The sequence below is a fragment of the Bordetella flabilis genome, from assembly GCF_001676725.1.
Lineage (GTDB): Bacteria > Pseudomonadota > Gammaproteobacteria > Burkholderiales > Burkholderiaceae_B > Bordetella_C > Bordetella_C flabilis.
This window is the reverse complement of the sequence record NZ_CP016172.1, coordinates 4,442,960-4,498,323: the sequence shown is the minus strand read 5'-3', so window position 1 is coordinate 4,498,323 and position 55,364 is coordinate 4,442,960. Positions and strand designations below refer to the sequence as shown.

At 66.7% G+C, this 55,364-nt stretch carries 55 protein-coding genes and 1 tRNA gene (2 of these 56 running past the window's edge); 34 read left to right on the top strand and 22 right to left on the bottom strand.

All coding sequences use genetic code 11. The annotated features are described in order from the left end of the window. On the bottom strand, window positions 1–56 hold the beginning of the coding sequence (locus BAU07_RS20000; protein ID WP_066661446.1) for a GntR family transcriptional regulator. Its footprint begins 661 nt before the window's first position; 56 of the gene's 717 nt are visible here — the first part of the coding sequence; its start codon is at window positions 54–56; the stop codon falls past the left edge of the window. A 329-nt stretch (window positions 57–385) separates the two neighbouring features. Here BAU07_RS20000 and BAU07_RS19995 point away from each other — a divergent pair, with 329 nt between their 5' ends. The 3 genes from BAU07_RS19995 (at window position 386) to BAU07_RS19985 (ending at window position 2,707) form a co-directional block, all read left to right on the top strand. Then, window positions 386–1,348, top strand: a complete 963-nt coding sequence (locus BAU07_RS19995; protein WP_198168826.1) for a Bug family tripartite tricarboxylate transporter substrate binding protein — start codon at window positions 386–388, stop codon at window positions 1,346–1,348. Window positions 1,349–1,362: 14 nt separating this feature from the next. Beyond that, complete coding sequence (locus tag BAU07_RS19990) at window positions 1,363–2,529, top strand: enolase C-terminal domain-like protein (protein WP_066661440.1); 1,167 nt, start codon at window positions 1,363–1,365, stop codon at window positions 2,527–2,529. 101 nt (window positions 2,530–2,630) lie between these two features. Beyond that, window positions 2,631–2,707, top strand: a tRNA-Pro gene (locus tag BAU07_RS19985). Between the two features lie 87 nt (window positions 2,708–2,794). Here BAU07_RS19985 and BAU07_RS19980 read toward each other — a convergent pair. The 3 genes from BAU07_RS19980 to BAU07_RS19970 form a co-directional block, all read right to left on the bottom strand. Then, window positions 2,795–3,799 carry a Bug family tripartite tricarboxylate transporter substrate binding protein gene (locus BAU07_RS19980; RefSeq protein ID WP_066661439.1) on the bottom strand — a complete coding sequence of 335 codons (1,005 nt, stop codon included), beginning with the start codon at window positions 3,797–3,799 and terminating at the stop codon, window positions 2,795–2,797. Between the two features lie 136 nt (window positions 3,800–3,935). Next, complete coding sequence (locus tag BAU07_RS19975; RefSeq protein ID WP_066661437.1) at window positions 3,936–4,337, bottom strand: tautomerase family protein; 402 nt, start codon at window positions 4,335–4,337, stop codon at window positions 3,936–3,938. 40 nt (window positions 4,338–4,377) lie between these two features. Beyond that, window positions 4,378–5,304: an alpha/beta hydrolase gene (locus BAU07_RS19970; RefSeq protein ID WP_066661435.1), complete on the bottom strand. Its 927-nt coding sequence runs from the start codon at window positions 5,302–5,304 to the stop codon at window positions 4,378–4,380. Window positions 5,305–5,385: 81 nt separating this feature from the next. Here BAU07_RS19970 and BAU07_RS19965 point away from each other — a divergent pair, with 81 nt between their 5' ends. The 5 genes from BAU07_RS19965 (at window position 5,386) to BAU07_RS19950 (ending at window position 9,072) form a co-directional block, all read left to right on the top strand. After that, window positions 5,386–6,177 (top strand): alpha/beta fold hydrolase, encoded by a 792-nt coding sequence (locus tag BAU07_RS19965; protein WP_066661432.1) that lies wholly within the window; start codon window positions 5,386–5,388, stop codon window positions 6,175–6,177. Window positions 6,178–6,242: 65 nt separating this feature from the next. Continuing rightward, window positions 6,243–6,740 (top strand): MarR family winged helix-turn-helix transcriptional regulator, encoded by a 498-nt coding sequence (locus BAU07_RS19960; RefSeq protein ID WP_066661430.1) that lies wholly within the window; start codon window positions 6,243–6,245, stop codon window positions 6,738–6,740. Window positions 6,741–6,842: 102 nt separating this feature from the next. Next, window positions 6,843–7,271 (top strand): nuclear transport factor 2 family protein, encoded by a 429-nt coding sequence (locus tag BAU07_RS19955; RefSeq protein WP_066661428.1) that lies wholly within the window; start codon window positions 6,843–6,845, stop codon window positions 7,269–7,271. Between the two features lie 394 nt (window positions 7,272–7,665). Further along, a complete protein-coding gene (locus tag BAU07_RS27245) occupies window positions 7,666–7,890 on the top strand; it encodes a hypothetical protein (RefSeq protein WP_232338172.1) in 225 nt (74 codons plus the stop codon). A gap of 294 nt (window positions 7,891–8,184) precedes the next feature. Then, window positions 8,185–9,072 (top strand): fructose bisphosphate aldolase, encoded by an 888-nt coding sequence (locus BAU07_RS19950; protein WP_066661426.1) that lies wholly within the window; start codon window positions 8,185–8,187, stop codon window positions 9,070–9,072. 155 nt (window positions 9,073–9,227) lie between these two features. Here BAU07_RS19950 and BAU07_RS19945 read toward each other — a convergent pair whose 3' ends face one another. Both BAU07_RS19945 and BAU07_RS19940 read right to left on the bottom strand, forming a co-directional pair. Beyond that, window positions 9,228–10,463, bottom strand: coding sequence for a GGDEF domain-containing protein (locus BAU07_RS19945; protein ID WP_066661424.1), 1,236 nt, complete (start codon window positions 10,461–10,463; stop codon window positions 9,228–9,230). A 230-nt stretch (window positions 10,464–10,693) separates the two neighbouring features. Beyond that, window positions 10,694–11,191, bottom strand: a complete 498-nt coding sequence (locus tag BAU07_RS19940; RefSeq protein ID WP_066661422.1) for a TspO/MBR family protein — start codon at window positions 11,189–11,191, stop codon at window positions 10,694–10,696. Between the two features lie 421 nt (window positions 11,192–11,612). On the opposite strand from BAU07_RS19940, the gene BAU07_RS19935 reads away from it, so the two are divergent. Both BAU07_RS19935 and BAU07_RS19930 read left to right on the top strand, forming a co-directional pair. Further along, a complete protein-coding gene (locus BAU07_RS19935; RefSeq protein ID WP_066661420.1) occupies window positions 11,613–12,026 on the top strand; it encodes a DUF3597 domain-containing protein in 414 nt (137 codons plus the stop codon). 542 nt (window positions 12,027–12,568) lie between these two features. Next, the gene (locus BAU07_RS19930; RefSeq protein ID WP_066665582.1) at window positions 12,569–13,657 is read left to right on the top strand and encodes an Ldh family oxidoreductase; all 1,089 of its coding nucleotides are present in this window, start codon (window positions 12,569–12,571) and stop codon (window positions 13,655–13,657) included. A 140-nt stretch (window positions 13,658–13,797) separates the two neighbouring features. On the opposite strand, the gene BAU07_RS19925 is transcribed toward BAU07_RS19930, so the two are convergent. The 7 genes from BAU07_RS19925 to pcaD all read right to left on the bottom strand — a co-directional run bounded on the left by BAU07_RS19925 (window position 13,798) and on the right by pcaD (window position 22,396). Then, window positions 13,798–15,066 carry a nitrate- and nitrite sensing domain-containing protein gene (locus tag BAU07_RS19925; RefSeq protein WP_066661419.1) on the bottom strand — a complete coding sequence of 423 codons (1,269 nt, stop codon included), beginning with the start codon at window positions 15,064–15,066 and terminating at the stop codon, window positions 13,798–13,800. A gap of 101 nt (window positions 15,067–15,167) precedes the next feature. Further along, window positions 15,168–16,913, bottom strand: a complete 1,746-nt coding sequence (locus tag BAU07_RS19920; protein WP_066661417.1) for a bifunctional protein-serine/threonine kinase/phosphatase — start codon at window positions 16,911–16,913, stop codon at window positions 15,168–15,170. A gap of 28 nt (window positions 16,914–16,941) precedes the next feature. Then, entirely contained in the window at window positions 16,942–17,754 is an 813-nt protein-coding gene (locus BAU07_RS19915) for a formate/nitrite transporter family protein (RefSeq protein WP_066661415.1), read from the bottom strand. Window positions 17,755–17,841: 87 nt separating this feature from the next. Then, window positions 17,842–18,201, bottom strand: a complete 360-nt coding sequence (nirD, locus tag BAU07_RS19910; RefSeq protein WP_066661413.1) for a nitrite reductase small subunit NirD — start codon at window positions 18,199–18,201, stop codon at window positions 17,842–17,844. Beyond that, complete coding sequence (nirB, locus tag BAU07_RS19905) at window positions 18,198–20,759, bottom strand: nitrite reductase large subunit NirB (RefSeq protein WP_066665581.1); 2,562 nt, start codon at window positions 20,757–20,759, stop codon at window positions 18,198–18,200. The genes nirD and nirB overlap by 4 nt, the downstream gene beginning before the upstream one ends. A 343-nt stretch (window positions 20,760–21,102) precedes the next feature. Next, window positions 21,103–21,606 (bottom strand): GNAT family N-acetyltransferase, encoded by a 504-nt coding sequence (locus BAU07_RS19900; protein ID WP_066661411.1) that lies wholly within the window; start codon window positions 21,604–21,606, stop codon window positions 21,103–21,105. Between the two features lie 10 nt (window positions 21,607–21,616). Next, a complete protein-coding gene (gene pcaD / locus BAU07_RS19895) occupies window positions 21,617–22,396 on the bottom strand; it encodes a 3-oxoadipate enol-lactonase (RefSeq protein WP_066661408.1) in 780 nt (259 codons plus the stop codon). A 293-nt stretch (window positions 22,397–22,689) separates the two neighbouring features. On the opposite strand from pcaD, the gene BAU07_RS19890 reads away from it, so the two are divergent. Next, entirely contained in the window at window positions 22,690–23,592 is a 903-nt protein-coding gene (locus tag BAU07_RS19890; RefSeq protein WP_066661406.1) for a hypothetical protein, read from the top strand. A 121-nt stretch (window positions 23,593–23,713) separates the two neighbouring features. On the opposite strand, the gene BAU07_RS19885 is transcribed toward BAU07_RS19890, so the two are convergent. Next, window positions 23,714–24,499, bottom strand: a complete 786-nt coding sequence (locus BAU07_RS19885; protein ID WP_066661404.1) for an IclR family transcriptional regulator — start codon at window positions 24,497–24,499, stop codon at window positions 23,714–23,716. A gap of 168 nt (window positions 24,500–24,667) precedes the next feature. Here BAU07_RS19885 and BAU07_RS19880 point away from each other — a divergent pair, with 168 nt between their 5' ends. The 11 genes from BAU07_RS19880 to BAU07_RS19830 all read left to right on the top strand — a co-directional run bounded on the left by BAU07_RS19880 (window position 24,668) and on the right by BAU07_RS19830 (window position 35,838). Beyond that, on the top strand, window positions 24,668–26,062 hold the full coding sequence (locus BAU07_RS19880; protein WP_066661403.1) for an MmgE/PrpD family protein: 1,395 nt from the start codon (window positions 24,668–24,670) through the stop codon (window positions 26,060–26,062). 108 nt (window positions 26,063–26,170) lie between these two features. Next, complete coding sequence (locus BAU07_RS19875; protein WP_066661402.1) at window positions 26,171–27,133, top strand: Bug family tripartite tricarboxylate transporter substrate binding protein; 963 nt, start codon at window positions 26,171–26,173, stop codon at window positions 27,131–27,133. Between the two features lie 20 nt (window positions 27,134–27,153). Next, window positions 27,154–28,071: an alpha/beta fold hydrolase gene (locus BAU07_RS19870; RefSeq protein ID WP_066661401.1), complete on the top strand. Its 918-nt coding sequence runs from the start codon at window positions 27,154–27,156 to the stop codon at window positions 28,069–28,071. Then, window positions 28,068–28,799 (top strand): maleate cis-trans isomerase family protein, encoded by a 732-nt coding sequence (locus BAU07_RS19865; RefSeq protein WP_066661400.1) that lies wholly within the window; start codon window positions 28,068–28,070, stop codon window positions 28,797–28,799. The genes BAU07_RS19870 and BAU07_RS19865 overlap by 4 nt, the downstream gene beginning before the upstream one ends. 16 nt (window positions 28,800–28,815) lie before the next feature. After that, window positions 28,816–29,781, top strand: coding sequence for an ornithine cyclodeaminase family protein (locus tag BAU07_RS19860; protein ID WP_066661397.1), 966 nt, complete (start codon window positions 28,816–28,818; stop codon window positions 29,779–29,781). Window positions 29,782–29,831: 50 nt separating this feature from the next. Then, entirely contained in the window at window positions 29,832–30,950 is a 1,119-nt protein-coding gene (locus BAU07_RS19855) for an NAD(P)/FAD-dependent oxidoreductase (protein WP_066661395.1), read from the top strand. A 203-nt stretch (window positions 30,951–31,153) separates the two neighbouring features. Then, window positions 31,154–32,206 (top strand): Ldh family oxidoreductase, encoded by a 1,053-nt coding sequence (locus BAU07_RS19850; protein WP_066661389.1) that lies wholly within the window; start codon window positions 31,154–31,156, stop codon window positions 32,204–32,206. Between the two features lie 35 nt (window positions 32,207–32,241). Beyond that, window positions 32,242–33,213 carry a Bug family tripartite tricarboxylate transporter substrate binding protein gene (locus BAU07_RS19845; RefSeq protein ID WP_066661387.1) on the top strand — a complete coding sequence of 324 codons (972 nt, stop codon included), beginning with the start codon at window positions 32,242–32,244 and terminating at the stop codon, window positions 33,211–33,213. A 33-nt stretch (window positions 33,214–33,246) separates the two neighbouring features. Next, complete coding sequence (locus BAU07_RS19840; RefSeq protein WP_066661385.1) at window positions 33,247–34,017, top strand: MBL fold metallo-hydrolase; 771 nt, start codon at window positions 33,247–33,249, stop codon at window positions 34,015–34,017. 19 nt (window positions 34,018–34,036) lie between these two features. Beyond that, window positions 34,037–34,780 carry an ABC transporter substrate-binding protein gene (locus BAU07_RS19835; RefSeq protein ID WP_066661383.1) on the top strand — a complete coding sequence of 248 codons (744 nt, stop codon included), beginning with the start codon at window positions 34,037–34,039 and terminating at the stop codon, window positions 34,778–34,780. Window positions 34,781–34,899: 119 nt separating this feature from the next. Next, the gene (locus tag BAU07_RS19830; protein WP_066661379.1) at window positions 34,900–35,838 is read left to right on the top strand and encodes a bile acid:sodium symporter family protein; all 939 of its coding nucleotides are present in this window, start codon (window positions 34,900–34,902) and stop codon (window positions 35,836–35,838) included. A gap of 80 nt (window positions 35,839–35,918) precedes the next feature. Here the strand turns inward: BAU07_RS19830 and BAU07_RS19825 are convergent, their stop codons facing one another. Then, on the bottom strand, window positions 35,919–36,809 hold the full coding sequence (locus tag BAU07_RS19825) for a LysR family transcriptional regulator (protein WP_066661378.1): 891 nt from the start codon (window positions 36,807–36,809) through the stop codon (window positions 35,919–35,921). A gap of 159 nt (window positions 36,810–36,968) precedes the next feature. Between BAU07_RS19825 and BAU07_RS19820 the strand changes: the two genes are divergently transcribed. From BAU07_RS19820 to BAU07_RS19810, 3 genes are all read left to right on the top strand, one after another. Further along, complete coding sequence (locus BAU07_RS19820) at window positions 36,969–38,528, top strand: class I adenylate-forming enzyme family protein (RefSeq protein WP_066661376.1); 1,560 nt, start codon at window positions 36,969–36,971, stop codon at window positions 38,526–38,528. Window positions 38,529–38,798: 270 nt separating this feature from the next. Beyond that, window positions 38,799–39,791, top strand: coding sequence for a Bug family tripartite tricarboxylate transporter substrate binding protein (locus BAU07_RS19815; protein ID WP_066661374.1), 993 nt, complete (start codon window positions 38,799–38,801; stop codon window positions 39,789–39,791). Window positions 39,792–39,909: 118 nt separating this feature from the next. Continuing rightward, window positions 39,910–40,836, top strand: coding sequence for a 2-hydroxyacid dehydrogenase (locus BAU07_RS19810; protein WP_066661371.1), 927 nt, complete (start codon window positions 39,910–39,912; stop codon window positions 40,834–40,836). A gap of 41 nt (window positions 40,837–40,877) precedes the next feature. On the opposite strand, the gene BAU07_RS19805 is transcribed toward BAU07_RS19810, so the two are convergent. Genes BAU07_RS19805 through BAU07_RS27715 form a run of 6 tightly spaced genes read right to left on the bottom strand, consistent with a single transcriptional unit; the run spans window position 40,878 to window position 45,195 of the window. Next, entirely contained in the window at window positions 40,878–42,110 is a 1,233-nt protein-coding gene (locus tag BAU07_RS19805) for an NAD(P)/FAD-dependent oxidoreductase (RefSeq protein ID WP_066665580.1), read from the bottom strand. A gap of 47 nt (window positions 42,111–42,157) precedes the next feature. Then, entirely contained in the window at window positions 42,158–42,613 is a 456-nt protein-coding gene (locus BAU07_RS19800) for a GNAT family N-acetyltransferase (protein WP_066661369.1), read from the bottom strand. A 54-nt stretch (window positions 42,614–42,667) separates the two neighbouring features. Then, window positions 42,668–43,546, bottom strand: a complete 879-nt coding sequence (locus tag BAU07_RS19795; RefSeq protein ID WP_232338171.1) for an anti-sigma factor family protein — start codon at window positions 43,544–43,546, stop codon at window positions 42,668–42,670. Continuing rightward, window positions 43,543–44,055: an RNA polymerase sigma factor gene (locus BAU07_RS19790; protein ID WP_066665578.1), complete on the bottom strand. Its 513-nt coding sequence runs from the start codon at window positions 44,053–44,055 to the stop codon at window positions 43,543–43,545. Before BAU07_RS19790 ends, BAU07_RS19795 begins: the two co-directional genes overlap by 4 nt. Before the next feature lie 19 nt (window positions 44,056–44,074). Continuing rightward, window positions 44,075–44,452, bottom strand: coding sequence for a COG4315 family predicted lipoprotein (locus BAU07_RS19785; RefSeq protein ID WP_066661367.1), 378 nt, complete (start codon window positions 44,450–44,452; stop codon window positions 44,075–44,077). Between the two features lie 50 nt (window positions 44,453–44,502). After that, window positions 44,503–45,195, bottom strand: coding sequence for a GntR family transcriptional regulator (locus BAU07_RS27715; RefSeq protein WP_066661365.1), 693 nt, complete (start codon window positions 45,193–45,195; stop codon window positions 44,503–44,505). 142 nt (window positions 45,196–45,337) lie between these two features. Here BAU07_RS27715 and BAU07_RS19775 point away from each other — a divergent pair, with 142 nt between their 5' ends. The 8 genes from BAU07_RS19775 to BAU07_RS19740 all read left to right on the top strand — a co-directional run bounded on the left by BAU07_RS19775 (window position 45,338) and on the right by BAU07_RS19740 (window position 53,292). Further along, window positions 45,338–46,552, top strand: a complete 1,215-nt coding sequence (locus tag BAU07_RS19775) for an ABC transporter substrate-binding protein (RefSeq protein WP_066661362.1) — start codon at window positions 45,338–45,340, stop codon at window positions 46,550–46,552. Window positions 46,553–46,561: 9 nt separating this feature from the next. Continuing rightward, on the top strand, window positions 46,562–47,434 hold the full coding sequence (locus BAU07_RS19770) for a branched-chain amino acid ABC transporter permease (RefSeq protein ID WP_066661359.1): 873 nt from the start codon (window positions 46,562–46,564) through the stop codon (window positions 47,432–47,434). Further along, window positions 47,434–48,324 carry a branched-chain amino acid ABC transporter permease gene (locus BAU07_RS19765; RefSeq protein ID WP_066661357.1) on the top strand — a complete coding sequence of 297 codons (891 nt, stop codon included), beginning with the start codon at window positions 47,434–47,436 and terminating at the stop codon, window positions 48,322–48,324. Before BAU07_RS19770 ends, BAU07_RS19765 begins: the two co-directional genes overlap by 1 nt. Then, window positions 48,321–49,109 carry an ABC transporter ATP-binding protein gene (locus tag BAU07_RS19760; protein ID WP_066661352.1) on the top strand — a complete coding sequence of 263 codons (789 nt, stop codon included), beginning with the start codon at window positions 48,321–48,323 and terminating at the stop codon, window positions 49,107–49,109. Before BAU07_RS19765 ends, BAU07_RS19760 begins: the two co-directional genes overlap by 4 nt. Then, window positions 49,106–49,816: an ABC transporter ATP-binding protein gene (locus BAU07_RS19755; RefSeq protein WP_066661350.1), complete on the top strand. Its 711-nt coding sequence runs from the start codon at window positions 49,106–49,108 to the stop codon at window positions 49,814–49,816. The genes BAU07_RS19760 and BAU07_RS19755 overlap by 4 nt, the downstream gene beginning before the upstream one ends. A 12-nt stretch (window positions 49,817–49,828) precedes the next feature. Beyond that, complete coding sequence (locus BAU07_RS19750; protein ID WP_066661348.1) at window positions 49,829–51,088, top strand: NAD(P)/FAD-dependent oxidoreductase; 1,260 nt, start codon at window positions 49,829–49,831, stop codon at window positions 51,086–51,088. Then, window positions 51,082–52,314, top strand: coding sequence for a metal-dependent hydrolase family protein (locus BAU07_RS19745; RefSeq protein WP_066661345.1), 1,233 nt, complete (start codon window positions 51,082–51,084; stop codon window positions 52,312–52,314). The genes BAU07_RS19750 and BAU07_RS19745 overlap by 7 nt, the downstream gene beginning before the upstream one ends. 81 nt (window positions 52,315–52,395) lie before the next feature. Further along, window positions 52,396–53,292, top strand: coding sequence for a dihydrodipicolinate synthase family protein (locus tag BAU07_RS19740; RefSeq protein WP_066661342.1), 897 nt, complete (start codon window positions 52,396–52,398; stop codon window positions 53,290–53,292). Window positions 53,293–53,341: 49 nt separating this feature from the next. Here BAU07_RS19740 and BAU07_RS19735 read toward each other — a convergent pair whose 3' ends face one another. Next, the gene (locus tag BAU07_RS19735; protein ID WP_066661339.1) at window positions 53,342–53,980 is read right to left on the bottom strand and encodes a hypothetical protein; all 639 of its coding nucleotides are present in this window, start codon (window positions 53,978–53,980) and stop codon (window positions 53,342–53,344) included. A 299-nt stretch (window positions 53,981–54,279) separates the two neighbouring features. Here BAU07_RS19735 and BAU07_RS19730 point away from each other — a divergent pair, with 299 nt between their 5' ends. Further along, window positions 54,280–55,364 carry the 5' portion of an MDR family MFS transporter gene (locus tag BAU07_RS19730; protein ID WP_335617522.1) on the top strand. The gene runs 478 nt beyond the window's last position, so only the first 1,085 of its 1,563 coding nucleotides appear in the window; the start codon lies at window positions 54,280–54,282; its stop codon lies off the right edge, out of view.

Sequence of the window (55,364 nt, the reverse complement as noted above, 5' to 3'; positions counted from 1 at the left end):
CCCGCGGCGATCTCTTTCACGATCGTTTGCGCGAGTTCCGCGTAACGCGCTGCCATCCTGTTTTCCCGTGACGTCGTTGCCTGCCCGGCTTGCGACCCGAGGGTATGCGGGCCATGCGGAGCGTCGGTCGATCCGGTCGGGATTGTACTTGACAGCAGTGCACGCAAATCCGTATTCTTGGTACGTACCATTGAATGGTACGTACTATTCAAGTGGCGAAGCCAGTTCGTGGATGCGGAATGGGTACAGAGCCCGCCTGCGGTATGACGTCCGGTGTTCCCGTGCGGTATCCCGTGCTGTAGGGAGGCCTGTCCGGCGCGCTGATCGAGGGTAGACACACGACGATAACGGCGCCGGCCATGTTGCCCGCGCCATGGAGGAAGACATGATCAAGAAAGGCCTTTGCGTGGCCGCGCTCTGCCTGCTCGCCGGGACAGGCGCGCGGGCAGCGGACTATCCGTCCAAGCCCATCCGCCTCATCGTTCCATTTCCTGCCGGCCAGTCCGGCGACCTGATCGGCCGGGTCTTCGCCGAGCAGATCACCCGCCGCCTGGGACAGTCCGTGGTGGTGGAGAACCGCCCCGGCGCCGGGGGCACCCTGGGCACGGACGTGGCGGTTCGTTCGGCGCCGGACGGCTATACGCTGGTCCTGATCAGCAATGGCCCTTATGCCATCGCGCCGGCGATCTATCCCAAGCTTACCTATCATCCCCAGACCGACCTGGTTGGCGTCGCGCTGCTCGGAACCTCGCCGCAGGTCTTCGCCGCGAATCCCCAGGCAGGTTTCAGCGACATCAAGAGCTTCGTCGCCAAGGCGCGCGGGGGCCAACTGACCTTCGGGTCATCGGGCAACGGCTCGACCCAGCACCTGACGATGGAGTACTTCGAGAAGACGGCCGGCATCACGCTGATGCACGTCCCGTTCCGCGGCAGCGCCGACGCGCAGACCCAGGTTCTTGGCGGCCAGATTCCCATGCTGGTCGATTCAGTGCCGGCCTCGCTCGCGCAGATCAAGGCCGGCCGCATGAAGGCCATTGCCGTCACCTCGTTGCAGCGTTCCGAATTCCTGCCTGACGTACCCACCGTGGCAGAACAGGGCTATCCCGGGTTCGAAGCCATCGGCTGGTTCGGCCTGGCGGCTCCGGCCGGTACGCCGCAACCGGCCCTCGACATCTTGAACGGCGCGGTCCAGGCCGCGCTGACCGATCCCGCCGTGACGAGCAAGCTTGCCACCATGGCCGTTACCCCTGCCGGCAAGGAAACGCCGGCGCACTTCGGCAATTTCCTGCGCAGCGAGATCGCCAAATGGGGCAAGATCGTCAAAGAATCCGGCGCAACTATCGACTAGGCTGAACCCGCATCATGCGTATCACCGCCATCAAGGAAATCTCCGTCCCGCTCGCCGGCAATATCGCCAATGCCCTGGTGAATTTCTCGCAGCACACTGTTTCGCTTGTCGCCGTCGAGACCGACGTGGTGCGGAGCGGGCGCCGGGTCACAGGCTACGCCTTTGACTCGATCGGGCGCTTTGCGCAGGGTGGCATCCTGCGGGATCGTGTCATTCCGCGCGTACTGGAAACCAATCCCGCTGCGCTGCTATCAGAGGCGGGCGATACCTTCGCCCCAGCGAAGGTGGCTGCGGCTGCCATGCGTAACGAGAAACCGGGCGGCCATGGCGATCGCGCCTGCGCGGTGGCGGCGGTGGAACTGGCCATCTGGGATCTCAATGCCAAGCTGGCCGACGAGCCGGCGTATGCCACCATTGCACGGCATTTCGGTCGAACGGCAGTGCGTACGGACGTCGATGTCTATGCCGCCGGCGGGTACTACTACCCACCCGCCAGCGCGCACACGCTGTCCGCGGAACTGAGCGGCTATCGCGAGCTCGGGTTCGATGCGTACAAGATCAAGATCGGCGGCGCATCGCTGTCCGACGATCTGGCGCGCATCGAAGAGGCGCTGAAGATCGCGGGTGCCGGATCGCGGCTGTCGGTCGACGCCAACGGCCGGTTCGACCTGGATACGGCGCTGCGCTATGCACAGGCCATCGCCCCTTACGGCCTGCGCTGGTACGAGGAAGCCGGCGATCCGCTGGACTTCCGCCTGAATCGGGAGTTGGCCCAGGCCTATGGCGGGGCATTGGCGACCGGGGAGAACCTGTTCTCCCTGCGCGAGGTCGTCAACCTGCTCGACTATGGCGGACCGCGCATCGGCAAGGACATCTTCCAGATGGACGCGGGCCTGTGCTATGGCCTGACGGAATATGCCGCCATTGTGGATCTGCTCGAAGCGCGCGGGTACAGCCGCAAGCAGGCTTATCCGCACGGCGGCCATCTCATCAACCTGCATATCGCCGTCGGCCTGGAATTGGGCGGCTGCGAGGCCTATCCGGGCGTGTTCCAGCCCTTCGGCGGTTATCCGGCCGGTTGCGGACTGGCGCAGGGGCGGGTACGCCCCACTTCGGCGCCCGGCTTCGGCCTGGAGGAAAAGCTGGAACTGCAGCCCTGGATCGCCAGGCTGGCGGGTTGAACGGGGATCCCGTGCGTGGCCGGGCCGCGAAAGGTACGCAGGGCCGTAAGCCATCCCGGCCTCATGTACAATTCAGGCCCGTCCGAATAGCGGACGGTCGTCGGGGCGTAGCGCAGCCTGGTAGCGCATCTGCTTTGGGAGCAGAGGGTCGCGAGTTCGAATCCCGCCGCCCCGACCAAGAAAATCAAGGGCTTACAGAAATCGATCTGTAAGCCCTTTGTCTTTGGTGCTATGCAGCCTTATTCCAGGCCCGCAAGAGCGCGCATCATTGCCGGGACAGGTTCGCTTTCGCCGTCAGGCGCTGCGCCCGTGCGAGTTCGTCGCGATAGAAAGCATCGGCCTGGGCGAGATCCATGGGCGTCATCGGCCTATTGCCGGTGTCCACCGACCACTTCTGATAGGCGGCGCTGTTGACCACGCCTGCCACGGACTCTTGCAGTTTGCGCGCCACCGGCTCCGGGGTATTCCGGTGGACAAAAATCCCCGGCCACACCTGGTAATTGAAATCCTTGAGTACAGTGCTTTCACCAGTGCCGGGAACGTCCGGAAGACTGGGATTCCGAGAGACCGTCCCCATGGATACCGCCTTCAATCTACCCGCGCGAATCATATCCAGCACGGTGGATACGATGGGAAGAAACGCGTAGTCGACTTGTCCCCCGACGAGATCCTGGACGATGGGGGTGACGCCGCGATACTGTACGTCGAGCGTCTTGATGCCCGCCTGTAGCTGGAAATCCACTGAAGCAAGATGGGGTGTCGAGCCCACGCCCCAGTTGCCAAACGAGTACTCGGGCCCGCCTGGTGCCTTGATCATGGCGATGAGCTTGTCGATATTCTCGGGCGCATCCTTGCGGCCGGTCACCAGGACAAGGTCGGAGAAAATCAACGGATGCAATAGGCGCAGTTCGTTCGGGTCATACTTCGCCGACTTCAACACGGCAGGATTCATGACGGCGTCGTTGCCGGTCAGCGCGAGAAGCCGGTGGCCGTCCTGGGGTTGCTGCAGGTAGTACGCCGTGGCGATCGAGCCGCTCGCGCCGCCACGGTTCTCCACCACGACTGTCTGGCCCAGCAACTGCTGCAGGGGTGCGGAAAGCTGGCGCGCGGCGACGTCCGCGCCGCCTCCGGCGGGGTAGCCCACGGTCAGGAGGACCGATTGCGATGGAAATGAATCGGCCAGGGCCGCATGGGTCGCGGTACCCAGCGTGATGGCCAGAGAAGCTTGAACGATCCACCCCAGGGCGGATCTGAGAAAACTGCGGTCCATGATTGTCTCCGAATCTCTACGTGGTGCAGGTGCGGTTAAGGCGTCACCTGTCTACTTCTTTTGCATGTCGATCAAACACCCGGCCGGCGTCCGGGCTCGGGTGCTGCTGCCGTTGGCGTACCGGAGCCATCCTCTTTCACCATTTAGGCGCGATATCCATAAGCTGCGCAATGCCGCGGCCGAAGGAGAAGTTCTCGTTCGGTACGGGGATGAAGGCGATGAATACATCGTCCGGGGATACCCCTGCATCCTGTTCGAGCAATCGCGTAATCGCGGCCATCAACAGTTTCTTGTCCTCCGCGGGCCGATGCGCCCCGATGAGGACGGTCACGATCATCGCCTCGGCGCTGCGCTCCATTCCCATGAAGGTCGGGTCGATGAAAAGCTCATCGTCGCCATGTTCGGAGATCATGACGAACCGGTCGCCGGGCGGGATGTTAAGAGCTTGCACCAGGGACTGGTTCAGCGCATTGCCGATTGCAATCTTGCGTTCCCGGGTGAACTTCCCTTTAGGGATGTGTGCATTGAAAACAGGCATTCGATATTTCTCCTGCAAGGGTAAACAAAACCGCCCGCCGCTATCCGCGCGCCGGGGCGAGCGTCGGCGGCTGGGGGACCAGGTGCTCTTCGAACCATTCGATGGCGGCCTGCCGCGCACGGGGAAATGCCGCGTCATAAGGGTCGAAATGACCGCCAGGTACCAGAACAAGGCGCTTTGGCGGTAGCGCGTCTTCGTATGCCTGCAGCTCGAGATCCGTCATCGTCAGACGGTCGTCGGTTGCGACGATCATGAGCAGTGGGGTAGGGGAAACGCGCGCGGCCCAGATACCCGGCTCATACATACGTGCGGCGAAAGTCGAACGCAGCGTGACGGTGTTTTCCCATGCGCCGCCGGTGTCCTGTTGATAGAACGCGATCGAGTCCGGCGACCGATAGGCCGCCGGGACCAAGGGGTCGTCGCTGACGACGGCCTGGTAGCGAGGCGCGCCGCCTCGATGTTGTTCGCGCAAGTCGGCGGAGAGCGTCGCCAGGAAACCTGGCGCGACATCCGGGGAGACACGCCGGCGCCCCTGCTCGAAGCCGCTGATCGTGGGCACCTGTGACACGACGCAGCGGATCCGTCGGTCTGTCGCACCCAACACCAGTGCGTGGCCGCCGCTATAGCTGGTGCCCCATATGCCAATCCGCTGCGCGTCCACTTCCCGGCGGTTTTCGAGGAAAGAGACGGCACGGCTCCAGTCCTTGATCTGCATCCAAGGGTCAATATCGTGGCGCGGCTCACCATCGCTGGCTCCGAAACCGCGATGGTCGTGGATCATCACGACAAAGCCGGCTTCCGCGAAAGCAAGCGCGAAGCGCTCCAGCCCATGTTCCTTTACCGCCGCGTAGCCATGACACATCGAGATTGCCGGCCGCGGCCCGCCCACGTGATCCGGCACGAAAAGCCATCCGCGCAAGGTCGCGCCGGATTCGCCGGGGAACTCAATGTCGTGCCTAGTCGCCATGAATTTCTTCTTGATCCTAAATGAGCATATGCTCATAATAGGCGTACGGACGCCGGATGACAAGCGATTCGGACACAGGGGATGGACATGCATGCCGAGCAGGACAGCGGTGCTTTGCCCAACGATGACGACGCTCGCCTCGTCGCCGACGCGGTACCTACGGTAGTTTTGATCCACGGGTTTCTGGACAATGGCGCAACGTGGAGGCCGCTCATCGAGCAACTGGCCGCATATGGTGTGAAGTGTGTAGCGCCCGATCTTCGTGGGGCAGGCGCGCGGTCGGGGTCCGGCGGGCCCTATACCCTGTCGCAAGCTGTCGAGGATGTGCTGGACGTGCTTGGACAGGCCGATGGGCGGTTGGCGCTCGTCGGCCATAGCATGGGCGCCCAGATCGCCGAGCTGGCGGCCGCGCGCATGCCTGGAAGCGTGGATCGGCTCGTACTGATTACGCCCACGCCTCTAGAGGGAAATGTGCTCCCCGACAGCGTGCGGGATATGCTGCGCGAGTGCGGGGGTAACGCCGCCGCACAGCGGGAGATCCGGATGCAGTTCTCCGTCAAGAGGCCATCGGCGTTGTTGGAGCCCGATCCGGCTGGTTTGATGGGTGTGGAGGCGGTGCGTGGATACTACGACGCGTTTACCGCAGGCGATGGCGCAGGCGTGCGTCCTTGCGCGTATACCGGTCCGGTCCTTTTGATCGGTGCCGCGCAGGATCCCGTCATTCCAGCTGCCTTGGTACAGGCCATCCACGAGAAGCGGTTTCCAGACGCCCGGTTGACGTTTGTAGGCGAGAGCGGTCATTGGCCGCACGTAGAGCAACCCGCAGATCTGGGGCGCGTTCTGGTGGGCTTCCTCCGTCCCGGGGATATCTGATTTTGGCGTTTATGAGCAGGTGAGCGTATATTCTGGACACCCTTGGACGATACGGAGTGCGTGGGATGTCCGGAAGTGACGAAAGCTTGGTCAGCATCGATGGGCTGTGTAATTTCACCGCGCTGCGGCGGGCATCGCGCTATGTCACCGCGGTGTACGACCAAGCCCTTGCGCCAGCGAATCTGCGTATTACGCAGTTCTCGATCCTCTATCAGCTCGCCAAGCATGGCCCCATGACGATCGGCGACCTCGCAGACCGTATGGCGATGGACCGTACCACCTTGTCAACAAACGTGAAGCTGCTGCAACGGGATGGACTGGTAGGACTGGTGGCTGGAGAAGACCGCCGCGCGAAACTGGCGACGATTACCAAGCTGGGCCTGTCCCGTTACAAACAGGCGTTCCCGCTGTGGAACGAAGTCCAGTCCCGTTTTGAATGTGGATTCGGGAAGCAACGGGCCGAGCGCTTGCGCCGTGAGCTACGGCTGGTGCTGAGGAGCGGGTTCGACCCATGGGCGGAGAACACAGCTGGCATGCAACATTGCGCAGATCCAGGAAAGTAGCCATATGCGGGGGTTCCCCGCTTTTTTTGGTCCAAATATGAGTACTTGCTCATAATGCCGTGAGTCCACGCACTTACATCGAAGCTTCAGAGGAGATAACTGATGACCGATTCCGAGATCCTTGACGCCTGCCGGAAGGCCTTTACCGGCTTCGAGCGTAACGACAGGGCGGACCTTGTCGACGCGCTGGCGGACGACGTCGTATTCGAGTTCTCCGACTCGCTGCCGTATGGGGGCACGTATCGGGGCAAGAAGGAGTTCCTGGCTTTCTGGGCGCATGTCTACAAGGAATACGAATACTTCGACTACGACGCGCACGCGGTGCTGCGAGCGGAGGACTACATATTCGTGCCCGTAGTCGCGCGTGCCAGGACCAAGGCGGGATTTTCGATGCAGAACGAGCATTGCTTTCTGTTCCGCGTAAAGGACGGCCGTATCGTTTATGGTCGGATCTATGCGGACACCGCCCGGGGGCGGGACGTGCTGGAAGGGCGAGAGCCCCGCAGGTTCCCAAAACTGATTCTTGAATGAGTCATGGCTCGCGTCCCTGCAACCGTCTCGACCACCACAACTACTATTCCGTCATTGGCACGAATGGCGGCCGCAGGGGCGCCGGGTACGCCTCGAACGCAGTTGGTGCATGCCTGGCCGAACCGCCATGACGCGTTTGCGTCGGATGCTCGCGAGATCGCAAGCCCCATGATCGAATGGCGGAGCCGGCATTTCCTTCCTTGTCACTGAGCGCTGCTCCGGCGCGCTGTTCCGCCGTGGCGCCATTGCGGATGACGCAGCAATGGAGATGGAATGCACCTATCAAGCGAGATCGCGTAGCCCTTGCCTTGCTGAGCACTGGCTGGCCATTGGGGGCGATGGCCTCGGACTTTTCGCGTGACCTGGCGCCCCGGGGCCTCGTCGATCGGCCCATGTGAAATCCGCCGGGGTCCACGCCGCATGGTTTCCATGCAACCGCGAGCATGGCCGCGCGAATCAACCGATGGTCATTCCCGGCCAGGCATTCGTCGGCACCACCAGCGGTGCAATGGTGCTGTACCAGTACGCGGGGCAACTGTACATCGGTAGCGACAACGCCATTGATGAATACCGCGAGGTCGACATCATCCCGGAACGTCCTCCCGGCATGCCGGAATGAGCCCTTGCAGCCCCGCTATCGCGCTCGCATCGCATTCGCGCCCGCTTGAACCAGCTACGCTCGTGTCCTGATCGCCGCCCCCGGGGCCGCCCGTCCCGTTTCCGCACGCGTGCCCGCTTCTCCTATGTAAGGCGTTTTATCATCTGTATCCGTCTTTTGTACGAGTACGGGCGGACGATCCACCATGGGGCCGCGGCTCACGGTAAGCTCTCGCCTGGGCGCCAGAAGGGGTTGGCCTGGCTGGCGCGCAGGATTATCACCATTTCCGTTTTCATGCTGATCAGGAGGCAATAGATGAACCAGGAACAACTGACCAAGATGGCGCAAGGCCAGGGTTTTATCGCCGCGCTGGACCAGAGCGGCGGCAGTACCCCGAAGGCCTTGAAGCAGTACGGCATCGAGGAGTCGGCCTACAGCGGCGAAGCGCAGATGTTCGATCTGGTGCACGCGATGCGTACGCGCATCGTGACCAGCCCGGCCTTCGATGGCCGGCGCGTCCTGGGGGCGATTCTGTTCGAAATGACCATGGACCGGCAGTTCGACGGTATGGACGCCGCGACCTATCTATGGACGCGCAAGCAGGTGGTCCCTTTCCTGAAAGTGGACAAGGGCCTCGCCGCCGAGGCGGACGGCGTGCAGCTGATGAAACCCATTACGGGCCTGGACGAGTTGCTGAAGCGCGCGGTTGCCAAGGGCATTTTCGGCACCAAGATGCGTTCCGTGGTCAACGGCGCGAACGCCAAGGGCATCGACGCGGTGCTGGACCAGCAGTTCGAGGTGGGCCGGCAAATCTTCAACGCGGGTCTGGTTCCCATCCTCGAGCCGGAGGTGTCGATCAAGGCGCCGGATAAACAGCAGGCCGAAGAATTGTTGAAGCAGGGTTTCCTGAAGCGCCTGGATGCGCTGCCGGCGGACGTGCGGGTAATGCTGAAACTGACGCTGCCGACGGTCGATGGATACTTCAAGGAGCTGGTTGCGCACCCGCGCGTCGTGCGGGTGGTGGCCTTGTCGGGCGGCTACAGTCGCGACGATGCGAATGCGCGCCTGGCCCGCAACCCCGGTGTGATCGCCAGCTTCAGCCGTGCGCTCACGGAAGGATTGACGGCGCAACAGTCGGACGAGGAATTCAACGGCATGCTGGATCGCAGCATAGAAGGCATCTACCGGGCCTCCATCGCCTGACGCCCGAGCGCCCGGTGATGGTTGCATGCTCATTGCCGCGCCGCCGGTTTCCATGACGCCGCATGCAGCCATCGATGCCGTGACCTGGCCTTCCATCTGGCCAGGTCACGGCTTGACTGTTTGCTCGCGGTGTCCGCCGATGGGTGCCGAACCGTTCATCCCGACGGCGCGACACTGCTGAGTGCGCGGGCGCCGTCAATCCGGGCCACGACGCGATTCCTGCCGTTTCGCTTGGCGTCGTAGAGCAGGGCGTCCGTGCGACGGTAGAGGGCCTCCCAGCTGTCGGCGCCCTGTGTATCCGATACGCCGAAGCTGGCGGTGACAAACGCTCTTGCCCCGCCCAGCATGAATTCGCAGCCGGCGATCTCTTCCTTCAGCCTCGCCGCGAAGGCGCATGCCTCCTGCACTGCCGCCCCCGGCAGGAAGATGCCGAATTCCTCGCCTCCCAGGCGTCCGACGATATCGTTGGCGCGAGTCGTGCAGCGCAGTACGTTGGCGATGCCTCGCAGCACTTTGTCGCCGGCGGCGTGCCCATGGCGGTCGTTGATGGCCTTGAAGTGATCCACATCGCACAGCACCAACGCCCCGGGCGACCGTTGCGGCGCGCCACCGGCTGCGGTGCCGCGCCGCCCCGTCGCGGCTGCCATCGTCCGCAAGTGCGCCGTGACGCGTTCCTGGAAGGCGCGACGATTCAGCAACTCGGTCAGCCCGTCGGCATCGCGTTCCCGGCGCAGGTCCTCGATGATGTCCGCGACACAGGCCGCCAGCATGGTCAGCGCCAGGCCCGTGCCCAGCACCGCCAGTGAAAGCTGCAGGGTTTGCCAGAACACCGAATCGGCGAATGCGCGGGCGGTGGCCGGCGCGGTAAAGCCGATGGTCAGCAGCGTGCGCGGGAAGAACTGCAATGCGAATACGAGAAGGATCCAGAACAGGACCCGATCGACCAGCCGCCCGCGCCGCCATTGCCGCGCCCGCACTGCCGTGGCGAACAACACCAGGCCATAGCCGAAGTTCTGGATGTAGACGCGCGCCAGTACGTTGCGGTCCACATAGAAGTAGTAAGCGATAAGCATCACGAAGACCGCCAGCAGCGAAGCGAGCACCCAGCCGGGAACCGGCCGCTGTGCCCGCCGCAGCAGGCCCTGCGCGGTGAGCAGCACCGCCGCGCTGTAGAGAGTGCCGGAAACCACGGCGTTCGCGCCGGCGCCGGGTGGCAGGTACAGGATCTGGGACGCCGCACCGAAGGTGAAGAGCCAGCAGCCGGCGGCGAGGTCCAGCAGATAGCCCCGCTTGCGATCCATGAACCAGGTGGCCGCGAAGGCGATGCCGAAGATCAGGAGTATGCCGGGGCCGATCAGGGACAGCGTTACGCGGACGACGGCACCGTCCACCTTGTGCTCCCTTGCGGCGCGCCAGGCGAGGCAGCGGTGCAGCCGCGGCTGTGCCGGCTGACCCGATGCGCGCGTACGCGATCGTCCATCGTGTTCATAAGCGTGTCCTGCATCCCCTCATTCGCCAAGTATAGGGGAGGGCGAAGGCGGGCCGCCGGGACCGCCATTGGCGGGGCGGCTTATGTCCCGCGCGCGCAACCCCGGAAGTGCGCGCGGCGCACTGTGAACCGTTACCCGAGCAGGTTCGGATTGTCCTGCCAGACCCGATAGCACAGAACCGTCGCGAAGCTTACCCAGGCCAGGTACGGAATGAGCAGCGCGCCTGCCAATGGCCGCACGCGCCAGAAGGCAACGAGCGTGGCCAGTATCAGCACCCACAATACGCACACTTCGGCGAAAGCCCAGCCGCCAAGGTGCCAGGCGAAGAACAGCCAGCTCCATAGCGCATTGACCGCCAGCTGCACCAGGAAAAGGATCAGAAGGCCAAATCGCCTGCGCCAGCCGCCCTCACGCCATACCAGCCACGCCGCCACGCTCATCACGGCATACAACGTAGACCAGACCGGGCCAAAGACGCCCGCGGATGGCGCCCACGCGGGTCTGACAAGCTGGCCGTAGAAGTCCCCTGCGTTGGCGGACGCGATAGCGCCCGCCGCGGCCGCGGCGAAGCCCGCCACAAGCCAGCCGATCAGGCCAAGGATGGGATGGTGCGGCATGTCGGAAGTCATGGTCGGTTCCGTATCAAGGGATGCATGGAATGGGCGGAATCCCGGGCGCTCGGCTACCTCGAAAACAACCGGGGACGCAAGTACCCTGCCTGGCGTCATCCGGCCGTCGGAATCGTGCTGTGCTCCGGTGTGGCGGCAGGGCTTCGCCGCGAGCACCACGGGCCGAAGCACCGCTGTTCATGCCCGCGCAGGAACTGCGGCGCCTGCTGTCTCGGCTGCGCGATGCCCTGAAGGATGGCGGTACGTGGCGGTCATCAACTTGAAGGATGAAGCGCCCGCCATGTGCATGCCTGCGCCGCTGATGGCCGGTAGCAGCGCGTTTGGCTGCGGTATGCTGGGAACTCGTCCTGCGTCCGGTGGCATCGCGCCCCGGGAGCCATCTCGCAAAACGGCGTTCGCGCCGTCTTCTTGGAGTCAAGCCATGAGCATCTTCAGTGCCATCCTGAGCAAGATTCTTCCCTCCCGCCACAAGGCCGAAACCACCGCTGCAGACCCGTCGGCCGCGATCCCGCAAGCGCCTGCCGCGGCACAGCCGGCGGCAGGCGCTCCCGCCGCAACTGCTCCCTCCGGAGCTGCGCCGGTCGATGTCGAAGCCGTGCTTAGCGCGATGCAGGCCCAGCATCCCGAAAAGCTGAACTGGAAAACTTCAATCGTGGACCTGCTCAAACTACTGGGGCTTGACAGCAGCCTGGCATCGCGCAAGGAGCTTGCCGCGGAGTTGGGCTACAGCGGCAGCACCGACGACTCCGCCGCCATGAACATCTGGCTCCACAAACAGGTCATGCGCAAGCTGGCCGAGAACGGCGGCAAGCTGCCCGCCGATATGTTGGATTGACGGGATTGCCCGGCCCGGCGCCGGGCAATTCCAGCGCGCGGTACCGGCCGGAGCTATGGACCGCGAGGTATGCCGGCTGGCGGCGTGGGCGGGCACCGTGGCATCTGGCGGTAAAGGCGGCTAGCGCCGTGCCGCCAGCTGATTGATGGATGCCCAGTCCCATCCGCCTCGCCGCCACGCCGACCCACTGCATCGGCGCAAGGTGCTCGCCGAAGGCCGCGGCGGCGGCCCACAGCCCGCTGATCGGCCGCGGCAGCGTGAAGAGCGAGATCCTCCCCGCACCGTGCCGCTGCAGGACCCACGGCCACATCTTGTGGGGCAGCAACGTCGCAAACAAACCGGGTAACAGCGCGGCGACGCATTCAAGCAAGCCAAATGTGCCAGAGGGTTCGGGGTGGCATCGCTGCCATTCCGGGCGATAGCGGGCGCATAGAACGGTTCCATCGCGCACCGCGCACGTCATCGCTGAAGCGGTGCCGATGGTCTACTATCCGGCCGAGGGCTGGATCGCATCTCACAATGAGGGCCCGAAGGAAACCGACATGAGCGATATAGCGTCGTCAACGACTGCCTCGACGCAGGCCCCAATCGATCCGGATCGTTTGAAGGCGTTCGCCCAGGCGGTCTACGAGAGCGCCGGGGTGCCGGCGCAGGATGCCTCCCTGGCGGCGGATACCCTGGTGCAAGCGGATCTGTGGGGCCACCAGTCCCACGGCATGCTGCGCCTGGGCTGGTACTACGCACGCCTGCGATCCGGCGCGATGAAAGCGCGAACGGAATGCCGCATCGCCGTCGACGCCGGTGCCGTGGCCGTGCTGGACGGCAACGACGGCGTGGGGCAAGTCATCGCCCGCCGTGCGGTGGACGAGGCCGTCCGGCGTGCGCGCCAGCATGGTGTCGGCATGGTGTCGGTACGCAATTCCAACCACTTCGGCACCTGCATGTACTACACGCGCATCGGCGCCGCGCAGGACTGCATCATGATGCTCATGAGCAACGCCGGGCCGAATATGGCGCCCTGGGGCGGGCTGCAGAAGAAGATCGGCACCAATCCATGGTCGATCGCCGCGCCCGCGGGCCGCCATGCGCCCATGGTCATGGACATGGCCAATTCCGGCGTGGCGCGCGGCAAGATCTACCTCGCCAATAACCGCCACGAGTCGATTCCGGCGCATTGGGCCGTCGACAGGCAGGGCCATCCCACCACCGATCCGCGCGCGGCGCTGGAAGGCTTCATCCTGCCCATGGCGGGACACAAAGGCTATGTGATGGGCGTCATGGTGGATGTGCTGTCCGGCGTGCTGTCGGGCAGCGAGTTTCTGGACGGTGTCCATGGCCCCTACGACCCGGTGAACCGCAGCGGCGCGGGGCATTTCTTGCTGGCGCTGAATGTCGCAGCCTTCATGCCGGTGACGGAGTTCCATGCGCGCATGGAGGCTTACATCGCGTCGCTGAAGGATGTGCCGGTGGCGCCCGGCCACAAGCAGGTGTACTACCCCGGGGAAATGGAAACCCAGGCGGATCGGCAAAACCGCGCGAGCGGCCTGACGCTGGCAACGGAGACGTTGGCCGACCTCAGGCGCATCGCCGGGGAGGCCGGCCTGCGATACGACGACTACCTGGGCGCCTGAGGGCGTCCGGACAGGCGGATCGCTGCGCGCGTCGCCGTCGCTCTCGCGCCTGGCCTGGCCGCGGCGGCACCGCTGGTGCTGCCGGACATGCCCCAGTCGCGGCGCGCGGCGATGCGCGTGGCCGGCGCCCCCGCGCATCGCTACCCCGCGCGCGTACCGAGTTCGTCCAGCACCTGGGCGGCGACATCCGCCAGGGGCAGGCCGCTGTCCATGGCGGCGCGCTGCAGTTTGTCGTGCGCGGCTTGCTCGCTCAGCCGGTAATGGCTGGCCAGCAGCCACTTGGCTTGCTCGATGCGCCGGCGCTCGTCGAGCACGCCCCGCGCCTGGACAAGGGCATCGTTGGCCTGCTGCATGCGCAGGGTCTGTTCGCGCATCATGTCCAGCAGGGAACGCGCCATGTCGGTACCGACCCCGTCGGCCGGTGGCGTGTCCAGGATACGGCCCTGCACGTTGAACAGCATGGGCGGCATCGTGCCGCCGGCATGGTCGGTGAAGCGGTCCAGCAGCGAACGGTGGTTGTGCAATTCCTTGCGCATCGCCGCGATGCGGGCCCGGCATTGCCGGGACAACGCGTCGGCGAGCCCGCTTTCGACGGTGCGCATGGCGTCGATCCGTTCCGTGCAGATGTCGAACCACAACTGCGCCAGGCGCGCGTCCACGCGTGCGCTGTCCGATGTCTGCTGGACCATCTGCCGCATGCGGACGATGCGGTCGTCCTTGCCACGCATTTCTTGCCAGCAGGCCAGCGCTTCTTCGGGGCCGTACTGCTCGAATGTCCCGAAACAGCGCGCCTGGGCGTCAACGAATTGCCGCATGCGTGCCTTGCGGTTCTCGGTGAAATAGCCATCCATATAGCCCATCACGCCGTACGCCCGCTCCTGCCCGCTGAGCTCCTTGCCCTGCATGAAGTTGAGCAGCGCGACCAGCGTGCGGGTGACGGCCGCGTCCAGCGCCGAATCGGCCGCTTCGAAGACGACGGCCAGCAGGCTGGCGATCAGGACGGTAAAGATTTCGCCGGCTTCCTCCGCCGGAACATGGCGCTCGCCGATGCGGGCGCGCAAGCCGGGAAGCGCGTCCAGCCGGTACAGCGCATAGGCGATGCCATTGAATAGCCGGGCCTTGTCTGGGGTGGTGTCGGCGTCCGATTCCAGGCCGGCCAGGAAGGCGCGCACCTTCTCTTCGATGTGCTGGGCCTCGGTCCTCAGCGTCGCCAGCGTCGGCAGGAGCGCGGCATCGCCGCTGCACAGATACAGGTTGGAGTAGCCTCGCTCCTTCTGCAGCGCATGCACCAGTTCGCTGACCTGCGCGACCAGTTCGCAGGTGCCGGCCAGCACTTCGAGGCCGCGCAATTCGCAGCGGCGCGCCGCGATCAGCAGGCGCAGGGGTGGCGGGGTGGGGTCGTTGGACATGATGGCGGGTAGCAGGCTATGTGCCGTGGTGGGCAGTATCGCAGGACAGACGACAAGACATCAATGCATGGTGGCAAGAAGGGGCCCCGGCATCGCCGCGCTCAACGGTAGGCGGCCAGGATCAGCACGGCGATGGCCAGGACCAGGCATAGGCTTTTCCAGAACAGCAGCGGGTTGCGCTCGATGAGGGGTGTGGCTCTGCGGTCCGCGACGCTTTGCTCCGGATGGTCCAGCGCATAGGTGAACTCCGATAATTCCTGGTAACGCGCTCGCGGATCGGGATGCAGGGCCTTGCCGAGCACCGTATCCATCCATGCGGGTATGTCGCGGTCCTTGTCCATTACGGATACATAGGCCAGCTTGCGCTGCGCGGCAAGCGTGCGAGCCTTGGCGGCCTCAGTTCCGTAGGGCAGCCGACCCGTCAGCATTTGATAGGTAATCGCCGCCAGCGAGTAGATATCCGAGGCGAATGAACCTGTCTCGCCCAGGAAATACTCTGGCGCCGCGTATTGCGCGGTGCCCAGCATCGGCGGCTGATCTTCCCGCGCCGCGAATTCCAGCACGCCGGCCACCCTGGCCGAACCCAGGTCGATGATCTTCACCGTCCCGGCGCCATCGATCATGATGTTGTCCGGCCGCAGGTCCTGGTGCAGGATCTCCATGCGGTGGAAGGCCTGCAGCCCTTTGGCGATCTGGCCCACGATGGCGCGCACGGCATCCGTGGCGGGCGCTGGGTTCGCGGACATCCATTGCGTCAGGGTGCGGCCTTCGACGTATTCGCCAACCGTGTACAGGTAGTTGCGCCGGCGCGTAGCAGGCGCCGCCTTGGCCACGTGGCGGCTGTCGATGCGGCGAGCCGTCCATTCCTCCAGCAGCAGCCGTTCCAGGTAGGCGGGGTCGTGGCGCATGTCCAGCGACGGTATCTTGATGACCACCGCCGCGCCGGTCTCGGCATCCTCGGCCCGGTATACATGGCTGCGGCTGCTGGCGTGCAGCGCCTGCAGGATGCGGTAGCCCTCGAACACCTGGCCCACTTCGAGCAGCGGCGGGCAGGGCAGGCTGCTGGAACGGCGGCCGATCTCGTCGGCGCGCGGGCCGGGCAGCGCCTCGATACGGACGATCTGCACCGTCAGGTTGTCGGTGCTGCCGCCCGCGCACGCCAGCTCCACCAGCCGGCGCGCGGCCTCGTCCAGGTCATTCCGGTGCATGGCGACGGCGTCGAGCATGGCCTGCGAATCGACGTATTCATACACGCCGTCGGTCGCCAGCACGAAGACATCGCCGAGCTCCAGCGGCTGGGTGTGGTAGTCGATCTCGACATGCTGGGCCAGCCCGAGCGCGCGTCCCAGGTAGCTCTTGTCGCGCGACACCCACACGCGATGGTCGTCGGTAAGCTGTTCCACCGCGCCGTCGCGCAGGCGGTGGATGCGCGCGTCGCCGACATGCAGGATGTGGGCCGTGGCCGACTTGAGCACCATCACGCTGATGGTGCAAACGTAGCCGCGGTCGTTGTCGTGGCGATGCCTGCTTTGCCGGGTTTGCGCGTGCAGCCATGCATTGGCGGCGACCAGGACGCGCTGGGCGGACTTCTTCACGGACCAGGTTTCCGGCGTGCAGAAATAGTCCTCCAGGAAGCTCGCCACGGCGGTCTCGCTGGCGATGTGGCTGACCTCGCTGCTGCTGATGCCGTCGGCCAGCGCGACGGCGATGCCCTTGGCCCCCAGCAGGGGTTCCTGCGGGATGCAAAGCCCGTGGAAGTCCTGGTTCGCCGGTTTGCGTCCGCGATCCGAATGCTGGCCGACGGCCACCCGCAGGGCGGCTGCGGTGTCCCGCTGCGGCATGTCCATGCGCGTTTCCTGTGCGGGCGCCAGCTTGCTAGTTGAAGCCGCGCTTGGGGGCGGTCTTCATGTGCGTCGTATAAAGCGTCAGGCCGGTGAGGGATATGCCGCCGATCAGGTTGCCCAGCACGGTGGGGATCTCGTTCCAGATCAGGTAGTCCATGGCGGAAAACTGGCCGCCCATGATCAGCGCGGAGGGGAACAGGAACATGTTGACCACGGAGTGCTCGAAGCCCATGGCGAAGAACAGCATCACCGGCATCCACATGGCGATGACCTTGCCGCTGACACTGGTGGAGATCATGGCGCCAACCACGCCCAGGGAAACCATCCAGTTGCACAGCATGCCGCGCACGAAGATGGTCAGCATGCCGGCCGCGCCGTATTCCTTGTAGCCGAGCGTGCGGCTTTCACCGATGTGGGAAATCATCTCGCCCACCTTGTTGGGCGGCGTGGAAAAGCCGTAGGTGAATACGATGGCCATCAGGAACGCGACGGTCAGCGCACCCAGGAAGTTGCCGACGAACACGATGCCCCAATGCTTGAGGATGCCCTTCAACGTGACGCCAGGGCGCTTTTCGAACAGCGCCAGCGGCGTCAGCACGAATACGCCCGTAAGCAGGTCGAAGCCCATCAGGTAAAGGATGCAGAAGCCCACCGGGAACAATGCGGCCCCCAGGATGGCGGAGCCGGTCTGCGAGGTCACGGTAACGGCGAAGACGGCCGCGATGGCCAGGATGGCGCCGGCCATGTAGCTGCGGATCAGCGCATCGCGGGTGGCCATATACAGCTTGGATTCGCCGGCATCCACCATCTTGGTGACGAATTCCGAGGGGACGATGTAGGACATGAGGGTTTCCTGAACGTTTGGGATAAGAAAGTGCGCGGGCAAGGATTGGAGGATCGGGCTGGCGGATCCGGACAGTGCGCCGGGGGCTCAGCGCATTTCGACGGTGTCCCCGTTGAACCGTGCCTGCCAGGTGCGCAGGCGCTGGTCGGGATACTCGACGCATTGGCCGTCGCGCAGCCGGAAGTGCTGCTTGTAGAGCGGAGAGGCGACGACCAGGTCGCCGGCGATATGGCCGACGATGCCGCGGCCGATCACATTGGCGCCCGATTTGGGATCGCGGTTCTCGACGGCGTATAGCGTCTGGTCCTCCGCGTCCGGGACGTAGAACAGCGCGACCTGCACGCCGTCGACCAGGGCGACGACGCCGGAGTTGCCAACCAGGTCGCGGCGGGTGCAGGCGGGGCGCCACATGGGCCCGTTGCGGCGGGGTAATGTCGTTGCGGTCATTGCGTGAGCTCCTCGACGATGGGAATGACGCGGTCCCGGGCCGGCTCGGCCGGACGCGGCTGTCCGCGTTCCTCGACGAAGCGGATGTCGGGATCCGGGCTGCGGTCGTTGACGAAGGTGCGGAAACGCTTGAGCTTTTCCGGGTCTTTCAGGGCATTGGCCCATTCGCATTCGTAGCGGTCCACCACCAGCTGCATCTGGGCTTCCAGTTCGGCGCCCAGGCCCAGGCTGTCGTCGATCACCACGGCCTTCAGGTAGTCCAGGCCGCCTTCCAGCCCGTCGCGCCAGACGGCGGTGCGCTGCAGCTTGTCCGCGGTGCGGATATAGAACATGAGCAGCCGGTCGATGTAGCGGATCAAGGTGTCGTCATCCAGGTCCGTGGCGAACAATTCCGCGTGGCGCGGCCGCATGCCGCCATTGCCGCATACGTACAGGTTCCAGCCTTTCTCGGTGGCGATGACACCGACGTCCTTGCTCTGGGCTTCGGCGCACTCCCGCGTGCAGCCGGACACCGCGAACTTCAGCTTGTGGGGCGCGCGCAGGCCCTTGTAGCGGTCCTCGATGCGCAGCGCCATGCCGACGCTGTCCTGCACGCCGTAGCGGCACCATGTACTGCCGACGCAGGACTTCACCGTGCGCGTGGCCTTGCCGTAGGCATGCCCCGTCTCGAAGCCGGCGGCGATCAGTTCGGTCCAGATGTCGGGCAATTCATGCAACTGGGCGCCAAACAGGTCGATGCGCTGTCCGCCCGTTATCTTGGTGTACAGCCGGTACTTCTTCGCCACCGCGCCGATGGCCAGCAGCCCGTCCGGCGTGATTTCCCCGCCCGGTATGCGGGGCACGATGGAGTACGTGCCGTTCTTCTGCATATTGGCCATGAAGGTGTCGTTGGTGTCCTGCAGGGGCACCAGGCCGGGGTCCTGGATGGGACGGTTCCAGCAGGACGCCAGGATGGAGGCCACGGCCGGCTTGCAGATATCGCAGCCCAGCTTGCCGCGCCCGTGCCGCGCCAGCAGTTCGTCGAAGCTTTCGATGCCTTCGACACGCACGATGCCGTACAGCTCCTGGCGGGTGTACGGGAAGTGCTCGCACAGGCTTTTATCGACCGCGACACCGCGGTTGGATAGCTCGTGCTCGAACACCTGCTTGAGCAGCCCCGCGCAACCGCCGCATCCCGTGGCTGCCTTGGTGCAGGCCTTGATGCCGGCGAGGTCCGTGCATCCGCCGTCTATCGCCGCACAGATGGCGCCCTTGCTCACGTTGTGGCACGAGCAGATGGTCACCGTCGCCGGCAGCGCGTCGGGACCGAGCGCCGGCGCGGCCTTGCCGGCCGGCATGATGAGGCCGGATGGGTCGGCTGGCGGCGCGATCCCGTTCTGCGCGTATTGCAGCAGCGTGTCGTAGTAGCTGTTGTCGCCCACCAGCACGGCGCCCAGCACGCGCTTGCCGTCGGCCGAAACCACCAGGCGGCGATAGCTGGCGTTGGCTTCGTCGATGTAGCGGTAGCTGACCGCGCCGGCTGTCTTGCCATGCGCGTCGCCGATGGAGCCGACGTCGACGCCCAGCAGTTTGAGCTTGGTCGACATGTCGGCGCCCGTGAAGGGCTGTGCCTCGCCGCCGCAGAGCTCCGCCGCGACGGTACGCGCCATCCGGTAGCCGGGCGCCACCAGTCCGAAGACGGTGCCGTTCCAGACGGCGCATTCGCCGATGGCGTAGATGTGTTCGTCGCTGGTGCGGCAGCGGTCGTCGATCGCCACGCCGCCGCGCTCGCCCAGGGTCAGCCCGGCCGCCCTGCCCAGGCCGTCGCGCGGCCGGATGCCGGCCGAGAACACCACCAGGTCGGTTTCCAGCGGCTCGCCTTCCGCGAAGCGCATGCAGTGGCGGTAGCGCGTGCCCGGCTTGATCGACTGCGTGGCGCGCGACAGATGCACGCGTACGCCCAGCGCTTCGATGCGTGCCTTCAGGGCCGCGCCGCCGAAGTCGTCCAGCTGCACCGGCATCAGCCGCGTGGCGAACTCGACGACGTGGGCTTCCAGGCCCAGGGACTTGAGCGCATTGGCCGCTTCCAGGCCCAGCAGGCCGCCGCCGACCACCACGCCGCGGCGCCCGCCTGCCGCCGCGGCGCGGATCATGTCGAGATCGTCCAACGTGCGATAGACCAGGGACGACGTGCCTTCGGCGCCAGCCACGGGCGGGACGAAGGGAAACGAGCCGGTGGCCAGCACCAGCTTGTCATAGGGCTGGCGGCCTTCGGCGGTGACGATTTCACGTTGGTGGCGATCGATCTCCTGTACGCGGACGCCCAGGCGCAGCGTCAGGCCGGGCCGTTCGTAGAAGGCCGCCTCGCTCAGCGCCATGGATTCGGCGTCGCGGCCGCTCAGGTATTCCGACAGGTGGACGCGATCGTAGGCCCGCAGGCTTTCCTCGCCATAGACAACGATGCGATAGCGGTCGAGCGCGCCCAGGTTCAGCAGTTGTTCGACGCAATGGTGGCCCACCATGCCATTGCCGATAACGACCAGGGTCTGCATGGGGCGGATAGAAGGCGCTGCGTTCATGGATATCACCGGGCGATTCATATGCGGGATTCGAAAGACAAAAAGGCGCCCGGGACCGTCAGGTCAGGGGCGCCATTGCCTGTCATGCACGAGTTGTGGTGCCGGGATGGCCCGGCATCACAACCAATGCAATATCCATGCCAGTTTGTTGTCAGTTCGCCGGGCGCCCGTTATTCGTCGCCGCGGCAGGCGCTTTCCCGGTACGCGCGGATGTTGCGATGGGGAGGGCGTGCGGCAAGGCGGCATGCGGGGCCGCATCGCCAGCGGGGCGTGGTGCGCCATGACGGTGCCGGGATGCGCGCCCGGTGCACTTTCTTGGGGCGGCGCACCGCGGCGCGCTGCCTTATGGGAGCAGCCGTGCCATGATCACGATGTCTTCGTACGCACCGTCCAGGCAGCGGCCCCTGCGCTTCAGTCCTTCCCTGACGAAGCCGTGGGCTTCATAGAGGCGGCAGGCCGCATCGTTGCTCGCATAGACTTCCAGCTCCAGGCGTTGCAGGCCAGCCTGGCGCGCCGCCCCGGCGCCGGCTCGCAACAGCGCCTTGCCAACGCCACGGCCGCGCCAATCCGCGTGTACGCCCATGCCCACGACACCCGTGTGCGCGAAGCCGGGGTGGGTGAGCGGCACGATATCGCACCATCCTATGACGGATTCTTCCGCGACGGCGACCAGGTGCGGGTTGCCGCGTTCGATGTTGCGCAGAACGAAGTCCTGCGTCTGTTCCAGCGAGGGTGCTTCCAGGAATGCCAGGTAGCGGCGCTCGCGGGCGACGGCGTCCAGCGTCCGGCGGTAGCCGTCGATATGGGCGGGGCTTATGGGAAGGATGCGGTAGGGCGGCGCGGACATCTTCGATGGATCAGCCGGCCAGGAAGTCCAGCACCACCTGCGTGAACGCGTCGGGGCGTTCCCAATTGGACAGGTGCGACGCGTCCAGTTCGTGATAGCGGGCGCCGGGAATCGCCGCGGCGAGTTCACGGCCCTGCTGCGGCGTGGCGGCGACGTCGTGCGTTCCGGAAATGACCAGCGTGGGCGCGGTGATGCGTCCAACGGCGGGGCGCAGGTCCAGGTCGCGCAGCGCCGCGCAGGCGCGGGCATAGCCTTCGTCATCGGTGCGGCGAAGCATGTCCACCAGGACCTGTGCCAGGCCCGGTTCGGCGTCGCGAAACTGCGGCGTCAGCCAGCGTTCCGTGATGCCGGTGGCCATGTTCTCCAGTCCGTCGGCGCGCACGGCCCGCATCCGCGTTTGCCAGCTTTCCACCGTGCCGATGCGTGCGGCCGTGTTGCACAGGATCAGTTTGCCGACGCGGTCCGGTTGCGCCAGCGCCAGCCCCATGCCGGTGGGGCCGCCCATGGAGAGGCCGCAGAAGTGCACCTGGTCGATGCGCAGATGATCGAGCAGGTTGATGATGTCCGTCGTCAGCGCGGCGAACGCATAGTCCTGCGCCGGGACGGCCGAGCGTCCGTGGCCGCGCGTGTCGTAGCGCAGTACCCGAAAATCGCGCGCGAACGCCGGCACCTGGCGCGCCCACATATCGGCGCAGGTGCCCAGCGAATTGGAGAGCATCAGGACGGGCGCGTCCCGCGGCCCGTCGACCATGTAGTAAAGGCGGGTCTGCGCGAGGTCGGCGTAGGGCATGACGAAGTCCTTGGCGAAAGCAGTGAGGATCGAAGTGGCCCGGCGGGGCCGCCATGCATCTTAGCAATTGCGAGCGTCCGGCTTGCGGCCTCGCGCCGGGTGGGACATCGCGTTGGACATGGCGCGCTGCCCACGCCGGTGGGCAATTCAAAAGGAAAGTCCTTTGGATAAACACGCCTCGCCGCATTCTCTCGCAAGCTGCGCGTTGCGATCGTCGGGTACCAGCCATCGTACGGCCTGCGGCACTCGTTGGCCCGGCTTGCCGCGTCGCGGTCCAACCTGGGAGAGACATCATGAGGCATCTGTTGCTGGACGCCGCGGTCGCGGCGAGTATGGGCCTGGCCGCCAGTGCGGCGCATGCGCAGCACACCGCGCGGGATATGTGGCACCTTTACCAGTCGACGCCCGCGGATTGCGGCTCCAGTACAAGGCCGGCCTTCCTGTGTTCCGGTATCGTGCTGCGTGTCACCGTGCCGGGCAACGGCTACTACTCCTGGCATCCCGCGCCCTTATCGGACCAGGACGGCGGCGTGTCGTTCTCCTATATCCGCAAGGATGCGAAGTTCATCAGGTTCAAGGGCAACGAGACCAACGGGTTCACGCTCTATCCCCTGCTGGGCGACTATAAATACCAAGGGCCCGACACGAAGGGCAAGCTCGACGTGCTTTGCGCGTTCCCCCTGGATGCATGGACGAACGGGCGCGGCCCGGTGGGCGGCTGCGGCGCGAATCCAACCTATCCCGCCGGCGCCCCGTGCCAGAAGCAGGGCATCACGACGGCCGCGCAATGGCTGGCGCACTACCAGCAGGCCCAGCAGGTCGGCCAGCCGCCTTACTACTATCAGTGCGGCTTCGACGTCAGCGACGAATCGAGCAATACCGCGCCCGCGTTCGCGCAAATGCTCCAGGCCATGAGCCTGCTGGGCAACGCTTCGTTGTACGAACAGAACGAGATCCGCATCAAGACCTGGCCGGATAACTGGAATACGCAACTGCCCATTCAGTCCTTCTTCTACCTGGATACCGGCGGCTCCCAGGGGTTGAGCAATGCCCAGAAGGACCAGAAGGACTACTACACGGTCACCAAGGGCGGCTTCATTCCCATCGTGAAGATCACGGTGCCGCAGCAGGCTGGCCAGGACTACGATTTCCACTTCCTGCCGGGCGACCAGGCCGTGCCGATCCCGGCTTCGTAAACACATCCCCAAGGGGACCCCCGGCCGGCGTCCGGGTGCGATGTGCCCACGCTTCCGCGCCCGGCGGCCCGGACGCGTCACGCCGCCACGCCGCCCGAACGGCGGCGCTCGCCCACGCGCGTCAGGACCACCCCAGGCGCCGGGTCAAGGTGGCAGCGGCTTCGCGCAACAGGCCGATCAAGGCCTCCTGCCTGGCTGGATCGAAGCGGAAATCCGGAATGGTCAGCGTGAGGTTGCCGCGGACGTCGCCGCGCGCATCGAAGAAAGGCACGGCCAGGCCATAGGCCCCCGGCGCGCGCTGGGCGTAGCTCGCCGCATAGCCGTCGGCGCGTATGCCTTGCAAAGCATGCAGCAATTCTTCGCGGTCGAGGGGACGGCCGTCCAGCGGCGAAGGCTCGCCGCGTTGCATGACCTGCTCGATTTCCTCCGCACTCAGATAGGCCAGCAAGGCGCGCCCGGTCGCGCCCCATGCCAGCGGTTCCAGCCGGTTCTTCTCGATGCGATAGCGCAGGGGATGCGCCGGCGACGCCGACAACGAGAAAAACATCTTCAGCTCGTCGCGCACCAGCAAGGTCAACAGCACCGTTTCATCGGTCTGGTCGCGCAGCGATTGCAGGATGGGATCGGCGACCTGGTTGATCGGCATCTCCGAGGCCAGCCGGCCCGCCAGGCGGTACAGCTCGATACCGGGCATGTAATGGCCGTCTTCATCCTGGGTGACGAAGTTCAGCGGCTTGCACAAAGTGAGCAGGCGATGCGTCGTGCCGCGCGGCAGGTCGAGGCTGCGCGCCAGTTCGTTAAGGCCCCAGCGTTCCTTCTCCGCAAAGCCGCTCAGGATGCGCAGCACCCGGTTGACGGTGCCGTGCCCGGAGTCCGGTTCGGCTGTGGGCGCTTCGGGCTGTTTCATATCGAGGCGAACTCCGGAATACGGCTGCATGTTCGGCCGAAGGGCTGCTTGACATCGGACGTGCCAGGAATATATAGTCCGTTCAACGATACAATAGTTCGATAAACGGAACAACCCCTGGCGCGACGCCATGCGCGTCGGCCTTGGAATGGCACAGGAGACAAGCGCATGCCAGCAGCCCTTTCCGGATACGCCGACGTGTCCTCACCCGTGCCGGATCCCCGTTCCGCCGCCATGACCGGCCCCAGCGTCGCCCAGCAGTGGGCCGCTTTCATCCACGCGACCGATTTCCAGGCGCTGCCCGCCGACACCGTGGCGCGCGCCAAGTCGCGCCTGCTCGATGCCGTTGCGACTGCCCTGGCGGCGCGCGACCTGCCCGTGCCCACCGTGGCGCGCCGGTTCGTGCAGGCCAACCACGGCCCTGCCAGCGTGATCGGCCATGCCGAACGCCTGCCCGCCGTGGACGCGGCGTTCGTCAACGCCACGCTGGTCAATGGCTGCACCCACGATGACTTCCTGGCCAAGTCCCATCCCGGCGCGATCGCGATCCCGGCGGCCCTGGCCGTGGGCGAGGCGCGCGAGGCCGATGGCCGCACCCTGCTTGCCGCCATCGTGGCTGGCTACGACATCATGGCCCGGGCCTACCTGGGCGCGCCCGGCATGCTGCCGGCATTTCGCGGCAGCGGGGTGGCCGGCGCCATCGGCGCGGCCGCCGCGGCCGGCAAGATGATGGGCCTGGACCGCCCGCAACTCGTCAACGCGCTGGGCTGCGCCGCCATGTTCGCGTCGGGCTTCGGCGAGGGGTTCCGCGCGGGCACCATGGATGTGAAGCTGAACGTGGGCTGGGCCAGCCGCAGCGGCGTCTCCGCCGCGGAGCTGGCCGCCGCCGGCGCAACGGCATCGCCGCTGGCCTTCGAAGGCGAATCGGGCTACTTCCGGGCGTTCGGCGGCACGGCCGAACATGCGGCGGATGCCACGCGGGACCTGGGGCGACGTTTCCTGATCGACGACGTCGTATACAAGGAGCGGCCGGTATGCATCTTCGTCCAGACGCCGGTGCACCTGGCGCTGACGCTGAAGGCTCGGCACGGCTTCGATCCGGCGCGCATCGATCGCGTCACCATCCGCGCGCCATGGCTCACCCTGACCAATCCCGGCTATACCAACGTCGCGCCCCACCAGACGCCGCTGAAGGCGCGCATCAGCGCCCGCTTCACCGTCGCCGCGGCGCTGCTGGGCCGGCCGGTGGATGAGTACAGCTACTACGAGCAGACGACGGATGCGCAGGTGCTTGCGCTGTCCGACAAGATCGTGCTGCTGGATCCGGCGTCCGACCAGGACGGACGCGTCGACCTGGAAGTGTTCTGCGCCGGCAGCGCCTACCAGGCCAGCGGCCTGGAAATGGACAGCCTGACGCCGACCACCGACAAAATCGTTGCCAAGTTCCGGCGGCTGACGGCCCATCTGCCCGCCGGGCGCGCCGAGCAACTGCTGCAGACGATCCTCGCGCTGGACGACGTGAAGCATCTTTCAGAGCTGGCCGCGTTGTTGCGGCCGGCATGATGTCCGCCAGTGTTTTCCATGACGTCCGGACGATCTGCGCATGACCTTCCGGAAAACCCCCAAGAGTCCCGCCCACAGGGACAAGCCGACAATATCAGGAGACAGACAATGAAAATCGCCAGCCTCATGGCGGCGGGGATCGCGGCGTGCCTTTTCGGCGCGGCCTCGCATGCCGCCTACCCGGACCGTCCCATACACGTGATCGTGCCCTTTCCGCCGGGCGGGTCGACCGATGTGGTGACCCGCATTGTGGTCGCCAAGGCCCAGGAGCTGCTGGGACAGAACATCATCGTGGAAAACCGCGGCGGCGCGGGCAGCATCATCGGTTCCGACTACGTCGCCAAGGCGGCGCCCGACGGCTATACCTTGCTGGTGGGGCAGACCGCCTTCGCGGTGAACGCTTCGCTGCGCGAGAAGCTGCCGTACGACACGATCAAGGACTTCACCCCCATCGCGCTGATGGCCGACCATCCGGGAGTATTCCTGGCGCAGTACCAGAAGCCCTACGACACCTTCCAGGAATTCGTCGCGTATACCAAGGCCAATCCCGGCAAGGTGGTGTTCTCGTCGGCGGGGACGGGCAGTTGGCCGCATCTGGCCATGACCATGCTGGCCAAGCAGGCGGGGCTGCAGATGGTGCATGTGCCCTATCAGGGCACCGGCCCGGCCAAGGCTGACCTGATCGCGGGCCGCGTGGACGTCAAGATCGAGGCCTATGCGACCTCGATGGGCATGGTGAAGGACGGCAAGCTGAAGGTGCTCGCCGTGACCAGCGCCCAGCGCGACCCCGTGCTGCCCAATGTGCCCACCATCGCCGAGCTGGGTTATCCCGGCTACGAGACCTCGTACTGGATCGGGCTGCTGGGTCCGGCCGGGCTGCCGCCGGATATCAAGGCCAAGCTGGAGAAGGCTTTCATGCAGGCGGTGAAGGATCCCGAGGTCGTACAGAAGCTGGACGCGCAGACCATCCACCCGCATGCGGCGTCGTCGCAGGAGCTTGCTGCGCATATCCAGAAAGAGATCGACAAGTGGGCCGCCGTGATCAAGGACAGCAACATCGACAAGCAGTAGGAACTGGAAACGGGACGGTCATGGACAAGATCACAGGGACGGCGGGCGGCATGCGGCAAATGTCGGTGGCCGCGCCGGGAACGGCCTACCAGCAGGCCCGCCGCAACGAAGGCCGGGCCACGGTCGCGCCGGGCGTGGAGATCGCCTACGTCGTCGACGACTACACCGACGGCTGGACTTCGCCGCCCGTCGTGATGCTTCTGCACGGTATCGCCGAATCCGCGGAAGCCTTCGCGGGCTGGGTGCCGCAACTCGCCCGCCGTTGCCGCGTCATCCGCGTGGACCTGCGCGGCTATGGCCTGTCGTCCGCCGTGGACGCGCGGGAAGAGCTGACAATCGGGGCGCTGGCCGACGATATCGATGCGCTGGCCCGCCATCTGGGTGAGCCGGGCATCCACGTCGTCGGCGCGAAGCTCGGCGCGCAGGTGGCGCTGGAACTGGCGCAGCGGCAAGTCGGCTGGATGGCATCGCTTACGCTGGCCGGGGTCCTGATTTCCCCCGGCGGCGCCCTGGGCAAATGGGTGGAGGACTGGTTTCGGCTGGTCGACGAATCCGGCGTACAGGGCTGGGCGCGGGCCACCATGCCGGGCCGCATGGGCAGCGCGCTGACGGCCGCAGCCACCGAATGGTGGACTCGCTACATGGGCCTGGCCCCCGAGTCGACCGTGAAAGCCTGCTTCCGGATGCTGCCGCGCCTGTCGGAACCGACGCGGCTTGAAGCAATATGCTGCCCGACGCAGGTGGTGGTTGCCGTGCAGCCCGAACGTCCCGGCGCCTACGACCAGCGCCAGCCCGTCGCCGAGGTGAGCCGCTGGCAACGCCGCATTCCCGGTTCGACCCTGGTCGAGCTGCAGGCGGATTCCTACCATATCGCCGCCACGCATCCCGACGCGTGCGCGGCCATTGCTCTGCGCTTTATAGAAAGGATCACATCATGATGGGATGGCGCGGCCGCATCGGCTTTCTGGTGCCTCCGGGCAACCCGACCGTGGAGCCGGAAATGGCGCAACTGGTCCCCGAGGGGGTGTCGCTGCATTTCACGCGCATGGTGGCCCATGGGCTGACCGGCGCCCATGCCGGGCAGGAAGACCGCAATCGCACGCAGATCGCGCATCTGCCCGAGAACGTCGCCTTGCTCGCCATGGTCAAGCCCGGGGTCATGGTCATGGCGCACACCGCCACCAGCTACACCCTGGGCAAGCAAGGCGAAGCGGAGTTGATCGATCGCATGGAGCAGGCGCATGGCATCCCGTTCATCACCGCCTTCGGCAGCGTGATCGCCGCCCTGGCGCACCTGGGTGTCCAGCGTGTCGCCTACGCCACGCCCTACAACGAAGCCACCACGCTGCAGGGGCGGGCACACCTGGAGGCCCATGGCCTGGAGGTGGTGGCCCACGGCATCCTGCCCAACGTGGTCAATATCTATGACGAGATCCCGCAGCGCGCCTACGCGCTGGGCCGGCAGGTGGACCATGCGGATGCACAGGCGCTGTTCCTCAGCGGCGTGGGCATGCCTACCGTGGATGCGATCAACCTGCTGGAGCGCGACCTGGGCAAGCCTGTCATTTCCAGCGCGACCGCTATGATGTGGAATGCGTTGCGCGTGATCGGCGTGCGCGACGGAGCGCCGGACGGCGGACGCCTGTTGTCCCGGCCGACGGCCTGACCAAAAGGATAGCGGCATGGTGCTTTACCTCAACGAATCGGACGTGCGTCAGTTGCTGACCATGCCGGCCACCATCGACGCCGTCGAACGGGCGTTCGCGGCCCGGGCGCGCGGCAAGGCGTTCGACATCCCGCGCCGCCGTACACGTCAACCAGGCGGGCATCTGCATATCCTGCAGGCGTCGGCGCCCGAGCTGAACCTGATCGGCTACAAGGCGTACTACAACCAGCCGGGTCGTCCGATCAACACCCTGCTGCACATGATGAATCACGCGCAGGGCCACACGGAAGCCATCATGCAGTCGGACTGGCTCAGCCAGATCCGCACCGGCGCGGCCACCGGGGTTGCAGCGCGCTACCTCGCTCATCCGGATGCGCGCGTGCTGGGGCTGTTCGGGTCCGGCCGCCACGCCGTCACGCAGCTGGAGGCGGTCTGCGCGGTGCGCGATATCCAGGAGGTGAAGGTCTTCGGCCGCGATGCCGCGCGTGTGGGCGCGTTCTGCGACAAGATGGCCGGACGCGTGGCGGCCACGGTGCGGCCCGCGCAGTCCCGCGAGGAGACCGTACGAGGCTCGGACATCATCGTCACCATGACAAAGTCCGCGGAGCCCCTGTTCGACGGGCGCTGGCTGGAGCCGGGGCAGTTCATCGCCGCCACCGGATCGAACGCGCTGGACCGGCGCGAGATCGATACCGAAACCGTGCGGCGCGCCGATGTGATCGTGGTCGACTCGCGCGAAGTCGCGCAGGGCGAATGCGGCGATCTGCTGCCGGCCTACGAAAACGGGTTGGTCTACTGGGAAAACCTGGCGGACATGGGGGACGTGGTGACCGGCCGCTGGCCGGGCCGTACTTCCGAAGCCCAGATCACGCTGTTCGAGTCGCACGGCATGGCGGTCCAGGACCTGTATGCCGGCGCGGTCGCGCTGGACCTGGCGCGCGAACGGGGCATGGGCCTGGCCTTGCCGATCGGCACGGCCTGAGGCCCCGGTGCGCGATGCCGGCGGACGGCCGCGCGGAATAGGAGACAAGCGTGCATAACATTGATTGCGCCGTCATCGGCGCGGGCGTGGTGGGATTGTCGATCGCGCGCGAACTCGCGCTGGCCGGCCGCGAGGTGGTCATCCTGGAGGCGGAGAACGCCATCGGGACCCAGACCAGCGCGCGCAACTCCGAGGTCATCCATGCGGGCATTTCTTATCCCGCCCAATCCTTGAAGGCCAGGCTTTGCGTGCAGGGCCGCGACGCCTTGTATGCCTATTGCGCGGAGCGCGGGGTGGGCCATCGCCGCATCGGCAAGCTGATCGTTGCGACGACGGCGCTGGACATGCCGGGCCTCGGCAAGTACGTGGAGCAGGGGCGGGCTGCCGGCGTGCATGATCTGCGCATGGTGGAGCCGGCCGAGCTCAAGGACATGGAGCCGGAAGTCGAGGCCGTGGCCGCGGTGTATTCGCCTTCGACCGGCATCGTCGACAGCCACGCATTGATGCTGGCCTATCTGGGCGACGCCGAGAACGCCGGCGCCGTGCTGGCCTTGAACAGCCCGGTGCTGGGCGGCCAGGTCACCCCCGATGGCATCGTGCTGCGGGTGGGCGGCGCCGAGCCCATGGAGGTGTTGTGCCGCGATGTGGTCAATGCGGCGGGTCTGTACGCGCACAAGGTGGCCGCCTCGTTGGGCGGCGTGCCTCGTCCCGCCGTGCCCGCGGTCCACTATGCCATCGGCCGCTATTACACGATGAGTGGACGCTCGCCGTTTCGCCATCTGGTGTATCCGGTCTCCCGCGTGTCCCATCTGCGCGTGCATGTCACCCTGGACCTGGGCGGGCAGTGCAAGTTCGGGCCGGACCTGGAATGGATAGACCGTGTCGACTATCACTTCGACGAAAGCGCGGAGGCGGATTTCTACGAAGGCATTCGCCGCTATTACCCGGCCCTGCCGGATGGCGCGCTGCAGCCCGGCTACACCGGTATCCGGCCGCGCCTGGCCGGGCCCGACGAGCCGCTGCATTCGGGCGCCGCGGATTTCATCGTGCAGACCCAGGCCGTGCACGGTGCAAAAGGCCTGACGAATCTGTTCGGCATCGAATCTCCCGGGCTGACTTCCTCGCTCGCGCTGGGCCGCCACGTCGCCGCCCTGGTCGCCAAGGACTGATTGCGCACCGCTGCCCATCACGGCGCCAGCCCGTACCGGCCACGGCGCGATGCGTGCATGGCAGCGGCGCCGGCGCTACGCCATAGTTGCGTTTGACGCATCAATCGGCCGAATATTTGCGCTTTACCAAATAGGCGCGCGTGCGCATCATGCTGGCCATGCCGCCTCCAGGGCGGCTTTTTCCTTCAGGACGATCCCCAGCCATGAACGCGCCCGCCAAAGACAAGACTCTATTCACCGAGGCCGAGCTCAACGACTTGGGCAGCCGCGCCTTCCAGGGCCTGGGCCTGCCGGCCGCCGACGCGGCGGACGTGGTGCGCGTCCTGGTGCTGGCCGACCTGTTCGGGCTTTCCACGCACGGACTGAGCCGCATCGAGTCTTACGGTGAGCGCCTGCAGGTGGGCGGCATCAATGCGCGTCCCCGCATCACCGTGGAGACGGTTGCGCCGGCCTTGCGGCGGGTCGACGGCGATAACGGCGTGGGCCCGCTGGTCGGCATGCATGCGCTGCGCGCGGCGATGGCAGCGGCGGAGACCTGCGGCGTCGGCGTGGCCTTCGCACGCCAGAGCAATCATTTCGGACCCATCTCCCCTTATGGCCTGATGGCGGCGCAGGCGGGCTACGCCAGCGTCATCGGCAGCAATGCCACCACGACCATCGCACCCTGGGGCGGCAGCGATGCGCGGCTGGGCAACAGTCCGCTCGGCTTTGGCGTGCCCAATCCCGGCGGCGATCCCTTCCTGCTGGACATGGCCATGAGCGTGGTCGCCCGCGCGAAGATACGCGCCGCGCTCAAGCGCGGCGAAGCGGTCCCGGACAGCTGGGCCACCGACGCATCCGGCCGGCCCACCACCGACCCCAGGGCGGCACTGGATGGCTTCCTGTTGCCGATCGGCGGCCACAAGGGCTATGGGCTGGCATTGCTGGTGGATTTGTTCTCGGGCCTGCTGTCCAACGCGGCCTACCTGACGCACGTCAAGTCCTGGGTGGACGCGCCGGACGAACCGCAGAACCTGGGCCACTTCTTCATCCTGATCGATACGCGCCGCCTCGGTTCGACGCAATGGCTGACCGACCGCATGAAGGACTTCGCCGCCATCCTGCATGCCAGCGCGCCCGCGGATCCCCGGCGGCCGGTGATCGTGCCGGGCGAGATCGAGCTGGACAAGATGGCGCGCCAGCGCCAGGAGGGGATCGCGCTGGATCCCGCCGTGGTCGCCTTGCTGCGCAGCCATGCTGCCAAGGCGCCCGCCTGAGGCGCGGGACCCCGCAACACCGGACGGAGACACACATGAAAAAAATCCAGGCCTGGCTGGGCTTCCTCCTGCTGGCCATCGCCGGCTCGGCCGCTCATGCGGCGGACTACCCCAGCAAACCCATACGCGTGATCGTGCCCTATGTCGCCGGCGGCGCCGCCGATATCACCGCGCGCGTGATCGCACAGAAAATGTCCATGAGCATGGGCGTGGCGCTGGTGGTCGAGAACAAGCCGGGCGCCAATGGCATGATCGGCACCGACTTCGTGGCCAAGTCGGCGCCCGACGGCTATACGCTGCTGCTGGACGCAAGCGGCCCGCTGGTGGTCAATCCCGCGCTGTATGCGAAGACGCCTTACGACCCGGTGCGGGATTTCGCGCCTATCACCCAGATCGCCAGCTATCAGTATGTGCTGGTCGTTCCGCGGCAGTCGTCCATCCATAGCCTGGACGACCTGATTGCCCAGGCGCGTGCCAAGCCGGGGCAGCTTAGCTACGGCTCCGCGGGCGTCGGCGCGGGCGGCCACCTCGCCGGCGAGCTGCTGGGCTTGATGACCGGCACGCAGTTGGTCCACGTCCCGTACAAGGGCAATGCACAGGCGCTGACCGATGTGCTGAGCGGCCAGCTTTCATTTACCTTCGATACGGTTGTCACGGCGGCACCGCATATCCAGTCCGGCCGCCTGCGCGCCTACGCGGTTTCCGGTCCGCGTCGCGCCGGGGTATTGCCCGACGTCCCCACCATGGAAGAGTTGGGCTATAAAGGCTACGCCGTAACGCAGTTCCAGGGTTTGCTGGCGCCGGCGGGCACCGACCCCGGGATCATTGCGCGCCTGCATGACGAGGCCGTCAAGGCGGCGCGCATGCCAGACGTGGTGCGCAAGCTGGAAACCGAGGGCGGCAATGACATGGTGGCGGGCACGCCGGAGGAATTCGCCGAGCTGATCCGCTCGGACCTGGTGCGCTATCGCAAGCTGGTCGAGGATGCGCACATACCGAAGCAGTAGGCCGGCATGCCGCGCGGCCAGAGGAGTGATCGAATGTACAAGCTGGATGTCTTGATCAACGGCTATCCCGGGCGCAGCCTGTTCCACGGCAGCCTCGGCTGGAGTACCACGACGCTGCTGCGCGGCGAAGGTCGCCACATCCTGGTGGACGTGGGCGCCTTCGGCGCGCGCCACCTGCTGGCGCGGCAACTGGCGGAGCTGTCCGTGTCGGCGGCTGACATCACCGACGTGGTGCTGACGCACGCCCACTACGATCACTCGGTGAATTTCACCCTGTTCCCCAACGCCACGGTGTGGATCGGCGACCGCGAGCTGGCCTGGGCCGCTGCGCAGCCGCCCGGGTTCGATCCCTTGCCCGAGCTCTACGTGCGCGAATTGTCGGTATCTCCGCGGGTCCGACGCATCGCCGACGGCGAATCCTTCCTGCCCGGTTTTACCGCCATGGCGTCGCCCGGGCACACGCCCGGCCATCTGCTGTTCTACGTGACCGCCGCCGCGCAGCCGCTGTTGTTCACCGGTGATGCCGCCAAGAACCGCGCGGAACTTCTCAGCAAGACCGTGGCGGACACCTACGACATGGCGGTCAGCCAGGCCACCCTGGAACTGATCTGGGAAACGTGGCGGCGCACGCCCGACACACTGCTCATCCCGGGGCACGACCTGTGCATGCGCCTGGACGACCAGGGCCTGCCCGTCTATGTGGGCGAGCGGCGCGCGGCGCTCAACGCCTGGTTCGGCCAGAACCTGGAGCCCACTGTCATCGACCTGTGCTGCGGCGGCGAAACGGCCCGCTACAGCGCCTGATTCCACTTCGAGGCCCGATATGCCGCTCGATCCGCAAACGATTTCCCGCTTTATTCCCACCGGCACGCTGCGCGCGTCCATCAATGTCGGCAACCCCATCCTGGCACGGCGCGACGCTGCGAGCGGCGAGCCGGCCGGCGTGTCCATCGACCTCGCGCGCGCCTTCGCCGAGCGGCTGGGCGTGCCGCTGGAACTCGTCGTGTTCGACAGCGCCGGCAAGTCGGTCGACGCCGTGACGGCGGAGCAGGCGGACATCGGCTTCTTCGCCATCGATCCGCTGCGCGGGCAAGGCATCGCCTTCACGGACGCCTACGTATTGATCGAGGGCGCCTACCTGGTGCGCGACGAATCGCCCCTGCGCGATCGCGCCGAAGTCGACCGCGCCGGCCACCGCGTGACCGTCGGCAAGGGCAGCGCCTATGACCTCTACCTGACCCGTGAACTGAAGCAGGCGCAGATCCTGCGCGCGCCCACGTCACCGGCCGTGGTGGACACCTTTCTGGCGGAAGGCACCGAAGTCGCCGCCGGGGTGAAGCAGCAGTTGGAAGCGGATATGCGCCGGCTGCCCGGGCTGCGCCTGCTGCCCGGCAGCTTCATGGTGATTCGCCAGGCGATGGGCCTGCCCAAGGGACGCGGCGAAGCGGCGGCGGATGTGCTGCGTGCCTTTGTCGAGGAAATGAAGGCCAGCGGCTTCGTGGCCGAGGCCCTGCGCCGGCACGGCATCGAGGGCGCGGCGGTCGCCCCGCCGGCATCGGGCGCGTAGCCGTCGCTGCGCGCGGGCCCGGAACCCCGCCGCGCCCCATGTCCGGGCCGCGGCGGGGCCGGAGGTTGCTCCGAGTTGCCGTATATTACGGCCTTCGCTTGCGCCCCTGGAGCCCGTACGTGCAGCCTCTTGCCCGTTTCAGCCGTTTCGTCGGCAATACTTTCGCCGTCTGGGTGCTGCTCTTCGCAGCGCTCGCCTTCTACTATCCCGAAACGTTCAAGGGCATAGGCCCGTATATTGTGCCGCTGCTGGGCATCGTGATGTTCGGCATGGGGCTGACGCTGTCGAAGGCGGATTTCCGCGAGGTTACGCGGCGGCCGCGCGACGTGCTCATCGGCGTGCTGGGCCAGTTCATCATCATGCCGGGCCTGGCCTGGGTATTGGCCAAGACGCTGGACCTGCCGCCCGAAGTGGCCGTCGGCGTGATCCTGGTGGGCTGTTGCCCGGGCGGCACGGCGTCCAATGTGATGACGTTCCTGGCGCGCGGCGACGTGGCCTTGTCGGTGACGGTGACCTCCGTGACGACGCTGCTCGCGCCCATCATCACCCCGGCGTTGATCTATCTGCTGGCCAGCCAATGGATCGACGTGAGCGCGGCGGCCATGTTCTGGTCCATCGTGCAGGTCGTGGTGCTGCCGATCGCGCTGGGCGTACTGGCCCAATACATCCTCCGGGACAAGGTGCAGGTCGGCGTCGCGGTGCTGCCGCTGGTGTCCGTGGTGGCGATCGTGGCCATCGTGGCCGCGGTGGTGGCGGGCAACCAGGCCCGCATCGCGACCAGCGGGCTGATGATTTTCGCGGTGGTGGTGCTGCATAACGGGCTGGGACTGCTGATCGGCTATGCGCTGGCCAAGCTGTGCGGCATGAGCGTGTCCAAGCGCAAGGCCATTTCGATCGAGGTGGGCATGCAGAATTCCGGCCTCGGCGTGGCGCTGGCGACGGCGCACTTCTCGCCGCTGGCCGCGGTTCCCAGCGCCATCTTCAGCGTATGGCACAACATATCGGGTCCGATGGCGGCAACGCTGTTCAGGCGGTTCCGGGATTCGAACGCCGCCTAGGCGCCCGGTGGCCGCCGGCGCCGGCCATGCAGTGAAAGCCCCGCATCCAGCGCGGTAAGGGCTGTTGGCCCCGACGCCCTTCAGCGTCGCGCGGCCAGCGGTTCGACCACACGGTTCACGAAGGCGTCCAGCGCCGGGTTGTCATGCCTGGCGCGCCAGGCCAGGTATATCTCCGCGTACAGGTTCTTCTGGGCTATGGGCAGGAACACCACGCCTTCCAGCCGCAGTTCTCGCGCGGAATCCGGCACGATGCCGACGCCCAGACCGGCACGCACCAGTCCAAGCAGCGTATGCGTCTGGCTGGCATGTTGCACGTAATCCGGTTCCACGCCGGCCTGGCCCAGCGCGCCCGCGATGCGATCATAGAAATACTTGCCTTCACTGGGCGCATAGGCGACGAATGGCTGGCGGTGCAGCGCGCGCAGCGGCACCGCGTCGTAGACGGTCAGCGGGGATTTGCGCGGCGCCGCCAGCACCAACGGCTCGCGTTGCACCAGCCGATGCGCCAGCCCGTCCTGGCGCGGCAGGTGGCGCGCCAGCATGGCGTCGAGCTCGCCGGCCTCCAGCAGGCGTCCCAGGTCGGTCGATACCCGTTCCCGTAGTTCGATGTCGACGTCCGGAAGGACTTTGCGCGCCTTCATCACGAGGGCCGGCATCAGTCGATACGAGGCCACGGCCGTGAAGCCCAGGGTGATATGGCCCGCCTCGCCGCCCGAGGCGCGACGCGCGCTCGATGTGGCGCGCGCGGCGAAGGCCAGAAGATGGCGCGCATCGCGCAGGAAGCTGCGTCCCGCCGCGGTCAGCCTGACGACGCGGCTGCTGCGCTCCAGCAGCGTAACGCCCAACCGCTGTTCCAGCAGCTGTATCTGCCGGCTCAAGGGGGGCTGCGTCATGCACAGCCGGGCCGCGGCACGGCCGAAGTGCAGTTCCTCGGCCACGGCCACGAAGCATTCCAGTTGACGCAGTTCCATTGATACAAGCCTTGTATTGATCCTCCCGGTTTATAGCTTGATCCTGATCGTGCGGCGACAGGGGGCACGGAATAGGGCAGGCGCCCGGCGTGTTGTAGCAGTGAACCCGGCCCTCCGACACGTGGCGAGCCGGCCGCTACCCGCTGCAAGGAAGCACCGATGCCTCTCTCTGTCCCATTCCGCTCTCTGCCGCCCGGCGGCACGCTGCTGGACCTGGTCAAACCCTCGGACCGCACCGCGTTGACCAAGGACATGCGCCACTGGACCTGCGAAGCCATCTGCATAGGGGCGGAGCGGGTGGCGGCCGGGTTGCTGGCCGCCGGGGTGCGTCCGGGCGACCGTGTCGTGCTCCACCTCGGCAATGGTCCGGAGATCCTGATCTCCTACCTGGCGTGCTTCAGGATAGGCGCCATCGCCGCCCCGATGAACCTGCGCTACAAGACCCTGGAGCTCGAAGCGCAACTGATGCGCCTGCGTCCGGCGGCTTATATCGGGGACGCCACCCACTATCGCCTGGTCAAGGATTTTCCGCATGCCACATTGGATCGCGCCATGCGCTTCGTGGTGGGGGAGGTGCAGGATGACCTGGCGCACCCTTGGGAAGCGCTGAAGGATCAGGGCGGCACCGTCCGGCTGCCCGCGCCGGACCCGGACGGCGTGGCCGTGCTGTTGTCTACCTCCGGCACGACGGGCCGCTCGAAATTCGTCGCGCACAGCCAGTCGACCCTGCTCCAGGCCACGGAGCGCTGGAAGCTGCATGGCATGGACCCCGGGGATGTCCTGGCCCTCTTCCTGCCCATGGTGCACGTCAGCGGCCTGTTCTCCAGCATGCTCTGCCTGTTCAATGACATCGCCATGGCCCTGTCGGACCCCGCCAACCCCGATGGCATCCTCGATACCGTAGAGATGGCACGGTGCACGCATCTATTCACGTTTCCAGCGGTGGCCGTGTCCCTGATACAAAGGCAGCGGGCGCGCCCGCGGGATGTGAGCTCCCTGCGCTGCTGCATCACTGCGGGCGACGTCTGTCCGGATGCCGTCCAGCGCGACTTCCCAGCCACCTTCGGTCTGCCGCTGCGCACGACGTGGGCGTCGACCGAAGGCTTGGGGTGCCTGATTGGCGCCACGCAACCCGGGCCCGGCAGAACGGCGCCCGGCGTGGAAATCAAGCTGGTCGATACGCAAGGCAATACCGTTCCGGCCGGCGCGCCCGGTGAGGCCATTATGCGGGGCGCCAATGTGGCCCTGGGCTATTGGGAGGGGCCGTCGCAGCTGCGCCGTTTTCCGGACGGCTGGTACCCCACTGGCGACATGATGCGGCAGGAGGAGGACGGCAGCTTTTCATTCGTCAGCCGCATTAAGGATCTGATCATCCGGGGCGGATCGAACATTTCGCCGGTGGAAGTCGAGCAGGTCCTGCTTACGCATCCCGATGTGGCGGAAGCGGGCGTGGTCGGGGCGCCAGACGAGGTCCTGGGCCAAAGGGTCGCCGCGTTGCTGCGCCTGCGCGCGGGTGTGCCGGCGTCCCGGCTCGCCGACATCGTGCCGGAGATCGCTTACGCCCTGGCCGATTACAAGCTTCCCGAAGTCGTGAGGGCAGTCGCGTCCCTCCCCCGCAATGCCCTGGGCAAGGTCGAGCGGCACCTGCTGCTGGATCTTGCGACCCGCCCGATTGACGACCATGGCGCCATGCCGCAACCGGCTGCGGGGCTGCCATAGCCGCCGGTGCGTCGTCCCGGGCCAGAGCCGCCGGCAGAATGGGGATAGAGCCGTGCGTCCATCGATACAAGCCTTGTATTGATCGTTGCTATTTATAGCTCGATCGGTCAATGGTGGAGATTCCTTCCTATACTGCCTGCGTCACATCGTGCGGTGCGCTTGCATCCGGTGGCGCGGCAGCGTCGAGGCGGGAACCGGCGTCGACCGGACCCGTCCATTGCGCGCGGCGCCGCCAGTGCGCCGCGGACATTCAATCGGAAGGAGACAAAAATGAAAACCAAGCTATTTGCACGCCTGCGGCTGTGGGTCGGCGCGGCCGCCTTCACGCTGGCCGCCGTGCTGCCCGGCGCGGGCCATGCCGCTGAGAGCTATCCCTCCCGCCCCATCAGCCTGATCGTGCCGTTTTCGCCCGGCGGCGGAACCGATATTTCCGCACGGCTGCTCGCCGCGGCCTTGAGCCAGCAATTGGGCGCCTCCGTGGTCGTGGACAACCGGCCCGGCGCCGGCGGACAGATCGCCGCCGACCTGGTGGCGCGCGCGAACCCGGACGGCTATACGCTGCTGTTCGCCAACTCCGGCATGCTGGCCATCAATCCATGGCTGTACAAGCTGCACAGCGACCCGGCGCAGGCCTTCGCGCCGGTCTCGATGTTCTCCGACCTGCCGTTCGCGCTGGTCGTGCCGCCCACCTTGCCCGCGAAGACCGTGGCGGAACTGGTCGCGCTGGCCAACTCGCAGCCGGGCGCCCATACCTACGCCAGCTCCGGCACCGGCGGCGCGCCGCACCTGGCCGGAGAGATCTTCCAGCAGGCCACTGGCGTGCAACTGGTGCATGTGCCGTACAAGGGCGGCGGCCCCGCCATGACCGACCTCATGGCCGGCCGCGTCGACATGCTGTTCGCGTCGGTGCTGGAGACCATACCGTACGTCAATGCCGGCAAGCTGCGCGCGCTGGCGGTGACCGGGCCGACGCGTTCGCCGGTCATGCCGGATGTTCCTACGCTGGACGAAGCCGGCGTGCATAATGCCCAGACCGGCTCCTGGACGGCAGTCCTGGCTCCGGCCGGGACGCCGCCTGCGATCGTCGAGAAGCTCTCGCTGGCCATCCGGGCGGTGGCGGATATGCCGGACGTCAAGGAGAAGCTGGTCTCGCAAGGCGCGGTGGCGCACGGCTCGACCCCGCAAGAGCTGGCGCAGATCGCCGCGCGTGAACGGGCCCGCTACGGGCAGATCATCCAGTCGCGCAACCTGCGCGTCGAATAGCGAGGGCCCGGTGCCTTTCCCATCGTCATCGTCATTGCCATCATCCTTGTCCTCTTCCTCTTCATCGGTCTCCTCCGCCAGGATACCCGCCAGCACGGACGATCGGCCCGAGCTGCTCATGGTCGGCCCCCTGTTGCCGGCGCTGGAACAGCGTATGCAACAGCGCTACCGCATCCATCGCTGGTGGGAGGCGCCAGACCCGGCGCGGTTCCTGTCCGAGCATGGCCGGCGGGTGCGCGGGATCGCGACCAGCGGCCGCTTCGGCGCGACGCGCGAGTTGATCGAAGCCTTGCCGGCCCTGGAGGTCATTGTCAGCTTCGGCGTGGGGTACGACCCTATCGATATGGACGCCGCGCGTGGCCGGGATGTCGTGGTCACCAACACGCCCGGCGTGCTGGATGACTGTGTCGCCGATACGGCGCTGGCCTTGATGCTCAGTGTTTCGCGTCGCATCTGCGAACTGGACCGTTTCGTGCGCGCCGGCCACTGGCGGCAGGCATCGCCAGGCCTGGGCCGCAAGCTGGGCGGCCGTTGCTGCGGGATTCTGGGCCTGGGCAATATCGGCCGGCAGATTGCGCGGCGCGCGGAAGCCTTTGGCATGGACATCGCATACCACAACCGCCAGCCGCGCCAGGATGTCCCGCCGCATTACCGCTATTGCGCCGACCTGGTTGCGCTGGCGCGGGAAAGCGACGTCATGGTGCTGGCCCTGCCTGGCGGTGCGCATACGCGGCATATCGTCGATGCCGATGTGCTGGAGGCGCTGGGGCCCGACGGCATCCTGGTCAACGTGGCGCGCGGCAGCGTGGTGGACGAAGCGGCGCTGGTGCAGGCCTTGTCGACGGGCCGCCTGGCCGGCGCCGGCCTGGACGTGTACGAGCATGAACCGGACGTTCCCCCTGCCTTGTGCGCGATGGACCACGTCGTCCTGCTGCCGCATGTGGGCAGCAGCACCGTCGAGACGCGCCAGGCCATGTCGGACCTGTTCATGGCCAACCTGGACGGCTGGTTCGAGCGCCGCCGGCCGTTGACGCCGGTCGCCTGAGCAGGCCGCCGGCATCGGCGTTCCGGCGCCGCGAGCGGCCCCTAGGCAGCCTGGCCCTGGCGCGCGTGGCCCAGCATGTCGTCGGCGATCCGCTGGGCGGTATTCACGGAGTCGGTCAGGCCCAGGTGGCCGTGGCCGGTGGCCAGCCACAGTCCGGGCTGGCCCGGCACGGCGCCGACGAAGGGGACGGAATCCGGCATGCAGGGGCGATGGCCCATCCAATGCACCGTGGGCGCGCTGTCCAATCCATCGAAGTTTGCGCGCGCAATGCGTTCCAACACCTGGCCGCGGCGCGCATCGGCGGGCCGGGACAGGCCGGCGATCTCCACTGTCCCGCCCACGCGCAGGCCTTCTTCCATCGGCGTCACGAACACCTTGCGGTCGGCCAGTACGACAGTGCGCGAAATCGTCGCCGATGCGCCCTGGAACTGTACGTGGTATCCGCGCTGGCTTTCCAGGTTCAGCCGGACGCCCAAGGGGCGCAGCAGGGCAGGCGACCATGCTCCCGTCGCCACCACCACGCGCCGGAAGGCATGTGCCGTGCCGCCCATGCGCAATTGCCAGGCGCCGTCCGCCATACGCGACGGCGCGGATGATTCCGCCCGCAGCACCCGGCCCCCGCGGGCCTGGAAGGCGGACACCATCGCCTGCACATAGCGGAAAGGGTTGAGGACGGTGGCGTGGTCGGCCAGGAACAAGCCGATGGTGTAGCGCGGCCCGATCGCCGGCTCCAGATCGAGGATGCCGGAGCGGTCCAGGCGCTCGAAGCGATAACCGTACTGCTCGCGCAGCCGCCATCCGCCGGCGTCCTTGGCCAGGGCCGCTTCATCCGGATACAGGTGCAGGTGGCCGCGTTGCACGAGCAGCTCGGGTACGCCGATTTCACTGGCCAGCGCCATGTGGGCGCGCACCGCGCCGGCATGCAGCGCCGCCAGCCGCGCTGCGGCGTCCTGCACGGCGTCCGGCCGCGATGCGGCCACGAAGCGGGCCAGCCAGGGCAGGGCGCGCGGCAGGTAGGCCAGCGGAAGCCGCAGCGGACTTTCCGGGTCCAGCAGCATGCCGGGCACCGACTTCAGGATGCCGGGCATTGCAAGCGGCGCCACCGATCCAGGGCTGATCGCCCCGGAATTGCCGTAGCTGCAGCCGCGCCCCGGTTCGTCGCGGTCGATCAGTGTGACGGGCACGCCGCGCCGTTGCAGCGTGTAGGCGATGCAGGCGCCCACGACGCCCGCGCCGATGACGGCGACGCGATACGCTTCAGGATTGTCGGGCATACGGCTGTCCGGCATGGGGCTGCCCGGCATACGGGACGTTGGGCGCTTCAGGATTGCTTGTTCTGGACGACATAGCGCAGGAAGCCGCTGTGCGGCGTGTACTTGTCGTACAGGCCGCGAGCGCGGTAGTTGTTTTCTTTCGTGTTCCAGTAGACGCGTGACCAATCGCGCGTCTTCATCTCCGCCATCAGCCAGTCGATCATCTGCTTGCCGGCGCCGCGGGCGCGCACCGTCGGGTCGACGTACAGATCCTGCAGGTAGCAGACGGGCGTCAGTGTCGACGTGTTCTCGTGCAGGATGTAGTTGGCGATGCCGATAACCTGCCCGCCATCGTCTTCCGCCACGATGGCGTACACGGGCGACTGCGGATCCACGATGCGCGACCAGGTATGACGGGTGACGGCTTCGTCGGGCTCGCGTTCGTAGAAACGGGTATAGCCGTCCCACAGGACGCGCCAGCGCGCTTCGTCCCGGGGTTCGATGGGGCGGATGGTCAGGGTCATGTTCGGCGGTGCCAGGGTTGGAACCCGCTTGGCACGGCCGGTGTGGTCCTTGCCTTATCGCGGGAAGAGCTGATCGTACACGTCGCCCGCCAGCGCCTGCAATTCACCGGCGGGCAGGTCGCCGTTCAAGGCATAGCCGTAGCCATCCTCGACCCAGTAGAACGCCTCGCCATGGGCATCGCGCACCGAGCGGAACGCCGTCTCGTGCGGTGCGACGCCGCGCGGGAAGACCGCGACGTACAGGGTGACCCGGCGGCCGCGTGCATCTTCGTACATGAATTGGGCGCGCGCCATGGCGTTGACCGGCGTGGCGCCGGCGGCCGTCAAGGTGGATGTCCCCGAGCCCGCTGCGGCAGGCCGGGCGGCGGCCTCCGTTGCCGCCGGTTCGCCGGGCAGCAGACGCCCGCCCAGCAGCCGGAAGCCGCGGTCCTGGAGCGCGGGCGCGGCCAGTGGCCGGCCCAGCCGGCGGCTGAGCCACTGCACCAGATGCGCCTGTTCCTGCGCCGTGACCTCGACCGGGTGGCGGACTTCCGGGCTGTAGACGGCGTAGGCCGCCGTGGCGTCGCGCACGAATTGCGGCGCGCTCGCGCCCGCCACCGTGGCGGGCGCCGCGGGCGGCTGCCACAGGCGCATGCCGCCCGCTCCCGCGGCGACCAACAGCACGGCGGCCGCTGCCTGCGCCCAGGGATTCCAGCGTCGGCGGCCATGGCGCAGCACGGTATGAGTCAGCACGGCCGGCGTGGCGCCCATGTCCGTGTCACGGTGCAGCCGTCGCAGGGCCGAACGTTGGGCGTGCCACTGCGCCACGCGCACCGCATCCCCGGGGTGCCGCTGCAGGTGCTGCAACACCGCGCCAGCGCGGGCCGCATCGAGTTGACCGTCGACGAAGGCGTGCAGGTCGGCATCCGGGACGGGGGCGTCGGTTTCCATCATCGCTTCACCAGTTGCAGGGGATGGGGCGGGGCCGTTTCCGCCGTACCGTCCATCGACAAACGAACCGCTTCGCGTGCGCGGTGCAAGCGCGACATCACGGTGCCGATCGGCACTTCCAGGATCTGCGCCGCCTCGGCATAGGTGTATTCCTCCACGCTGACCAGCAGCAGCACGGTGCGCAGCGTCGGAGACAGCCGCGCCAGCGCGCGTTCCAGGTCGAGCATGTCCGGGGCGTGCCGCATCGGCTCGTGGGTGCGCTCATTGCGCTCGTCCCACACATCGTGGCCGTCGTCGTGGCGCCAGTCGCGCACCCGGTTCAGGTAAAGATTGTGCATCAGGGTCATCAGCCAGGCGCGCAGCGCCGTCCCGGGCTTCCACAGCGACCATTTGGCGCAGGCCCGCTCCAGCGTGTCCTGCACCAGGTCGTCCGCGCTGGCCGCATCGCCCGCCAGCAGGCGGGCATAGCGGCGCAGCGCCGGAATATGGGCGAGGATCTGCTCCACGCCCATGGCCGATGTCATTGCCGCTTCAAGGCTTGGCGACGTGCCAGACGCCACCGACGCCGTCGCCGGTCTTGTCGCCGACGGCCTTGTCCTTCACCCAGTAGTACACGGGCTGGCCCTTGTACGCCCATTGCTTGCTGCCGTCGTCGCGCGTGATCACGCTCCATGCGCCCTCGGTCTTGGCGCTGGCCGATGCCGCCAGGGGCGGCCAGTTGGCGGCGCAACCGCCGTTGCAGGCGCTCTTGCCCGAGTTGGCCGCATCCTTGTCGAAGGTGTACAGCGTCATGCCGTTGTCGCCGACCAGAACACCATTGCTGGTTTTGCCGGGCGCCGCCGCGATGGCGGATGCGGCGACCAGCAGGGCGGCAGCGCCGAGGGCGGAAAGCGTGAATTTGCGAACCATAAGACCTCCGTGTAGTGGGTTGCCTGGAGTGAACACGGATCAGGCCTGATTTATTCCCTCGATGGCTGCGTCAGCCCGGCGACGACCTCCACAACCTGATCGAGGGCCACCCGGATGTGGGTGCGCAAGAGGCTCATCGCGCCTTGCGCATCGCCCCTTTCGGCGTGCTCGATCAAGGCCAGGTGCTCGGCATAGGCCTGCTGGCGCAGGGGGAGGTTGACGACCTGGAAGCGCAGGTAGCGGTCGCCGCGATCATGCAATTGGCGCAGCATCGTCATGGCCAGGTCACGGCGGGCCGGCGCGTACAGCGCCTCGTGCAGGCGCCAGTTGGCGCGGCCCCATGCCGCCGCGTCGGCGTGCAGCGTTTCTTCCAGCGCGGCGCGCGCCTCCGGCAGCGACGTCCTGCCGGTGGTCTTGATCGCCTCGCCGAACAGCCATGGCTCGACCTGCAGCCGCAGTTCGAAGGTCTCCACGACATCGCTGGAGGACACGCCGCACACGTAGGCGCCGCGATGCGCGTGCACGGCCACCAGGTTTTCCGCCTCCAGCCGGCGGATGGCCTCGCGCACGGGGATGCGGCTGACGCCCAGTTCTTCGGCCAGGGCTTCCTGGCGCAGGGCTTCGCCGGGACGCAACTGCCCCGAAAGTATCTGCTGGCGCAGCGCGTCCAGTACCAGGTCGACGGTGGTGCGGCGGATCAGTTTGCGGTCGCTGGACGGCGGCGGGGGCGCGGATGCGGTCATGGATGTCCCTCGTAATCCCTAGTCCCTGTTGTCTTGACCCCGGGATGAGCGCAGTTTAGCATCCGCTTCGTATCCTGGATATTGGATCCAATCATGGCGGCATCCGAGTGGATGCGCCACCCGAGCCTGGAGAGATCCCGCTATGAATCGACGCCATTTCGTTGCCGCATCCGTAGTCGCCGCCCTGGCGGGCGGCCTCAGCTTCCCCGCCGCCGCGCAGACCCCGGACTTCGTCGTTGGCGCGCTGAGCCCTGTTACCGGGTCCGGCGCCCCCTACGGCCCCGGCATGGTCAAGGCCATCCAGTTGGCAGCCGAGGAGATCAATGCGGCGGGTGGCGCGCAAGGGGCCCGGTTCAAGGTCGTGGTGGAGGACAGCCAGACCGCGCCGCAGGCGGCCGTGCAGGGCGCCAAGAAAATGATCGAGGTCGATAAGGTGCGGGCCATCCTGGGTTGCTGGAGTTCCGGCGAGTCGCTGGCCGTTATTCCGCTCACCAACGAAGCCAATATTCCCCTGATGCATGGTTCGGGCGCGCCCGCGCTGAGCGGTCCGCCGGTGAACGCCAAGAAGCTGGGCTTCCGCTTCCAGGCCACCAACGGCCGCTTCGGGCAGGCCTTCGCCAAGGTCGCCGAGCGTCAGGGCTACAAAAACCCCGCGACCATGGCCTTCAACAACGCCTCCGGCGTCGGCAATACCGAGGGCTTCGCCCAGGCCTGGAAGGCGGCGGGCGGCAAGGTGGCGGCCAGCGTCGTGTACGAACCCAACCGCCCGTCCTACCGTTCCGAACTGCAATCGGTGCTGCGCGCCAAGCCGGACGTGATCGTGACGGGTTCCTATCTGGCCGATACCACGATCATCCTGCGCGAGTGGTACCAGACCGGTATCGATACCCACTGGATCATCCCGGGCTGGGCGGCCAACACCGACCTCATCAAGGCATTGGGTCCCAAGGTGACGGAAGGCATTATTTCCGTGGAGTCGGTCAGCAACGAAGGCGCACCGAACTATGTCCATGTGCGTGATGCGCTGGGCAAGCAGGGCGTCGACGTGGGAGGCAACGTGTACGCGCCCATGGCCTACGACCAGGCCATCATCCTGGCGCTGGCGGTGCAGGCGCTGGGACCCAAGGCCAGCGGCCCTGAACTCGCCGCCAAGGTCCACGAGCTGGGCAACCCGGGCGGCGAAGTCGTCTACAACTTCGCCGACGGCAAGAAGCTGCTGGAAGCGGGCAAGCGGGTGACGTATGTCGGCGCCTCCAGCGCCCTGCACTTCGACCAGTTCAACGACGTCACGCCGGACTTCTCCGCCTCCTTCGTGGAAAACGGCAAGCTCGTCCGTAAATACGTGGTCAAGCTGTAGGGCGGTCGCGTGGGCTACGCCGACTACATCAACCTGGCCATCAACGGGCTGGTGGAAGGGCTCATCATCGCCCTGCCAGCCTTGGCCTTGACGCTCGTCTACGGGCTGGCGCGCTTCCCCAACGCGGCCACCGGGGACATCGTGGCGGTGGGCGGGTATGCCGGCCTGGCGGTGCATCAAGTGACCGGGTCGCTGGTGGCGGCCGGACTGGCCGGCGCGGCCGGCGGTGCGCTGGCCTCGGTGCTGGCTTTCGTGCTGGCCTTCCGGCCGGTCATCCGGCGTTCCGTCATCACCCTGCTGCTGACCTCGATCGGTGTGGGTTTCGTGATCCGCGCCGTGCTGGGCGTGGCCTTCGGCCACGATCCGCGCGCCTTCGATATGCCGCTGGATCGCGCCTGGCGCTTCGGCGACATCTCGCTCGCGCCGGCCGACCTTAACCTGGCCGGCCTGACGCTGGCCACGCTGCTGCTGGTGTTCATCATGCTGTACGCGACGCCGCTGGGCCGCTCGCTGCGCGCCATCGCGGACGATCCGGACCTGGCCCGGGTCAGCGGCATCCGGCGCGAGCGCTGCATGTTCGCGATGTGGTCCATCGCCGGCATGGTCTGCGGCATTGCCGGGACCGTCGTCGGCATGCGCACCGTGGTCTATCCCGACGCGGGCTGGAATATGCTGCTGCCGGCCTTCGCCGCGGCGGTGGTGGGTGGCCTGGGCAATCCCGTGGGGGCGGTGCTCGGCGCGCTGCTGCTGGGCGTGCTGCAGGAACTCTCCACACCCTTCGTGGGCTTTGTCTACAAGATCGCGCTGGGCTACGTGTTCATGATGATCGTCCTGCTGCTGCGTCCGCAGGGATTGTTCAACCGGCCGCAAGGGGTGCGCTGATGGTCACCTATCTACTGTCCATCCTCGTCATCATGGGCATCTATATGCTCCTGGCGCTGGCGCTGGATCTTCAATACGGTTTCACTGGCCTGATCAACTTCGGCCTGGCGGGCTTCTTCGGCGTGGGCGCGTATGCGTCGGCCCTGCTGACGATGAAGCTGGGATGGTCGCCGCTGCTGTCCTTTCCCGCGGCGATGCTGCTGGCGGCCGCGCTGGCGTGGCCGCTGGGGCGCGTGGCGCTGCGCCTGCGCGACGACTACCTGGCCATCGTCACCCTGGGTTTTTCGGAGATCGTGCGCCTGGTCCTGGTCCAGGAGCAATGGCTGACCAACGGTGTGCAGGGCATTCCGGGCGTGCCCCGCCTGGGAGCGGGCTGGGGTGACACGAACTTCAGCAACAACCTGCTGCTGGTGCTGCTGGCGGTATCCATCGCCGTCGTGATCGCGATCCTGCGTCGCGTGACGCACAGTCCATACGGCCGCACCATACAGGCGATCCGCGACGACGAGACGGCCGTCCGCGTGCTGGGCAAGGAGCCGGCGCGCTTCAAGACCCAGGTGCTGATGCTGGGCGCCGCCATCGCGGGCCTGGCCGGCGCGTATTTCGCGCACTACATGACGTATATCGTGCCGGACCAGTTCGTGCCGCTGATCACCTTCTATGTATGGATGGCCATCATCATGGGCGGCGTGGCGCGCCTGTCGGGCAGCGTGGCGGGCGCCGTACTGCTGGTGGTTTTCCTGGAAGGCGTGCGTTTCACGCGCGGCTATATCCCCGGTGTGTCGGACGCCGACATGGGCAGCGTGCAGCTCGGCGTCGTCGGCCTGGTCCTGATCCTGTTCATGCGCTGGCGGCCGCAAGGCCTGTTCGGCGCGAGGGGCGCGCGATGAGCCGGTTAGCAAGCTCCGGCGTATCGCTGTCGTACGGCGATTTCCAGGTCCTGGATGGCGTATCGCTGTCGATGAGTTTGGATGGGCTGCACGGCATGATCGGCCCCAACGGCGCTGGCAAAAGCACCTTCTTCGCGGTGCTGAGCGGTTTCCTGCAGCCCTCGGTCGGAGAGGTCCGCTTCGGCGACACGGTGTTCCAGGGTGTGGGCCCGGCCGCGCGGGCGCGCATGGGACTGGGCCGCACGTTCCAGATTCCGCGCGAGTTCGCGCACCTGACCGTGCGGCAGAACCTGATGGTCGGGCCGCGCGAGCAGCCGGGCGAGTCGCTGTTGCCGCTGTTCTTCGCGCCGGGACGGGTGCGGCGCGCCGAGGCGCGGATCGCGGACCAGGCGCAGGGCATCCTGGAGTTCCTGAAGCTGGGCGCGGTGGCCGACAAACCGGCGGGCGGCCTGTCCGGCGGCCAGAAAAAACTGCTGGAGCTGGGCCGCGCGTTGATGTCCGACCCGAAATTCATATTGCTGGACGAGCCGTACGCCGGGGTAAATCCCGTCCTGATCGAGGAAATCTCGCAACGTATCCGCGAGATCAATGCCGAGCGCCGGATCGGCTTTCTCATCATCGAGCACAACCTGATGGCATTGAACAGGCTCGTCGGCGACCTGTACGTGCTGGATGGCGGACGCCTGATCGCCCACGGGGATCCGCAGGCGGTATTGGCCGATGCGCGTGTGCGCGAAGCCTATATGGGCGCACTGGCGTCGCCGGGCAAGGAGGCGTTGGCATGAGCGACCCGGTATTGCGTTTGTCGGATGTGCGCGGTGGCTATGGCGACGTGGATATCCTCAAGGGTATTTCGCTGCGCGTGGAGCAGGGCGAGATCGTCACCATCGCCGGCACCAACGGTGCGGGCAAGTCCACGATCATCAAGGCCGTGATGGGCCTGCTGCCACGATCGGCCGGCGCCATCGTGCTGCGCGGCCGGGACGTCGCGCCACTGAGCGTCGAAGCGCGGCTCGACCAGGGCATCGGCTATGTGCCGCAGGTCGCCAATGTGTTCTCTTCGCTGAGCGTGCACGAGAACCTGCTGGTCGTGCAGGGCGTCCGGCGGCCGCGCGAGCGGGCCGATGCCATGTACGCGATGTTCCCGGCGCTGGTCCGGCATCGGCGCCGGGCCGCGGGCACGCTGTCCGGCGGGGAGCGGCAGCAACTGGCCTTCGCGCGGGCGCTGATGCGCGAGCCCGATATGCTGCTGCTCGACGAGCCGACGGCCGCCTTGTCGCCAGCCCGCGTGGACGAAATCTTTGCCTACGTCCAGGGCCTGCCGGCCTCGGGCACCACCGTGCTTATGGTGGAGCAGCGTGCCCGGCAATCCCTGGCGGTCAGCCAGCGCGGCTACATCATCGACCAGGGCGTGGTGGCGATGGAAGGGGCGGCGGCGGATCTGCTGAACGATGCCCGCGCGGCGGATCTTTTCCTTGGCAAACACGAATAGGACAGACGTGGCATGACGGAACTTGTGGTGGTGGGCGCCGGCGTGATTGGCCTGGCGTGCGCCCGACGCGCGCAGCAGCTGGGCTGGCAGGTCACCTTGCTGGACCGGGATTTCGAAGGCGACCGCGCTTCACATGGCAACGCCGGGGGGATCGCGGTCAGCGAATCCACGCCCATTGCCTTGTCCGCATTCAGCCTGAAGGCCGTGCGCTGGCTGCTCGATCCGCTGGGGCCGCTCGCCATCCGCCTGCGCCATGCACCGCGTTTGCTGCCCTGGCTGCGGGCCTTCCAACAGGTGGGCGAACCCGGGAATTTCCGCCGAATCTCGCGCGCGCTGGCGGCGCTGAACGACCGCGTGTACGCCGATCTGCTGCCCATGCTGAACGACCTGGGCTTGTCGGGGCAACTGCATCGGCGCGGCGCCCTGGCCGTCTACGAAACCGATGCCGCCTTTGCCGCGGACGCCGCCGAGTGGGCCTGGAAGCGCGAGCTGGGCGTGCGCTGGAGCCCGGTTTCCGCGGACACGCTGCGCGCGCTGGAGCCCGCGCTGGCGCCGGTGTTCCGCCACGGCGTCATGCTGGAAGACTGGGCGCACGTGGACGATCCCCTGAACATCGTGCGCGCGCTGCGCGAACGTGTGCGCGGGGACGGCGGCCGGCTGGTCAGCGCGGACGCCGTGCGCGTGTCGCTGGACGACGCGCGGAAGCCGGCGGTCGTCGACCGCGACGGCCGGCGCCACGCGGGCGACCGGGTCGTCGTCGCGGCTGGCGCATGGTCGGGCGCGCTGGCGCGTACGCTGGGCGACCCCGTACTGCTCGAGAGCGAGCGCGGCTACAACACCACGCTGCCGGCCGCGGGCGGCATGCTGTCGCGCGAGGTCATCTTCGCCGAACGTAAATTCGTGGCGACGCCGCTGGCGGTCGGCATGCGCATAGGCGGCGCCGCGGAATTCGCCGGGCTGGACGCCCCGCCCAACTACCGGCGCAGCGACGCGCTGCTCGCGTTGGCGCGCCGCTACTTGCCCGGCATGGACGAGCGTGGCGCCCGGCGCTGGATGGGCAACCGTCCGGCCACGCCGGACTCCCTGCCCGTGCTGGGGCCGTCCAATGCGTCGGGGCAGGTGCTGTACGCCTTCGGCCACGGACACCTGGGCCTGACCCAGGCGGCCACCACGGCCGCCATCGTGGGCAGCCTGCTGGCCGGCGGGGATCCCGGCATCGATCTCCGTCCATATTCGATTTCCCGCTTCAACAAGGGCAACCCGCTATGCTGATTCTGAAGAATGCGCGCCTCCTGGACGCGTACCACAAGGACGACGACGGTTCGTATGACGTCGTGGTGGAAGGCGACCGTATCCGCGAAGTTTCGCCGCGCCCCGTTACGGCACGCGCGGAAGACCAGGTCATCGACGTCGCCGGCCGCACGCTGATGCCCGGCATGGTGGATTGCCACGTGCATGTCATCGCCTCCATGGCCAACCTGGGCACCAATGCCCGCATGCCTGCCGCATTCGCGACCTTGCGCGCCGTGCCCATCCTGTCCGCGATGCTGCGGCGCGGCTTCACGACGGTGCGTGATGCCGGCGGCGCCGACTATGCGCTGCGCCGCGCCGTGGAAGACGGCCTGATCGACGGGCCGCGACTGTTCATCGCCGGCAAGGCGCTGTCGCAAACCGGCGGCCATGGCGATTTCCGTGAGCGTTTCGACGCCAGCGATCCCGATCCCTGCCCATGCCACCGCAATCTAGGGGCTATCGCGCGGGTCGTGGACGGCGTCGACGCGGTACGCAAGGCGGTGCGCGAAGAGATGCGCGCGGGCGCTACGCATATCAAGGTCATGGCGTCCGGTGGCGTGGCTTCGCCCACGGATCCGATCGGCAACCTGCAGTATTCCAGGGACGAGATTCTCGCCATCGTCGAGGAGGCCGCCTCGCACCAGACCTACGTGATGGCCCATGCGTACACGGGCAAGGCGATCGCGCGCGCGGTGGAGTTGGGCGTGCGCACCATCGAACACGGCAACCTGGTGGACGACGTGGCCGCCGCGGCCATGGCCAGGCATGGCGCCTACGCGGTTCCCACGCTGGTGACCTACGAGGCCCTGCACAAGGTCGGCGCGCAGTACGGAGTGCCCCCGGATGCCGTGGCCAAGATCGACGACGTGCGCTTGCAGGGGCTGCAGTCGCTGGAAATATTCAAGCGGCATGGCGTGCGCATGGGGCTCGGTTCGGACCTGCTGGGCGAAATGCATACATTCCAGAGCGACGAGCTGCGCCTGCGCGCGCAGGTATTGGACAACTTCGAAGTGATCTGCCAGGCGACCCAGGTCGGGGCCGAGATCGTCGGGCAAAAAGACAAGCTGGGCGTCGTCGCCGCGGGGGCCTACGCCGATCTGCTGATCGTCGACGGCGATCCCGTTGCCGACATCACGCTGCTGTGCGGACAGGGCGAGCACCTGTCCATGGTGATGAAGGGCGGCAAGCCGGTGCATCTGCGCTGAGGACACGTTGCCGTCGGCCAGGCGCCGCAAGGCGCCCCGGCCGACGGATTTTCTTCCATTCATTCTTATTGGACCAACATCATGAAAGTAAATTGGGCAGGTGTGTTTCCCGCCGTCACGACGAAAATGAAGGCGGATCAATCGCTGGACCACGACGCCATCGCCAGTGGCCTGGAGCGGCTGCTTGCCAACGGCGTGGGCGGCGTGGTGATGATGGGCATGGTGGGCGAGAATGCGTCGCTGGCGCCCGAGGAAAAGCTGACGGTGCTGCGCATCGCCAAGGAGACGATCAAGGGCCGCGTGCCCATCGTGTCAGGCCTGGCCGAGACGACCACTGGCGGCGCGGGACGCTATGCCCGGGAAGCCGAGCGCATCGGCGTGGACGGCCTGATGGTGTTCCCGGCGCTGACGTACAAGTCGGATGCCGCCGAGACCATGTCCTTCTACCGTGGCGTCGCGCGCGCCAGCGGACTGCCCATCATGATCTACAACAATCCGCGCGGCTATGGCGTGGACATGACACCCCAGCTGCTGGAAGAGCTGGCCGACGAACCCACGCTGGCCTGCATCAAGGAAGAGACCTACGACACCACCCGCGTCACGGACATCTACGCGCGCCTGGGCGATCGCTATACCGTGTTCTGCGGCGTCGACGATCTGATCGTGGAAAGCGTGGCGCTGGGCGTGAAGGGCTGGGTATCGGGCATGGCCAACGCCGTGCCCAAGGAGTCGGTGCAATTGCTGGACCTGGCCGTCAAGGGCGACTACGCGGGGGCCCGCGTGCTGTATCGCAAGCTGATCAAGCTGTTCCACCTGGATACGCACGTCAAGCTGGTGCAGTACATCAAGCTGGCGGAGCACGTTACCGCGGGCTATGCGGAAACGGTGCGCGAGCCACGCCTGCCCTTGAGCGGGGCCGAGCGCGAGGCGACGCTGGCGATCATCCATGAGACGCTGGCGGCGCTGAAGTCGGCGTAAGCTTCCATGCCAGGGCAGGCCGGGCAGGGCAGCGCCCTGCCCGGGCGGGTTATATCCGTGCGGCCCCTTCCGGCAGGTTCCCGGATCGGCCGACACCGACGCGGGGGTCTGGCCCGAATTCGCCTTCAATCGATCGCTTGAAGTTTTTCGCGAATTCGTCGATGAGGACGGCGCCCACCACCTGATTGAAGAACGAGACCGGCGTACTTATCAAGTGACACAAGCCTTCCAGCCATTGGATGGCGGCTTGCCGCTCCTCCGGACCCGCCATGTCGGCGCGCGCGACGTTTCGTTCCAGCCCACCCTTGAAGGCTTCGCTGTAGAAATACTGCGCCTGCTCGGTCGACAGCTTGCCCGGCTCGCCGCGATGCAGGATGTGGTTCATGAAGCAGTCCAGCTGCGCGGCACACGTCTGCGACGAATGGCTGCCCGCCTGGGTCAACAGGAATTTGATCTTGTCCGCGAGCGCGCCCAGCTGGCCTTGTATGTCGCGTTCCAGTGTCCTATGAGCCATGCCCCGTGCCGTCATGGCGTATACGGGCGCCTTGCCTGGCAGATGCTCGTAGTAGCCGGCGACCGTCTGTGCAAGGCTGTCCGTGGTCGCTTCGACGCCCCGGTCCGCCGAGGAGGCGGTGGCGGGCGCGCCGGCAATGTCGGCCGGGGGGATCGGGCTGGAGCCTATCTGCATATGTCATCCTTGAAAGCGATTGATGAGAATGCATCGTCGCGTTGGCGTACGTGCGGGCAGTACGTGAGGAAAGGCCCGTCCGGGTTCCCCTTCCGATTCGCCGGGCGGCGTTCGACTGGCTTGTTCAACGCGCTTGCTCACCTGCTATCGACCTCGCTGGGTGACGTGGCTACTTGACCGGCAAGTCCGAATGGCAAATCCGGAGCGGTCCAGCCAGATATATATTAATATTTATATCTTATATAAGACCCGCGCCGCTTCCGCCGGCCGCCATCCTCTCCGTCGTCCCCCGCAGCATCATGTCCACGCCCACCGGCACACTCGCTTCACCTCCCGTTCCTTCCTCTTCCGCCGCAAGCCTGACCCACCGCGAGATCATGCGCGTGATCGGCGGCATCGTCCTGTGCATCCTGCTGGCTGCGCTGGACCAGACCGTGGTGATCCCCGCGGTCCCGGCCATCGCTTCCGACCTGAACGGCTTCGGGCATTTGTCGTGGATCGTGGCGGCCTACCTGATCGCCGCCACCGTCACGACTCCCATCTACGGCAAGCTCTCGGATATTTACGGCCGGCGGCAACTGCTGACGATTGCGATCGGCGTTTTCGTTGTCACCTCGGCGCTCTGTGCCATGGCGCAGACCCTGAACCAGTTGATCCTGTTCCGCACGCTGCAAGGCCTCGGCGGCGGCGGCTTGATGGCGCTGGCGCAGGCCGCCATCGCCGATGTGGTGGCGCCGCGCCAGCGCGGCCGCTACCAGGGCTACCTGGCCGCCGTGTGGGGCGTAGCTTCCATCGCAGGCCCCTTGGTGGGCGGCTATGTGTCCGAACACCTGTCGTGGCGTTGGCTGTTCTGGATGAATCTGCCCCTGGGCCTGCTCGCCATGTATTCGTGCAACCGCGGGCTGCGCATGCTGACCCCCAAGGGCGGCAAGGTGCGACTGGATATCCTGGGCTCCCTGCTGCTGGCGCTGACCATCGTGTCCTGCCTGCTGGCGCTGGGCTGGGGCGGCGTCGACTACGCCTGGATCTCGCCGCAGATCCTGGCGCTGCTGGCCCTGAGCGTGACGGCCCTGGCGGTGCTGGTGTGGCAGGAACGCCGTGCGGCGGATCCGCTGCTTCCGCCGCGCATGTTCCGCAATCCCACTTTTGTCTGCGGCATTGCCGCATCCTCGCTGGGCGCGCTGGGGATCTTTCTTTGCATTTTTGCCTTGCCGCTGTATTTCCAGCTGGTACGCGGCACCAGCGCCGCGGAGTCGGGACTGTTCGTCACGCCCTTCCTGCTGTCCAACGTGCTGGGCAATGTCCTCAGCAGCAACCTGGCGCGTCGTACCGGACGCATGCGCGGCATCCTGTCGGCCGGTTTCATAGGAGGCGCGACCGGCTT

Bases quoted from the DNA above. Each gene is read 5' to 3' on its own strand.
- BAU07_RS19735 (WP_066661339.1), bottom strand. From the start codon at position 53,980: ATGCAGATAGGCTCCAGCCCGATCCCCCCGGCCGACATTGCCGGCGCG.
- BAU07_RS19885 (WP_066661404.1), bottom strand. From the start codon at position 24,499: ATGAAACAGCCCGAAGCGCCCACAGCCGAACCGGACTCCGGGCACGGC.
- BAU07_RS19955 (WP_066661428.1), top strand. From the start codon at position 6,843: ATGACCGATTCCGAGATCCTTGACGCCTGCCGGAAGGCCTTTACCGGC.
- BAU07_RS19900 (WP_066661411.1), bottom strand. From the start codon at position 21,606: ATGTCCGCGCCGCCCTACCGCATCCTTCCCATAAGCCCCGCCCATATC.
- BAU07_RS19850 (WP_066661389.1), top strand. From the start codon at position 31,154: ATGAACGCGCCCGCCAAAGACAAGACTCTATTCACCGAGGCCGAGCTC.
- BAU07_RS19775 (WP_066661362.1), top strand. From the start codon at position 45,338: ATGAATCGACGCCATTTCGTTGCCGCATCCGTAGTCGCCGCCCTGGCG.
- BAU07_RS19765 (WP_066661357.1), top strand. From the start codon at position 47,434: ATGGTCACCTATCTACTGTCCATCCTCGTCATCATGGGCATCTATATG.
- BAU07_RS19755 (WP_066661350.1), top strand. From the start codon at position 49,106: ATGAGCGACCCGGTATTGCGTTTGTCGGATGTGCGCGGTGGCTATGGC.
- BAU07_RS19845 (WP_066661387.1), top strand. From the start codon at position 32,242: ATGAAAAAAATCCAGGCCTGGCTGGGCTTCCTCCTGCTGGCCATCGCC.
- BAU07_RS19785 (WP_066661367.1), bottom strand. From the start codon at position 44,452: ATGGTTCGCAAATTCACGCTTTCCGCCCTCGGCGCTGCCGCCCTGCTG.
- BAU07_RS19925 (WP_066661419.1), bottom strand. From the start codon at position 15,066: ATGTCCAACGACCCCACCCCGCCACCCCTGCGCCTGCTGATCGCGGCG.
- BAU07_RS19980 (WP_066661439.1), bottom strand. From the start codon at position 3,799: ATGGACCGCAGTTTTCTCAGATCCGCCCTGGGGTGGATCGTTCAAGCT.
- BAU07_RS19975 (WP_066661437.1), bottom strand. From the start codon at position 4,337: ATGCCTGTTTTCAATGCACACATCCCTAAAGGGAAGTTCACCCGGGAA.
- BAU07_RS27715 (WP_066661365.1), bottom strand. From the start codon at position 45,195: ATGACCGCATCCGCGCCCCCGCCGCCGTCCAGCGACCGCAAACTGATC.
- BAU07_RS19795 (WP_232338171.1), bottom strand. From the start codon at position 43,546: ATGATGGAAACCGACGCCCCCGTCCCGGATGCCGACCTGCACGCCTTC.
- BAU07_RS19865 (WP_066661400.1), top strand. From the start codon at position 28,068: ATGATGGGATGGCGCGGCCGCATCGGCTTTCTGGTGCCTCCGGGCAAC.
- BAU07_RS19810 (WP_066661371.1), top strand. From the start codon at position 39,910: ATGGTCGGCCCCCTGTTGCCGGCGCTGGAACAGCGTATGCAACAGCGC.
- BAU07_RS19995 (WP_198168826.1), top strand. From the start codon at position 386: ATGATCAAGAAAGGCCTTTGCGTGGCCGCGCTCTGCCTGCTCGCCGGG.
- BAU07_RS19930 (WP_066665582.1), top strand. From the start codon at position 12,569: ATGAGCGATATAGCGTCGTCAACGACTGCCTCGACGCAGGCCCCAATC.
- BAU07_RS19815 (WP_066661374.1), top strand. From the start codon at position 38,799: ATGAAAACCAAGCTATTTGCACGCCTGCGGCTGTGGGTCGGCGCGGCC.
- BAU07_RS19990 (WP_066661440.1), top strand. From the start codon at position 1,363: ATGCGTATCACCGCCATCAAGGAAATCTCCGTCCCGCTCGCCGGCAAT.
- BAU07_RS19940 (WP_066661422.1), bottom strand. From the start codon at position 11,191: ATGACTTCCGACATGCCGCACCATCCCATCCTTGGCCTGATCGGCTGG.
- BAU07_RS19970 (WP_066661435.1), bottom strand. From the start codon at position 5,304: ATGGCGACTAGGCACGACATTGAGTTCCCCGGCGAATCCGGCGCGACC.
- BAU07_RS19840 (WP_066661385.1), top strand. From the start codon at position 33,247: ATGTACAAGCTGGATGTCTTGATCAACGGCTATCCCGGGCGCAGCCTG.
- BAU07_RS19825 (WP_066661378.1), bottom strand. From the start codon at position 36,809: ATGGAACTGCGTCAACTGGAATGCTTCGTGGCCGTGGCCGAGGAACTG.
- BAU07_RS19935 (WP_066661420.1), top strand. From the start codon at position 11,613: ATGAGCATCTTCAGTGCCATCCTGAGCAAGATTCTTCCCTCCCGCCAC.
- BAU07_RS19965 (WP_066661432.1), top strand. From the start codon at position 5,386: ATGGACATGCATGCCGAGCAGGACAGCGGTGCTTTGCCCAACGATGAC.
- BAU07_RS19740 (WP_066661342.1), top strand. From the start codon at position 52,396: ATGAAAGTAAATTGGGCAGGTGTGTTTCCCGCCGTCACGACGAAAATG.
- nirD (WP_066661413.1), bottom strand. From the start codon at position 18,201: ATGACCGCAACGACATTACCCCGCCGCAACGGGCCCATGTGGCGCCCC.
- BAU07_RS19960 (WP_066661430.1), top strand. From the start codon at position 6,243: ATGTCCGGAAGTGACGAAAGCTTGGTCAGCATCGATGGGCTGTGTAAT.
- BAU07_RS19760 (WP_066661352.1), top strand. From the start codon at position 48,321: ATGAGCCGGTTAGCAAGCTCCGGCGTATCGCTGTCGTACGGCGATTTC.
- nirB (WP_066665581.1), bottom strand. From the start codon at position 20,759: ATGAACGCAGCGCCTTCTATCCGCCCCATGCAGACCCTGGTCGTTATC.
- BAU07_RS19745 (WP_066661345.1), top strand. From the start codon at position 51,082: ATGCTGATTCTGAAGAATGCGCGCCTCCTGGACGCGTACCACAAGGAC.
- BAU07_RS19835 (WP_066661383.1), top strand. From the start codon at position 34,037: ATGCCGCTCGATCCGCAAACGATTTCCCGCTTTATTCCCACCGGCACG.
- BAU07_RS19880 (WP_066661403.1), top strand. From the start codon at position 24,668: ATGCCAGCAGCCCTTTCCGGATACGCCGACGTGTCCTCACCCGTGCCG.
- BAU07_RS19800 (WP_066661369.1), bottom strand. From the start codon at position 42,613: ATGACCCTGACCATCCGCCCCATCGAACCCCGGGACGAAGCGCGCTGG.
- BAU07_RS19875 (WP_066661402.1), top strand. From the start codon at position 26,171: ATGAAAATCGCCAGCCTCATGGCGGCGGGGATCGCGGCGTGCCTTTTC.
- BAU07_RS19915 (WP_066661415.1), bottom strand. From the start codon at position 17,754: ATGTCCTACATCGTCCCCTCGGAATTCGTCACCAAGATGGTGGATGCC.
- BAU07_RS19920 (WP_066661417.1), bottom strand. From the start codon at position 16,913: ATGGACATGCCGCAGCGGGACACCGCAGCCGCCCTGCGGGTGGCCGTC.
- BAU07_RS19790 (WP_066665578.1), bottom strand. From the start codon at position 44,055: ATGGGCGTGGAGCAGATCCTCGCCCATATTCCGGCGCTGCGCCGCTAT.
- BAU07_RS19890 (WP_066661406.1), top strand. From the start codon at position 22,690: ATGAGGCATCTGTTGCTGGACGCCGCGGTCGCGGCGAGTATGGGCCTG.
- BAU07_RS19860 (WP_066661397.1), top strand. From the start codon at position 28,816: ATGGTGCTTTACCTCAACGAATCGGACGTGCGTCAGTTGCTGACCATG.
- BAU07_RS19805 (WP_066665580.1), bottom strand. From the start codon at position 42,110: ATGCCCGACAATCCTGAAGCGTATCGCGTCGCCGTCATCGGCGCGGGC.
- BAU07_RS19820 (WP_066661376.1), top strand. From the start codon at position 36,969: ATGCCTCTCTCTGTCCCATTCCGCTCTCTGCCGCCCGGCGGCACGCTG.
- BAU07_RS19870 (WP_066661401.1), top strand. From the start codon at position 27,154: ATGGACAAGATCACAGGGACGGCGGGCGGCATGCGGCAAATGTCGGTG.
- BAU07_RS19750 (WP_066661348.1), top strand. From the start codon at position 49,829: ATGACGGAACTTGTGGTGGTGGGCGCCGGCGTGATTGGCCTGGCGTGC.
- BAU07_RS19950 (WP_066661426.1), top strand. From the start codon at position 8,185: ATGAACCAGGAACAACTGACCAAGATGGCGCAAGGCCAGGGTTTTATC.
- pcaD (WP_066661408.1), bottom strand. From the start codon at position 22,396: ATGCCCTACGCCGACCTCGCGCAGACCCGCCTTTACTACATGGTCGAC.